54 protein-coding genes and 2 pseudogenes (2 of these 56 cut by a window edge) are annotated in these 55,883 nt (G+C 68.8%); 27 read left to right on the top strand and 29 right to left on the bottom strand.

Features of this window, described 5'->3' with window-relative positions; genetic code table 11:
- Positions 1–1,841 carry the 3' portion of a carboxylic acid reductase gene (car, locus tag AWB94_RS10625; RefSeq protein WP_062660426.1) on the top strand. It extends 1,657 nt beyond the left edge of the window, so the window shows 1,841 of its 3,498 coding nt (coding positions 1,658–3,498); the start codon falls outside the window, past its left edge; its stop codon occupies positions 1,839–1,841.
- A gap of 56 nt (positions 1,842–1,897) precedes the next feature.
- Here car and AWB94_RS10620 read toward each other — a convergent pair whose 3' ends face one another.
- Positions 1,898–2,308, bottom strand: a complete 411-nt coding sequence (locus tag AWB94_RS10620; protein WP_024455746.1) for a TIGR03668 family PPOX class F420-dependent oxidoreductase — start codon at positions 2,306–2,308, stop codon at positions 1,898–1,900.
- Positions 2,305–2,877 (bottom strand): hypothetical protein, encoded by a 573-nt coding sequence (locus AWB94_RS10615; protein ID WP_064961437.1) that lies wholly within the window; start codon positions 2,875–2,877, stop codon positions 2,305–2,307. Before AWB94_RS10615 ends, AWB94_RS10620 begins: the two co-directional genes overlap by 4 nt.
- 222 nt (positions 2,878–3,099) lie before the next feature.
- Here AWB94_RS10615 and AWB94_RS10610 point away from each other — a divergent pair, with 222 nt between their 5' ends.
- From AWB94_RS10610 to AWB94_RS10595, 4 genes are read left to right on the top strand one after another with little or no spacing between them, the layout of a single operon-like run.
- Complete coding sequence (locus AWB94_RS10610; protein WP_193585107.1) at positions 3,100–4,233, top strand: ABC transporter substrate-binding protein; 1,134 nt, start codon at positions 3,100–3,102, stop codon at positions 4,231–4,233.
- A 5-nt stretch (positions 4,234–4,238) separates the two neighbouring features.
- Positions 4,239–5,081: an ABC transporter permease gene (locus AWB94_RS10605; protein ID WP_062660424.1), complete on the top strand. Its 843-nt coding sequence runs from the start codon at positions 4,239–4,241 to the stop codon at positions 5,079–5,081.
- Positions 5,078–5,836, top strand: a complete 759-nt coding sequence (locus tag AWB94_RS10600; RefSeq protein WP_062660423.1) for an ABC transporter permease — start codon at positions 5,078–5,080, stop codon at positions 5,834–5,836. The genes AWB94_RS10605 and AWB94_RS10600 overlap by 4 nt, the downstream gene beginning before the upstream one ends.
- On the top strand, positions 5,833–6,888 hold the full coding sequence (locus AWB94_RS10595; protein ID WP_062660422.1) for an ABC transporter ATP-binding protein: 1,056 nt from the start codon (positions 5,833–5,835) through the stop codon (positions 6,886–6,888). The genes AWB94_RS10600 and AWB94_RS10595 overlap by 4 nt, the downstream gene beginning before the upstream one ends.
- Here the strand turns inward: AWB94_RS10595 and AWB94_RS10590 are convergent.
- The 8 genes from AWB94_RS10590 to AWB94_RS10555 all read right to left on the bottom strand — a co-directional run bounded on the left by AWB94_RS10590 (position 6,885) and on the right by AWB94_RS10555 (position 15,766).
- Entirely contained in the window at positions 6,885–7,199 is a 315-nt protein-coding gene (locus AWB94_RS10590; protein ID WP_036400310.1) for a YbaB/EbfC family nucleoid-associated protein, read from the bottom strand. The two genes, AWB94_RS10595 and AWB94_RS10590, sit on opposite strands and share 4 nt — an antisense overlap.
- A 20-nt stretch (positions 7,200–7,219) precedes the next feature.
- Positions 7,220–8,773: a PPE domain-containing protein gene (locus tag AWB94_RS36095; protein WP_062660421.1), complete on the bottom strand. Its 1,554-nt coding sequence runs from the start codon at positions 8,771–8,773 to the stop codon at positions 7,220–7,222.
- Complete coding sequence (eccE, locus tag AWB94_RS10580; RefSeq protein WP_062660420.1) at positions 8,770–10,170, bottom strand: type VII secretion protein EccE; 1,401 nt, start codon at positions 10,168–10,170, stop codon at positions 8,770–8,772. The genes AWB94_RS36095 and eccE overlap by 4 nt, the downstream gene beginning before the upstream one ends.
- Entirely contained in the window at positions 10,167–11,513 is a 1,347-nt protein-coding gene (mycP, locus tag AWB94_RS10575) for a type VII secretion-associated serine protease mycosin (RefSeq protein WP_062660489.1), read from the bottom strand. Before mycP ends, eccE begins: the two co-directional genes overlap by 4 nt.
- A 178-nt stretch (positions 11,514–11,691) precedes the next feature.
- Positions 11,692–11,949, bottom strand: a complete 258-nt coding sequence (locus tag AWB94_RS10570; protein ID WP_024453477.1) for an HPr family phosphocarrier protein — start codon at positions 11,947–11,949, stop codon at positions 11,692–11,694.
- Positions 11,950–11,977: 28 nt separating this feature from the next.
- The gene (locus AWB94_RS10565; RefSeq protein ID WP_062660419.1) at positions 11,978–13,987 is read right to left on the bottom strand and encodes a PTS fructose transporter subunit IIABC; all 2,010 of its coding nucleotides are present in this window, start codon (positions 13,985–13,987) and stop codon (positions 11,978–11,980) included.
- A 25-nt stretch (positions 13,988–14,012) separates the two neighbouring features.
- Positions 14,013–14,990, bottom strand: a complete 978-nt coding sequence (locus tag AWB94_RS10560) for a 1-phosphofructokinase family hexose kinase (protein WP_062660418.1) — start codon at positions 14,988–14,990, stop codon at positions 14,013–14,015.
- Positions 14,987–15,766: a DeoR/GlpR family DNA-binding transcription regulator gene (locus AWB94_RS10555; RefSeq protein WP_024453479.1), complete on the bottom strand. Its 780-nt coding sequence runs from the start codon at positions 15,764–15,766 to the stop codon at positions 14,987–14,989. The genes AWB94_RS10560 and AWB94_RS10555 overlap by 4 nt, the downstream gene beginning before the upstream one ends.
- 66 nt (positions 15,767–15,832) lie before the next feature.
- Here AWB94_RS10555 and ptsP point away from each other — a divergent pair, with 66 nt between their 5' ends.
- The gene (ptsP, locus tag AWB94_RS10550; protein ID WP_062660417.1) at positions 15,833–17,578 is read left to right on the top strand and encodes a phosphoenolpyruvate--protein phosphotransferase; all 1,746 of its coding nucleotides are present in this window, start codon (positions 15,833–15,835) and stop codon (positions 17,576–17,578) included.
- On the opposite strand, the gene AWB94_RS10545 is transcribed toward ptsP, so the two are convergent.
- The gene (locus AWB94_RS10545; RefSeq protein WP_036399461.1) at positions 17,575–17,814 is read right to left on the bottom strand and encodes a hypothetical protein; all 240 of its coding nucleotides are present in this window, start codon (positions 17,812–17,814) and stop codon (positions 17,575–17,577) included. The two genes, ptsP and AWB94_RS10545, sit on opposite strands and share 4 nt — an antisense overlap.
- A gap of 64 nt (positions 17,815–17,878) precedes the next feature.
- Here AWB94_RS10545 and AWB94_RS10540 point away from each other — a divergent pair, with 64 nt between their 5' ends.
- On the top strand, positions 17,879–18,856 hold the full coding sequence (locus AWB94_RS10540) for a pirin family protein (protein ID WP_062660416.1): 978 nt from the start codon (positions 17,879–17,881) through the stop codon (positions 18,854–18,856).
- Here AWB94_RS10540 and AWB94_RS10535 read toward each other — a convergent pair.
- Together AWB94_RS10535 and AWB94_RS10530 are read right to left on the bottom strand one after the other, a co-directional pair.
- On the bottom strand, positions 18,828–21,053 hold the full coding sequence (locus AWB94_RS10535; RefSeq protein WP_062660415.1) for an FUSC family protein: 2,226 nt from the start codon (positions 21,051–21,053) through the stop codon (positions 18,828–18,830). The two genes, AWB94_RS10540 and AWB94_RS10535, sit on opposite strands and share 29 nt — an antisense overlap.
- Before the next feature lie 19 nt (positions 21,054–21,072).
- Entirely contained in the window at positions 21,073–21,639 is a 567-nt protein-coding gene (locus AWB94_RS10530; protein WP_024453484.1) for a TetR/AcrR family transcriptional regulator, read from the bottom strand.
- 159 nt (positions 21,640–21,798) lie between these two features.
- Here AWB94_RS10530 and AWB94_RS10525 point away from each other — a divergent pair, with 159 nt between their 5' ends.
- The 3 genes from AWB94_RS10525 (at position 21,799) to AWB94_RS10515 (ending at position 24,976) form a co-directional block, all read left to right on the top strand.
- The gene (locus tag AWB94_RS10525) at positions 21,799–22,434 is read left to right on the top strand and encodes a TetR/AcrR family transcriptional regulator (protein WP_036399467.1); all 636 of its coding nucleotides are present in this window, start codon (positions 21,799–21,801) and stop codon (positions 22,432–22,434) included.
- 90 nt (positions 22,435–22,524) lie between these two features.
- Positions 22,525–23,493 carry a class I SAM-dependent methyltransferase gene (locus AWB94_RS10520; RefSeq protein WP_062660488.1) on the top strand — a complete coding sequence of 323 codons (969 nt, stop codon included), beginning with the start codon at positions 22,525–22,527 and terminating at the stop codon, positions 23,491–23,493.
- Between the two features lie 73 nt (positions 23,494–23,566).
- Complete coding sequence (locus tag AWB94_RS10515; protein WP_062660414.1) at positions 23,567–24,976, top strand: aldehyde dehydrogenase family protein; 1,410 nt, start codon at positions 23,567–23,569, stop codon at positions 24,974–24,976.
- A gap of 47 nt (positions 24,977–25,023) precedes the next feature.
- On the opposite strand, the gene AWB94_RS35090 is transcribed toward AWB94_RS10515, so the two are convergent.
- Complete coding sequence (locus AWB94_RS35090; protein WP_165605440.1) at positions 25,024–25,191, bottom strand: hypothetical protein; 168 nt, start codon at positions 25,189–25,191, stop codon at positions 25,024–25,026.
- A gap of 211 nt (positions 25,192–25,402) precedes the next feature.
- Between AWB94_RS35090 and AWB94_RS10510 the strand changes: the two genes are divergently transcribed.
- The 3 genes from AWB94_RS10510 to AWB94_RS10500 are packed head-to-tail and all read left to right on the top strand — an operon-like array spanning position 25,403 to position 27,707.
- Positions 25,403–26,266: an SDR family oxidoreductase gene (locus AWB94_RS10510; protein WP_024453488.1), complete on the top strand. Its 864-nt coding sequence runs from the start codon at positions 25,403–25,405 to the stop codon at positions 26,264–26,266.
- A complete protein-coding gene (locus tag AWB94_RS10505) occupies positions 26,263–27,228 on the top strand; it encodes an NADPH:quinone oxidoreductase family protein (RefSeq protein WP_062660413.1) in 966 nt (321 codons plus the stop codon). The genes AWB94_RS10510 and AWB94_RS10505 overlap by 4 nt, the downstream gene beginning before the upstream one ends.
- Positions 27,225–27,707 carry a DUF456 domain-containing protein gene (locus AWB94_RS10500; RefSeq protein WP_062660412.1) on the top strand — a complete coding sequence of 161 codons (483 nt, stop codon included), beginning with the start codon at positions 27,225–27,227 and terminating at the stop codon, positions 27,705–27,707. The genes AWB94_RS10505 and AWB94_RS10500 overlap by 4 nt, the downstream gene beginning before the upstream one ends.
- Before the next feature lie 25 nt (positions 27,708–27,732).
- On the opposite strand, the gene AWB94_RS10495 is transcribed toward AWB94_RS10500, so the two are convergent.
- From AWB94_RS10495 to AWB94_RS10480, 4 genes are all read right to left on the bottom strand, one after another.
- A complete protein-coding gene (locus AWB94_RS10495) occupies positions 27,733–28,518 on the bottom strand; it encodes a tyrosine-protein phosphatase (protein ID WP_062660411.1) in 786 nt (261 codons plus the stop codon).
- Between the two features lie 13 nt (positions 28,519–28,531).
- Positions 28,532–29,797: an acyl-CoA dehydrogenase family protein gene (locus AWB94_RS10490; RefSeq protein ID WP_062660410.1), complete on the bottom strand. Its 1,266-nt coding sequence runs from the start codon at positions 29,795–29,797 to the stop codon at positions 28,532–28,534.
- Between the two features lie 61 nt (positions 29,798–29,858).
- A complete protein-coding gene (locus AWB94_RS10485) occupies positions 29,859–31,073 on the bottom strand; it encodes an MFS transporter (RefSeq protein ID WP_234811685.1) in 1,215 nt (404 codons plus the stop codon).
- Positions 31,074–31,119: 46 nt separating this feature from the next.
- Positions 31,120–32,001 (bottom strand): LysR family transcriptional regulator, encoded by an 882-nt coding sequence (locus AWB94_RS10480; RefSeq protein ID WP_062660409.1) that lies wholly within the window; start codon positions 31,999–32,001, stop codon positions 31,120–31,122.
- Between the two features lie 86 nt (positions 32,002–32,087).
- On the opposite strand from AWB94_RS10480, the gene AWB94_RS10475 reads away from it, so the two are divergent.
- Complete coding sequence (locus AWB94_RS10475) at positions 32,088–32,735, top strand: response regulator (RefSeq protein WP_062660408.1); 648 nt, start codon at positions 32,088–32,090, stop codon at positions 32,733–32,735.
- A 1-nt stretch (position 32,736) separates the two neighbouring features.
- Positions 32,737–33,945, top strand: a complete 1,209-nt coding sequence (locus AWB94_RS10470) for a sensor histidine kinase (RefSeq protein WP_062660407.1) — start codon at positions 32,737–32,739, stop codon at positions 33,943–33,945.
- Here AWB94_RS10470 and AWB94_RS10465 read toward each other — a convergent pair.
- Positions 33,936–34,619 carry a class I SAM-dependent methyltransferase gene (locus tag AWB94_RS10465; protein WP_062660406.1) on the bottom strand — a complete coding sequence of 228 codons (684 nt, stop codon included), beginning with the start codon at positions 34,617–34,619 and terminating at the stop codon, positions 33,936–33,938. The genes AWB94_RS10470 and AWB94_RS10465 overlap by 10 nt on opposite strands.
- Before the next feature lie 44 nt (positions 34,620–34,663).
- On the opposite strand from AWB94_RS10465, the gene AWB94_RS10460 reads away from it, so the two are divergent.
- On the top strand, positions 34,664–35,110 hold the full coding sequence (locus tag AWB94_RS10460) for a MarR family winged helix-turn-helix transcriptional regulator (protein WP_062660405.1): 447 nt from the start codon (positions 34,664–34,666) through the stop codon (positions 35,108–35,110).
- Here the strand turns inward: AWB94_RS10460 and AWB94_RS10455 are convergent.
- From AWB94_RS10455 to AWB94_RS34115, 6 genes and pseudogenes are all read right to left on the bottom strand, one after another.
- On the bottom strand, positions 35,074–36,213 hold the full coding sequence (locus AWB94_RS10455) for an acyl-CoA dehydrogenase family protein (protein ID WP_062660404.1): 1,140 nt from the start codon (positions 36,211–36,213) through the stop codon (positions 35,074–35,076). The two genes, AWB94_RS10460 and AWB94_RS10455, sit on opposite strands and share 37 nt — an antisense overlap.
- Before the next feature lie 170 nt (positions 36,214–36,383).
- Positions 36,384–37,805 (bottom strand): Re/Si-specific NAD(P)(+) transhydrogenase subunit beta, encoded by a 1,422-nt coding sequence (pntB, locus tag AWB94_RS10450; RefSeq protein WP_062660403.1) that lies wholly within the window; start codon positions 37,803–37,805, stop codon positions 36,384–36,386.
- A 1-nt stretch (position 37,806) separates the two neighbouring features.
- Positions 37,807–39,333 (bottom strand): Re/Si-specific NAD(P)(+) transhydrogenase subunit alpha, encoded by a 1,527-nt coding sequence (locus AWB94_RS10445; RefSeq protein WP_062660402.1) that lies wholly within the window; start codon positions 39,331–39,333, stop codon positions 37,807–37,809.
- A gap of 64 nt (positions 39,334–39,397) precedes the next feature.
- Positions 39,398–40,405, bottom strand: a complete 1,008-nt coding sequence (locus tag AWB94_RS10440) for a magnesium transporter CorA family protein (RefSeq protein WP_062660486.1) — start codon at positions 40,403–40,405, stop codon at positions 39,398–39,400.
- Between the two features lie 666 nt (positions 40,406–41,071).
- A pseudogene (locus AWB94_RS36185) lies at positions 41,072–41,629 on the bottom strand (serine/threonine-protein kinase); the annotation flags it as partial.
- A gap of 468 nt (positions 41,630–42,097) precedes the next feature.
- Positions 42,098–42,208 (bottom strand): hypothetical protein, encoded by a 111-nt coding sequence (locus AWB94_RS34115; protein ID WP_019514171.1) that lies wholly within the window; start codon positions 42,206–42,208, stop codon positions 42,098–42,100.
- Positions 42,209–42,348: 140 nt separating this feature from the next.
- On the opposite strand from AWB94_RS34115, the gene AWB94_RS10430 reads away from it, so the two are divergent.
- Positions 42,349–42,990: a TetR/AcrR family transcriptional regulator gene (locus tag AWB94_RS10430; RefSeq protein ID WP_062660401.1), complete on the top strand. Its 642-nt coding sequence runs from the start codon at positions 42,349–42,351 to the stop codon at positions 42,988–42,990.
- The gene (locus AWB94_RS10425) at positions 42,983–43,759 is read left to right on the top strand and encodes an SDR family oxidoreductase (protein ID WP_062660400.1); all 777 of its coding nucleotides are present in this window, start codon (positions 42,983–42,985) and stop codon (positions 43,757–43,759) included. Before AWB94_RS10430 ends, AWB94_RS10425 begins: the two co-directional genes overlap by 8 nt.
- A gap of 7 nt (positions 43,760–43,766) precedes the next feature.
- Here the strand turns inward: AWB94_RS10425 and AWB94_RS10420 are convergent, their stop codons facing one another.
- Entirely contained in the window at positions 43,767–44,147 is a 381-nt protein-coding gene (locus AWB94_RS10420; protein ID WP_062660399.1) for a DoxX family protein, read from the bottom strand.
- 81 nt (positions 44,148–44,228) lie between these two features.
- On the opposite strand from AWB94_RS10420, the gene AWB94_RS10415 reads away from it, so the two are divergent.
- Together AWB94_RS10415 and AWB94_RS10410 are read left to right on the top strand one after the other, a co-directional pair.
- Complete coding sequence (locus AWB94_RS10415; protein ID WP_062660398.1) at positions 44,229–45,116, top strand: sigma-70 family RNA polymerase sigma factor; 888 nt, start codon at positions 44,229–44,231, stop codon at positions 45,114–45,116.
- Between the two features lie 10 nt (positions 45,117–45,126).
- Positions 45,127–46,839 (top strand): acyl-CoA dehydrogenase, encoded by a 1,713-nt coding sequence (locus AWB94_RS10410; protein ID WP_062660397.1) that lies wholly within the window; start codon positions 45,127–45,129, stop codon positions 46,837–46,839.
- Positions 46,840–46,843: 4 nt separating this feature from the next.
- Here AWB94_RS10410 and AWB94_RS10405 read toward each other — a convergent pair whose 3' ends face one another.
- Positions 46,844–47,929, bottom strand: coding sequence for an alcohol dehydrogenase catalytic domain-containing protein (locus AWB94_RS10405; RefSeq protein ID WP_062660396.1), 1,086 nt, complete (start codon positions 47,927–47,929; stop codon positions 46,844–46,846).
- Between the two features lie 26 nt (positions 47,930–47,955).
- Between AWB94_RS10405 and AWB94_RS10400 the strand changes: the two genes are divergently transcribed.
- Entirely contained in the window at positions 47,956–48,399 is a 444-nt protein-coding gene (locus tag AWB94_RS10400) for an acyl-CoA thioesterase (RefSeq protein WP_062660395.1), read from the top strand.
- On the opposite strand, the gene AWB94_RS10395 is transcribed toward AWB94_RS10400, so the two are convergent.
- Positions 48,376–49,272: a D-2-hydroxyacid dehydrogenase family protein gene (locus AWB94_RS10395; RefSeq protein ID WP_062660485.1), complete on the bottom strand. Its 897-nt coding sequence runs from the start codon at positions 49,270–49,272 to the stop codon at positions 48,376–48,378. The genes AWB94_RS10400 and AWB94_RS10395 overlap by 24 nt on opposite strands.
- A 77-nt stretch (positions 49,273–49,349) precedes the next feature.
- Here AWB94_RS10395 and AWB94_RS10390 point away from each other — a divergent pair, with 77 nt between their 5' ends.
- The gene (locus AWB94_RS10390; protein WP_062660394.1) at positions 49,350–49,790 is read left to right on the top strand and encodes an SRPBCC family protein; all 441 of its coding nucleotides are present in this window, start codon (positions 49,350–49,352) and stop codon (positions 49,788–49,790) included.
- A 67-nt stretch (positions 49,791–49,857) separates the two neighbouring features.
- On the opposite strand, the pseudogene AWB94_RS10385 reads toward AWB94_RS10390, so the two are convergent.
- Positions 49,858–50,540 (bottom strand): annotated as a pseudogene (locus tag AWB94_RS10385) (GntR family transcriptional regulator).
- Between the two features lie 133 nt (positions 50,541–50,673).
- Between AWB94_RS10385 and fadD5 the strand changes: the two are divergent.
- The 5 genes from fadD5 to AWB94_RS10360 form a co-directional block, all read left to right on the top strand.
- A complete protein-coding gene (gene fadD5, locus AWB94_RS10380; protein ID WP_062660393.1) occupies positions 50,674–52,320 on the top strand; it encodes a fatty-acid--CoA ligase FadD5 in 1,647 nt (548 codons plus the stop codon).
- Between the two features lie 211 nt (positions 52,321–52,531).
- Positions 52,532–53,329 carry an MlaE family ABC transporter permease gene (locus AWB94_RS10375; RefSeq protein ID WP_024454954.1) on the top strand — a complete coding sequence of 266 codons (798 nt, stop codon included), beginning with the start codon at positions 52,532–52,534 and terminating at the stop codon, positions 53,327–53,329.
- 10 nt (positions 53,330–53,339) lie between these two features.
- A complete protein-coding gene (locus tag AWB94_RS10370) occupies positions 53,340–54,209 on the top strand; it encodes an ABC transporter permease (protein ID WP_062660392.1) in 870 nt (289 codons plus the stop codon).
- 4 nt (positions 54,210–54,213) lie between these two features.
- A complete protein-coding gene (locus tag AWB94_RS10365) occupies positions 54,214–55,434 on the top strand; it encodes an MCE family protein (protein WP_062660391.1) in 1,221 nt (406 codons plus the stop codon).
- A 52-nt stretch (positions 55,435–55,486) separates the two neighbouring features.
- Positions 55,487–55,883 carry the 5' portion of a virulence factor Mce family protein gene (locus AWB94_RS10360; protein WP_062660390.1) on the top strand. 635 nt of this gene lie beyond the right edge of the window, so 397 of the gene's 1,032 nt are visible here — the first part of the coding sequence; it begins with the start codon at positions 55,487–55,489; its stop codon lies off the right edge, out of view.

Genomic DNA, 55,883 nt, shown 5'->3' with positions numbered 1-55,883 from the left:
ACGAGGCCGCCCTCAAGCGCGCCATCGTCGAGTCACTGCAGGATGTCGCCAAGGCGCAGGACCTGCAGTCCTACGAGGTGCCACGCGATTTCCTCATCGAGACAACGCCTTTCACCGTGGAGAACGGTCTGCTGACCGGTATCCGCAAGCTGGCCTGGCCCAAGCTCAAGGCGCACTACGGTCCCGCGCTGGAGGAGCTGTACGCGGAGCTGGCCGACGGGCAGGCCCGCGAACTGCGGGCGCTGCGGGCCGAAGGCGCGGACGCGCCCGTCCTCGAGACGGTGTCACGCGCCGCCGCGGCGCTGCTGGGCGCCGCGACCGCCGACGTGGCACCCGATGCGCACTTCACCGATCTGGGTGGGGATTCGTTGTCGGCGTTGACCTTCGGGAATCTGCTGCAGGAGATCTTCGGCGTCGAGGTGCCGGTGTCGGTGATCGTCAGCCCCGCCTCCGACCTGGCGACCATTGCCGCGCACATCGAGACGCAGCGCGCCGGCGGCACCGGCCGCCCGACCTTCGCCTCCGTGCACGGACGGCACGCCGCCGAGGTCTCGGCCAGCGAGCTGACCCTGGACAAGTTCATCGACGCCGCGACATTGGCTGCGGCCCCGTCACTTCCGAAGGTGAACGGCGAGGTGCGCACGGTGCTGCTGACCGGTGCCACCGGCTTCCTGGGCCGCTACCTGGCCTTGGAGTGGCTGGAGCGGATGGACCTGGTGGACGGCAAGCTGATCTGCCTGGTCCGGGCGCGCAGCAACGAAGAGGCCCGGGCGCGTCTCGACAAGACCTTCGACACCGGTGATCCGAAACTCCTTGCGCACTATCGGGAACTGGCCGCCGATCATTTGGAGGTCATCGCCGGGGACAAGGGCGAGGCCGACCTCGGGTTGGACAAGGCCACCTGGCAGCGGCTCGCCGACACGGTGGATCTGATCGTCGATCCCGCCGCGCTGGTCAACCACGTGCTGCCCTACAGCGAGCTGTTCGGGCCCAACGCCCTCGGCACCGCCGAACTGATCCGCATCGCGTTGACCACCACGATCAAGCCGTTCGTCTACGTGTCGACGATCGGCGTCGGTGACCAGATCGAGCCGGGCAAGTTCGTCGAGGACGCCGACGTCCGGGTGATGAGCGCGGTGCGCGCGATCAACGACAACTACGCCAACGGTTATGGCACCAGCAAGTGGGCCGGTGAGGTGCTGCTGCGCGAAGCCCACGATCTGGCCGGGCTGCCGGTCTCGGTGTTCCGCTGCGACATGATCCTGGCCGACACCAGCTACGCCGGCCAGCTCAACCTGCCGGACATGTTCACCCGGATGATGTTCAGCCTGGTGGCGACCGGCATTGCGCCCGAGTCGTTCTACGAGCTGGGCTCCGACGGTCAGCGGCAGCGCGCGCACTACGACGGGCTGCCGGTGGAGTTCATCGCGGAGGCGATCTCGACGCTCGGTGAGCACGTGGCACTCGAATCGGGAGGAGCCTTCGAGACCTACCACGTGATGAACCCGTACGACGATGGCATCGGCATGGACACCTTCGTCGACTGGCTGATCGACGCCGGCTACAAGATCGAACGCGTCGGTGAGTACGGGAAGTGGCTGGCGCGGTTCGAGACCGCACTGCGGTCGTTGCCGGACAAGCAGCGGCAGGCGTCGCTGCTACCGCTGCTGCACAACTACCAGCGTCCGGAGACACCGGTGCAGGGTTCGATCGCGCCGACCGATGTCTTCCGCGTTGCCGTGCAAGAAGCGAAAATCGGCCCGGACAAAGACATTCCGCATGTCAGTGCCCCGGTGATCGTCAAGTACATCACCGATCTGCAACTGCTCGGCCTGCTCTAGCTCAGCCCCGAACGACGGTGGGGCACCCGCACCGGGTGCCCCACTTTCGTCTCGGCTCACGCGTGCCAGGACGACCAGCGCTGCACGGCGATCGCCACCACCGGACCGTCGAGCGCGGTCCGCTCGTATTGGTGGTACTTGGCGCGCAGCAACGCGTAACCGATCGCCATCTGTTCACCGTGCGGGTGGATTTCGGCGGTCCCGTCGGCGCGCACCCACCACAACTGCGTCCAATCGTCGGTGTAGTGGTCGACCAGCAGGCTCACCCGCGGGTTGGCCTCGATATTGGCCAGTCGCCGTAACCGCTTGGTCGACTTCCGCTTCGCGTCCACCGCGGTGTAGATCGTGTCGCCGCTGACGGCGAACACCACCGGCACAAGATGGGGGACACCGTCGGCGGCGGTGGCGAGGGCGGCCACGGGCGCGGCGGCGAAGGACTGCGCCCACTGCGCGCCCGGCGCGGTCATCGTGCCGTCCTGGGTTGCGGCGCAACGCTGATCGGCGGCCGGGTCACGTTGATCCTGGGTTTGGGTGGCGGCTCACTGCGCTGACGCGGCGCCGGCCAGGACTGTTCGGGCGCCGGCTCCTCCGGCGGGGGCGGAGGCGGTGGTGGCGGGGGAGGAGGCGGTGCCGGCGGCTCGGTCGACAGCGGGGTGGTGGTGGGCGTCGAACTCGGCGTGGTGCTCACCTGGTCCACCGGTGCGTCGTCGCTCGAGCCGGAGAAGGCCAGCAGCACGACCGACACCACCAGCGCGACGGCCGCGGCGCCGAGCGCCAGCAGGGCCAGGGTTGCCTGCCGGGTGCGATACCAGGGCGGCGGCGGAGGTTTGAACGTCCACGTCCCGGTGTTGAACGCATCGAAGGGCCCGGTCTGCGGTTCCGGTGGCGCGGCCACCGGTTCGTAGAGCCGCGGGTCGTCCCACACGCTGGCGTTGTGCCCCGTCCAGCCCGGATGGCCGGCACCGTTCGCGCCGCCGGCATCGGCCGGATCGGCGGTCCCGTGCACCCCCGGATCTGGGGCCTCGCGTTCACCCACCCCCCGATGGTATGTGCCGACCTGCGCAAATGCCGATTCCGGCCGCGGCGGCACGCCGGATCACCTGGCGCGCCCACCGCCGTCCGGCATTTCGTGAAGACCCGTCACGGACCCGAATGCGCCGGTAGGGTCGGTCTGCGTTCATTGCAGGTTCATCGCCACAGGCGGTTCGCGACACCGGCGCGTCACCGGCCGGCCGTCTGCTCAACGGAGGGTTTGCGCATGAAGAAATCTGGGCTGAACACGTCGGGTCTGCTGGCGATGACCGCCGCCGCGCTGCTTGCCGCGGGGTTGGTCACCTCCTGTGCGCCGCCCGAGAAGAAGGACGGGCAGGGCGGCACCGCGGCGAGCACCGCGACCTCGGCCGCAGATTTCGGCGGGATGGACGGTCTGGTCGAGGCGGCCAAGAAGGAAGGCGAACTGAACGTCATCGCCCTGCCGCCGGATTGGGCCAACTACGGCGCCATCATCGAGGCCTTCACCGCCAAGTACGGCATCAAGGTCAACTCCGCCCAGCCCGGAGCCAGCAGCCAGGAGGAGATCAACGCCGCCCAGCAGCAGAAGGGCCGCAGCACCGCGCCCGACGTGTTCGACCTGGGCCAGTCGGTGGCGTTGGCCAACACCGGCATGTTCGCGCCGTACAAGGTGGAGCATTTCGCCGAGATCTCCGACTCCTTCAAGGACCCGGACGGCCGGTGGGTCAACGACTACGGCGGCTACATGTCGATCGGGTACGACTCGGCCAAGGTCGGGGTCATCGCCGGCGTGGACGACCTGCTCAAGCCCGAACTGAAGGGCAAGGTGGCGCTCAACGGCGACCCGACGCAGGCCGGCGCCGCGTTCTCCGGGGTGATGATGGTCGCGGTGGCCCAGGGCGGTTCGCCGGACGATATCGCCCCCGGCGTCGAGTTCTTCCACAAACTCAACCAGGCGGGCAACTTCCTTCCGGTGGATCCGACCCCGGCCACCATCGCCTCCGGGCAGACGCCGGTGGTGATCGACTGGGATTACCTCAACGTCGCGCAGGCCAAGAAGGTACCCACCTGGAAGGTGGTCATCCCGCACAACGCCGCGGTGGCCGGGTACTACTACCAGGCCATCAACGCCGAGGCTCCGCACCCGGCGGCGGCCCGGTTGTGGCAGGAATTCTTGTACAGCGACGAAGGACAGAACCTGTACCTGGCCGGCGGCGCCCGGCCGGTGCGGGCCGACTCGATGGTGACCAAGGGCAGCATCGACCGGGCGACGTACGGCACCTTGCCGCCGGTGGACGGCGCGGCGACCTTCGTCTCCGTGGAGCAGAACAAGAAGGCCACCGACTATCTGAAAGCCAACTGGGCCAAGGCGATCGGCTGACACCGGTGCGTCGCGTACGCGAGGTGCTACCCCTGCTGCCGTTCCTGGTGGTGGTGACCGTGTTCCTGATCATCCCGACGGTGACGGTGCTGGTGAACGCATTCGTCGTGGACGGCTGCTTCTCACCGGAGCGGCTCACCGCGCTGTTCAGCGAGGCACCGCTGGCGGCGCTGGGCCGCAGCCTGCTGCTGTCCGGCAGCACCGGACTGATCGGCGCGGTGTTCGGGGCCCTGTTGTGCTGGCTGATCGCCGGTAGTTCGCCGGGTTCGCTGGTGCGCCGGGTGGTGCTGTCGTTGTGCAGTGTGCTGGCCCAGTTCGGTGGTGTCGCACTGGCGTTCGCGTTCCTGGCCACCATCGGACTGAACGGCGTGCTGACGGTGTGGGCGCAGCAGGCCTTCGGCTGGGATCTCGCCGGCTCGGGCTGGCTCTACGGGTTGCCCGGACTGATCCTGGTGTACAGCTATTTCCAGATCCCGTTGATGGTCATCGTGTTCCTGCCTGCGCTGGAGGGCCTGCGCGTGCAGTGGCGTGAGGCCGCCGTCAGCCTGGGTGCCGGGCCATGGCGTTACTGGCGCGAGGTGGGTGTCCCGCTGTTGACCCCCGCCTTTCTCGGGTCGCTGCTGTTGTTGTTCGCCAACGCTTTTGCCGCGTACGCGACCGCGGCGGCGCTGGTCAGCCAGGGCAGCCCGATCGTGCCGTTGCTCATCAGGGCCGCGCTGACCAGTGAGGTGGTGCTCGGGCAATCCGGTTTCGCCTATGCGCTGGCGCTGGAGATGATCGTCGTCGTCGCCGTCGTGATGGTGGCCTACAACGCCCTGGTGCGGCGGACCGCGCGGTGGCTGACATGACGAAGGCGGTGCGCGGCGCGCTGTGGGTGTTGTTCGGCCTGTTCTTCCTGCTGCCGCTCTATGCGATGGCCGATTTCTCCACCAGGGATCCTCTCGGCGGCGGCCGCACGCTGGCAGCCTGGCACAGCCTGGTCACCGACGACGAATTGGTTGGCTCCATCGTCACCTCGGTGCTGCTGGCGGTGCTGACGGTCGCGGCGATGCTGGCGGTGCTGGTGCCGACGATGATCTGGGTTCGGTTGCGTACCCCGTGGGCGCGCAGGCTTGTCGAGTTCCTGTGCCTGCTGCCGCTGACCATTCCGGCGCTGGTGATCGTGGTCGGCCTGCGCAACGTCTATCTGTGGGTCACCTATCTGCTCGGCGAGTCGGCACTCACCCTGACCTTCGTCTACATCGTGCTGGTGCTGCCGTTCGCCTACCGCGCCGTGGACGCGGCGCTGTCGTCGATCGCCCTGACCACCCTCGCGGAGGCGGCGCGCTCACTGGGAGCCGGGTGGTTCACGACCATCGTGCGGGTGATCGTGCCCAACATCTGGTCGGGCATCCTGGCGGCGGCGTTCATCTCGATCGCCGTGGTGCTCGGCGAGTACACGGTGGCCTCGCTGTCGGGATTCATGACGTTGCCCGTGCAGATCGTGACGATCGGCAAGGCCGACGGCCCCACCTCGGTGGCCGCCTCGCTGGCCACCCTCATCTTCGGTTTCGTTCTGTTGTTGGTGCTTTCATTGGTGACGAGAAGGGGGCGCCGCGGATGACGGCCGGTGTCGCGGTGGAGTTGAGGGATCTGAGCCGCCACTACGGGCCGGTGCGGGCACTCGACGGGCTGACCTTGCGGATGGAGCCGGGCCAGCTGGTCGCGCTGCTCGGCCCGTCGGGCTGCGGTAAGACCACCGCGCTGCGGATCCTGGCCGGGCTCGACGAGGCGACTGCGGGCAGCGTCTGGGTCGACGGCCGGGACATCAGCCGGGTACCGGCGAACAAACGCGATATCGGGATGGTGTTCCAGGCGTACAGCCTGTTTCCGCATCTGACGGTGCGGGACAATGTCGCGTTCGGTCTGAAGATGCGCGGAATCGCCAAGCGGGACAGGCAGGCCCGCGCCCTGGAGATGCTCGAGCTGGTGGGGCTGGCGGCCCAGTCGGACCGCTACGCCGGTGAGCTTTCCGGTGGCCAGCAGCAGCGGGTTGCGCTGGCGCGTGCGTTGGCGATCCGGCCCAGGGTGCTGCTGCTCGACGAGCCACTCTCGGCCCTGGATGCCAAGGTGCGCACCCAGTTGCGGGACGAGATCCGAAGGGTCCAGCAGGAAGTCGGCATCACGACGCTGTTCGTCACGCACGACCAGGAGGAGGCGCTGGCCGTCGCCGACCGGGTCGGCGTGATGAACGCCGGCCGGTTGGAGCAGCTGGCCGCCCCCGCCGACCTGTACACGGCTCCGGCCACACCGTTCGTGGCCGAGTTCGTCGGGCTGAGCAATCGCGTTCCCGCCGAGGTTGTCGACGGCCGGGTGCTGTTGTGGGGTAGGTCCGTCCCGGCGCTGCCCGGCTCGGTGACAGGTGCGGGGACGGCGCTGGTTCGGCCCGAGGCAGTGCGGTTGGCGCCCGGGGCGAGCGAAGCGACGGGAAGTGGTGTCGTGCAGTCGGTGTCGTTCCTCGGGGCGGTGTCCCGGGTCCGGGTGGCTCTGGCAGGAAGTGAGTCCAGCGGGAGCGCGGGCGACACGGTGCTGGCACAGGTCAGCGGTGGTGAGTCGTTCACCGTGGGGCAGCGGGTCCGGGTCAGCGTCGAATCCGATGGTGTGCTGGTGGTCTAATCGCCGTCGGTGATCTCGGCGATCGCCTCGTTGAGCCGATCCTGGTCGGCGGCAATGGAATCACTGGCCACCTCGGTGGCATTGTGCAGCGCCTCGTTGAGCCGGTGGGACACCGTGTCGGACCCCAGCCGCAGCACACCGTCGGACAAGTAGACGTCGACCAGATGGTGGTGACCGTTGAGGGTTACCTCCACGGTCTCGGATTCGTCTGCCGCCGTGAAAGATTCGCTGGCCATCTTGTGCAGCTGACTGTCCATCAGATCCTGCAGGCGGCTGGCCTGGCGCAGCACGGCGGCTACCTGGGGGTGCATGTCGTCGGTCGGTTCGAGGCTCACTTCTGGTCCTTGTCCGGGGTGTCACGGCGCTTGCGTGCCCCGATGACGCCCTCGGTCCAAGGGCGGTCCTCGGTATAGAGGTCCTCGTCGGGAGCGAGGTTGGGATCGCGCCGTTTCTCCTTGCCCGGCTGGGCGCCGCCGTGGCCCATGCCACCCATGCCGCCGCCCATGCCGCCCATCCCGCCGCCCATGGCCGACGCCGGGATGGCGCCCGAGCCACCGCCGCGGGCGCCACCGGGTGCCGGGCCGACCGTCTCGGCGCCGACGCTGGGCTGCAGCGGCATGCCGGGTGCGCCGCCACCACCGCCGGCGCCGCCACCCGAGCCGCCACCGGCACCGGCGGGACTGACGCCCGGGTCGTCCAGCGCCGGGTCGGGCAACCCGCCGTCGGGCAGTCCACCTCCTGGCAGCCCGCCCCCGGACGGCAACCCGCCGCCGGCGGGGGAGCCGCCACCGCCCTTTCCGGCCGGGCTGCCGCCGGAACCCGATGGGCTGGCGCCTGATCCGGCGGAGCCCGACGGTGACTGCCCGGCCGACAGCGGATCGGCGCCCTGCGGGCTCGCCGGCGCCGACGGCGGCTGCGGTGCTCCGAGAGGCTGGCCGGCACCGCCGCCCGGGTTACCGCCACCGCCACCGCCGCCGCTGCCGGAGCCCGATGTGGTGCCGCCACCGGTCCCACCGGATGAGGCGAACCCGGGCTTTTCCACCTTCACCTGGTCGAAGGTGGCCTGCCCGGCGTAGTTCTGCCGCACCTCGTCGGAGGCCTGCTGCAGCTTCACCATCTCGGCCTGCACATGCTGGGCCTGCACTTGGGACCTGGCGTCGCCCTCGGCCAGCAACCGGGCCAGGGCCTGCTTGGCGGCGAGGTACTGGAGATAGAGCGGCGTGTGTTCGGTCACCGCGGTGACGTGCGCGTCGGCGATCTTGTTGGCGGCGCCGGCCAATCGTCGCCACGCTGCGCCCAGTTCGGTGCACCAGTTGCCGTACTCGTCGAGCCGCCGGTGGGCGGCGTCGGCGGCCTCACCCTCCCAGTCGGAGGTGTTCTTCGGTGGGCGGGCGCCCTCGGCGCTGTCGGCGGCCAGGTCCCACTGCACGGCGGCGGCCCGCAACGAGGCGTCGCTGCCGCTGAGCAGTTGCATGTGGGTCTGCTCGATATTGCTGTAGCCGCCGGCATCCAGGGCCTTCGGCGCCGGCGGCGCATGGGGTACCGGGGGCAGCGGTGTGGACGGCGGGGACAAGGTGATGCCCTCGACCGCCGCGTGCCGCTGCGGATCGTCGAGCGTGGTCTTGTACTTCTCGTCGACCTCGTCGTAGGCCTTCGCGGCCGAGTCCAGCATCTCGGCGAGCCGATGGCCCTGGGCCTCCGCGAGATTCTGGTACTGCGTCAGCTCAGCGGCGTTGTCGCGCAGATTCGCGGTCGCCGTGATCGCCAACGGCAACTGGTCCGGCGGCATGACCTGCGCGTCCGGCTGATACCAGAACACCGCACGCATCGCCCCCGCCAGGCCTCTCAGGTCGGCGGTGACGACCTTGACCTCGTTGGTGGTCATACCCCCTCCAGCGCCATCTGGTAGCGGCTCTCCTCACGCGGGTTGATCAACCGGATCGGCAACTGAGAATGCCGCGGCGTGCCGATGAAGTTGCTACGCAACACGACTCGCCCGACCCCGGGATGCGGTCCGAGGTAGGTGGTGGCGTTCGGCCACGTCACCTTGGCCTCGGTGCCGATCCGGCCGTTGACGAAGCCGGCGAACTCACGGAACTGCGGGCCGAGCGTCACCACACCGCCGGCTGCGGCCGACCGGATGACGAATTGGGTGAACAGCCGCGCGTCACCCAGGTTGATGCTGACATCCACGTCGTCGAACGGCATGTACACCGGGTAGCGGTCGGCCGTCTCGCCCACCAACACCCCGGCCGAGCCGATCGGCAGTTCGTAATGCCGGTCGGTGACCGGGCTCTGTCCGAGCAGCGCGGCCCGCTGCCCACCGAACAGGCACGAAAATCCGCGCGGGGTGGTCGGATTGGCCAGCGTGGTGAGCAGCACCGTGGTGGTGGGTGCGGCACCGGGGCGGATGCGCACCCGGGTGATGGTGTGGTCGGCGCGGGCCGACCACCAGACGTTCGGCCCACCCGGCGCCACGTACGCCGCGGTGAACGTGCTGCGGCCCTTGATCGACGACCACGACTCGCGTTCGAAACTGATCTCGGTGGCCCGGTCGAAATCGTCGAAGCTGCGCCCGCACCGCGCATCGATACCGTTGCTGGCCAACTGATCCGCGATGCGGGTGGTGGAGGCCACCAGATAGCGGGCCAGCCCGGCGACACCGGACTCGCGGCGCTGGGCCGGCCGCCGGGTGCGTTCCGGGTCGGCGCGCAGCACGATCCAGGTGCGCCGGTTCGCCGGTGCCGGGTACGGCCCGACCACCTGCTCGTACAGCGCGACGAGACTGGCCGGTGCGGTCTTGCCCACCCGGTACCCGGCGGAGACGACGTCGGCCTCCAGTTCGGGGCAGTGCGCGGCGAGCAGTTGTTCGACCAGCCTGGTGTCCACCACGTCGTCGGTGAACGCCTCACCGGACACCAGCACCGTCGGGGTGAACGGGCGGGGGATCAGTTCGATGGTGGCGATCAACTGGTCGCCCTCCCAGCGCACCGCGACGTGATCGCCGGGCAGCACCGTGGCGCCGACGGCGGGCACCGACGGCGCGGGTGGCGCGACGGTGTGCCGGCGTCGCCAGGAGAACAGTGCGGCGATCCAGCCGGTGAAGCGGCGGCCGCGGACGGTCAGGGTGGTCGCGACGGCGATCAGCACGGCCAGCGTGATGCCCAGCCACAGCAGGTTCAGCGGGATGGACACCAGCACCACGGCCGGGATCAACACCGCCGCCCACAGCAGGTGACCGGTGGTGAAGCGAAAACCGAACTGGCCGAAGAACTCTCTCATCGGCGCCTCAGGGCGCGGCGGGCCAGCGCGCCGATCCCGAGGATCAGCGCGACCGCGGTCCCCGTCACCACCACGATGGTGATGGGGCGCCGGTCCGGCGGCGGGATGTAGACCGGCGGCGGAAGCTGTTTGACCCGGTACGGCACCGCCTTCGGGCCGGCGGGCACGTCCCAGGTCAGCGCGGCCACGGGGTCGATGACCCCGGCGCCGACGTAGTTGTCCACCCCGCCGCCGGGATGCCGGGCGGTGGCGGTGATCCGGTTCATGATCTGCGCCGGGGTGAGGTCGGGGAAGCGCTGCCGCAGCAGCGCGGCCAGGCCGGACACATAGGCGGCCGCGAAGGAGGTGCCCGCGATGGGGATGGGCCCGTCGGTGCCGGCCAGCGCGTTGACCGGATTGCCGTCATACCCCAGCGCGGTGATGTTCTCCGCGGGCGCCGCCGCGTCGAGCCACGGACCCGACACCGAGAAGCTGCTCGGCTGTCCCGTCTGGCCGATACCGCCGACCGTCAGCACCATCGGCGAATACCAGGCCGGGGACACGATGGTCTGCACCTGCTTCCAGCCGCGCGGGTCGTTGGGCTGGTCGGCTTCCGGTGGCGGATTCTGTGCGCAGTCCTGGCCGGTGTTGCCCGCGGCGACCACCACCACCGCGCCCTTGATGTTGACGGCGTAGTTGATCGCGGCACCCAGACCGGACTCGTTGATCGGGCGGGTCACCTTGTAGCAGGCCGCCTCGCTGATGTTGATCACCTGCGCGCCGAGGTTGGCGGCATGCACGATCGCGCGGGCCAGGCTGCGCAGTGAGCCCGCGGTCTGGGTGCTGTTCGGATCGTTCGGGTCGCTGCGGGACCCGACGGGCTGGAAATTGTCCGAGGTCTGGCGCAGGGACAGCAGGCGCGCATCGGGTGCGACACCGACGAACCCGTCGGTGGGTGCGGGCCGCCCGGCGATGATCGAGGCCGTCAGCGTGCCGTGCGAGTCGCAGTCCGACATCCCGTTGCCGGCCTTGTCGACGAAATCACCGCCCGGTTCGGCGGGCACCCGGGGCGAGCCGTTGACGCCCGTGTCGATGACGGCGACGGTGATCCCGGCGCCGGTCGCGAACTTCTGCGCGTCGGCCAGCCGCAGATAGTCGTTGGCCCACGGCTTGTCGGTGAAGTTCGAGTTCGGGAACGTGATCGGCGCCGAACACACCCGTCGCTGTTCGGTGGGCTGATCCGGCCCGGTCTCGTCCGGGGGAACGGCCCCGGGGTCGATCGTCGGCGGCTCGACGGCACCGGCCGGCGGGGCCAGGCCCACCAACAGCGTCAACGCGGCCAGCAGCGCAGCGATGCGTCGCACGGTCGTCACTCCCCCTTGCAATCCCCGGTTGCGGCTGTGTGACACAACCGCAGCAAAGCGAAGGCCGCATCGGTGCGGCGTGTTCGCGCAACGTCAGCCTATGAGACGAATCCCGCGGGCGGCGTCAGAGCAATATTACGGGGGCGAAGAAGCAGACCGTATCGCTTTCTGGCGGGGCTCAGGCGTCCAGATCCTGGGTCACCAGGTCGGCGACGGTGGCCAGCACCGCCGCGTCGTCGGAGGCCACCGTCACCTGCGCGCCGTTGCCGGCACCGAGGGTCATGATCATCAGCGCCGAACCGGCGTCCACCGGCTCGCCGCCGTCGACGGCCAGGGTCACCGGCACGCCGGCGTTGACGACGGCCTCGGCGATGATGGCGGCCGGCCGGGCGTGCAGGCCGATGGCGGATCCGACGGTGACGGTCTTGCTGGGCATGGTTGTTCTCCTCGGTTGTAGGGGTGGATCAGGCGTTGACGGGGGTCTTGGTGAACTGCTTGGCGAGCACGACGGCCAGCGCGGCGACCGCGGTTCCGGCCGCCAGCGCCACCAGGAACCAGACCAGGTGGCCGATCGCGAAGAAGACGAAGATGCCGCCGTGCGGGGCCTTGAGCGTGACGTTGAAGGCCATGATCATCGCGCCGGTGACGGCACCGCCGGCCATCATCGAGGGGATCACCCGCAGCGGATCGGCCGCGGCGAACGGGATGGCGCCCTCGGAGATGAACGAGGCACCCAGCAGCCACGCCGCCCGGCCGTTCTCCCGCTCCGGCTCGCTGAACATGCCGGGCCGCACCGTGGTCGCCAGGGCCATGGCCAGCGGCGGCACCATGCCGGCGGCCATCACCGCGGCCATGATGCGCAGCGATGCCGGGTCGGCGACATTGAGTCCCGCGGTGGCGAACGCATAGGCCGCCTTGTTGACGGGGCCACCCAGGTCGAAGCACATCATCAGGCCGAGGATGACGCCGAGCAGGATCACCGACGCGCCGGTCAGCCCGTTGAGCCAGTTGGTCAGGCCCGAGGTGATCGCGGCGAGCGGCCGGCCGAGCAGCAGGAACATCAGCAGTCCGACGACCAGCGAGGCGAACAGCGGGATGACGACCACCGGCATCAGGCCACGCAACCATTGCGGCACACTCACTTTGGAGATCCACAGCGCGGTGAACCCGGCGATCAGGCCCCCGACGATACCGCCGATGAACCCGCCGCCGACGAAGACCGCGACCGCACCCGCGGTGAAACCGGGTGCGATGCCGGGCCGGTCGGCGATCGCGAAGCTGATGTAGCCGGCCAGCGCGGGCACCAGGAACATGAACGCCAAGCCGCCGACCGTGAAGAGCACCGCCCCCAGGTATTGGGCGAAGCCGCCCGCGGGCAGGTCGGTCAGCGAGTTGCCGGTGGCGATGTGGGCGCCCAGCGAGTTCATGCCGAAGCCGACGGGTTTCGCGCCGTCGGGACTGTTCGCGATGTCGTAACCGGCGAACAGGAAGCCCAGTGCGATCAGCAGACCGCCGGCCGCCACGAACGGGATCATGTAACTCACGCCGGTGAGCAGGATCTGGCGCAACCGGGTGCCCCAGCCCAGGTTGCCCGCGGCGGAGGAGGAGGCGGCGGCCTCACCCGCGGTCCCGGAGACCCGGGGGGCGTCGGGGTCGGCCGCGGCCGAGACGGCTTCGGCGATCATCTTGTCCGGCTCGTTGATGGCGCGCTTGACGCCGGAGGCGATGACGGGTTTCCCGGCGAAGCGCTGCTTGTCCTTGACACCGACGTCGGTGGCGAAGATGACGGCACCGGCATTGGCGATGGTGTCGGCCGACAGCGCGGTGCCGCCCGAGGAACCCTGGGTCTCGACGGTGAGGGCGACATCGGCCCGCTCCGCGGCCAGCTTGAGCGCGTCGGCGGCCATGTAGGTGTGGGCAATTCCGGTGGGGCACGCGGTGACCGCCACGATCGATGCCTTCTTGGCCGGGGCGGCGGTCTCGGCGGGTGCGGGTGCGGCCGGGCCCGGGTTGATCACGCCGTCGACGAGGGCCACCAGTTCACCCGCGGTCTTGGCCTCGCGCAGCGATGCCACGAATTCCTTGCGCACCAGCGCGCGGGCCAGGCTGGAGAGCAGCTTGAGGTGTTCGGCGCCACCGGATTCCGGCGCCGCGATGAGGAACACCAGGTCGGCCGGACCGTCCGGGGCGCCGAAGTCGACCGCCGGCGCCAGCCGGGCGAACCCGATGGTCGGCGTGTCGACGAACGCCGACCGGCAGTGCGGGATGGCGATGCCGCCGGGTAAACCGGTGGCCGACTGTGCTTCCCGGGCCATGGCCGCGGCGATCAGCCCGTCGGCGTCGCTGGTGCGGCCGGCGCCGGCGAGCAGCGCGGCGATGCGGCCGATCACGGACTGGTTGCTGGTGCCGGCGTCGGCGTCGAGCAGCACCAGATCGGTGGTGATCACCGGCTGAGCGGTATCGGTGGTGGACATGGTGTGACCTTCTTGTGGTGGGGGTTCAGGATCCGGTGGTGGACGGTGAGATCGACTTCACGACGACGGCATCGAGGTTGATCTGGGCGGGGGCGGGCAGTGCGGAGCCGGGCAGGCCGGCCGCGGCGCTGCCGTAGGCCACGGCCATCTGCAGGCGCTCGGCGGGGTCCGCGCCGGCCATGGCGGCGCGGACGTAACCGGCCAGCGACGCGTCCCCGGCACCCACCGTGCTGCGCGGCACGGTCGGCGGTGGCGTGGCCAGCCAGCTGCCGTCGGTGTCCACCAGCACGGCGCCGGCGGCGCCGAGGGTGACCAGGATGGTGGCCGCACCGCGGTCCACCAGCTGGCGGGCGGCGGCGACCACCGGCCCGGTATCGCCGTGGGCCACCGCATCTTCCAGTTCCTCGCCGGAGCAATCGGTGAGACCGGCCAGCTCGTCGGCATTCGGTTTGATGACATCCGGTGCGGCGGTGCCGAATTCGGCGGCCAGTGCCGACAGCGGCGCGTCGGAGGTGTCCACCGCGACGCGGCAGCCGTATCCGGCGAGCTCGGCCACCACGTCGGCGTACCAGCGGTCGGGGATGCCCGGCGGCAGTGAACCGGACAGCACCACCCAGCTGGCGGTCTGGGCGGCGTGCAGCACGGTGTGGGTGAGTTCCTGTAGAGCGGCGGCCTCGACGGGAGCGCCGGGCTCGTTGAGTTTGGTTGTGGTGCCGTCGTCTTCGGTGATCGTCAGGTTGGTGCGCACCTGACCGGGGATCGGCACGTTGCGGTACGGCACGCCGATGGCGCGCAGCGCGACGAGGATGGGATCGGTGTCGGCGGCGGGCAATACGGCGATGGTGTCCAGCCCGGCCAGTCCGAGGGCGCGGGCCACGTTGACGCCCTTGCCGCCGGGTTCGCTGGTGACCGACCGGACCCGGTGCACCGCGCCCCGCACGAGCGGTGTGCCGAGGGTGACGGTGCGGTCGATGCCCGGATTCGGTGTGACGGTGACGATCATGCCTGCTCTCCCGCGAGGACGATTTCGATGCCGAGCCCGGTCAGCTCGGCACGGTCGGCATCGGTGATCTCGGTATCGGTGATCAGCGCGTCGACGCTGGAGATCGGTGCGAAGCTGATGAGCTCCTCGCGGCCGATCTTCGATGAATCCGAGGCGACGACAACGTAATTGGCGCATTTGACCATGGCGCGCTTGACCGCCGCCTCGTCCGGGTCGGGGGTGGACAGGCCATGGCGGGGGGTGATGCCGTTGGTGCCGATGAACGCGATGTCGACCCGCAGGCTGTCGAGCACCGCCAGCGTCGCCTCGCCCACGGCGGCCTGGGTGACGCCGCGGACACGGCCGCCGAGCAGGTGCAGCGCGACCGACGGGACCGCGGACAGCCGGGCGGCGATCGGTACCGAATTCGTCACCACCACCAGGTCGCGGTCGGTGGGGATGGCGGCGGCGATCCGGCTGGTGGTGGTGCCGGCGTCCAGCAGCACGGTCGATCCGGACAGCGGGAAGAAGTCGGTGGCCGCCGCGGCGATGGCGTCCTTGCGGTCGGCGCGGGTGGTGTCGCGTTCGCTGACGTCCTGTTCGACCAGGTGCAGCGCGCGGGCCGGGACGGCGCCGCCGTGCACGCGGCGCACCAGCCCGGCCTTGTCCAGTGCCGCCAGGTCCCGCCGCACGGTCTCGGTGGTGACCTCGTAGGCTTGCGCCAGTTCGGCGACGGACGCGCGGCCCTGCCGGATCACCAGCGAGGCGATGGCTTGCTGACGTTCTTCGGCGTACATGGCTCCGGTCTCAGGGTCTGGGATCGAGTGGGTTCTCCGGCGTCGGACCGGGTTGCGAATGTTGGTATGTGTTGTTTTACGCTTGTTTGTGTTGACTTGTCAACGATTTCTTGTAACGTGGCTCACATGAGTGCTTCATCTGTGACGGATGCCGGTACGCGGGTGCTGACCGGGGTCCCTGTAGTGCCCGGGGTCGCCTACGCCCCGGTGATCCGCCCCGGGCGCAAGCCCGACATCGATCTGGGCGCCGCCGCGCTCGGCGACGAGGAGCGTCCGGCCGAGGCCGCGAGGTTCACCGCCGCGGCCGCCGCGGTGGCCGGCCGGCTGCGGGAACGGGCGGGCCGGGCCACCGGTGCCGCCGCCGAGGTGCTTGCCACCACCGCGGGCCTCGCCCAGGACCGGGCCTGGCTGAGCGCGGCCGAGAAACGCATCGCCGAGGGCACCCCCGCGGTGCGGGCCGTCGCCGCGGCCGTCGACCAATTCGTGGCGATGTTCACCCAGATCGGCGGCATGATGGCCGAACGCGTCACCGATCTGCGCGATATCGGGGACCGGGTGATCGCCGAACTCGTCGGCCTGCCCGAACCCGGAGTGCCCCAACCCGAGGTGCCGTCGATCCTGTGCGCCGAGGACCTCGCCCCGGCCGACACCGCGGGGCTGGATCCGGCGCTCGTGGTGGCGCTGGCCACCACCCTCGGCGGGCCGACCAGCCACACGGCGATCATCGCCCGCCAACTCGGCATCCCGTGCGTCGTGGCGATCGCCGGGCTCGACGACATCCCCGCGGGCACCATGGTGCTCGTCGACGGCACCCGTGGCACGGTCACCGTCGCCCCGGAGGAGTCCGCCGCACAGGACGAGGTGGCGTCGGCCCGACGCGCCGCCGCGGCCGCCGCCGGCTGGACCGGTCCCGGGGCCACCTCCGACGGCCATGCCGTCGCCGTGCTCGCCAACGTGCAGGACGGTGCCGCCGCCCGGGCCGCCCGGCAGACGCCCGCCGAAGGGGTCGGCCTGTTCCGGACCGAGCTGTGCTTCCTCAACACCGACACCGAGCCGACCGTCGACCAGCAGGCCGCCATCTACGCCGAGGTGCTCGAGGCGTTCGCCGGCCGCAAGGTTGTCGTCCGCACCCTCGACGCCGGATCGGACAAGCCGCTCAAGTTCGCCGGCCACCCGGACGAGGCCAATCCCGCACTCGGGGTCCGCGGGATCCGCATCGCGACCGGCAACCCCGCGCTACTGGACCACCAGCTCGCGGCGATCGCCGCCGCGGCGCAGCGCACCGGCAACCCACCCTGGGTGATGGCGCCGATGATCGCCACCGCCGACGAGGCGAAGGACTTCGCCGACAAGGCGCGGTCGCACGGCCTGACACCGGGCGTGATGATCGAGGTGCCCGCCGCGGCGCTGCTCGCCGACCGGATCCTGGAGCACGTGGACTTTTTGTCCATCGGCACCAACGACCTGGCGCAGTACACCATGGCCGCCGACCGGATGTCGGCCGACCTGGCGGCGCTCACCGACCCCTGGCAGCCGGCCGTGCTGTCCCTCGTCGCGATGACGGCGAAAGCCGGTGCCGCCGTGGGTAAACCGGTCGGCGTGTGTGGTGAGGCGGCCGCGGATCCGCTCCTGGCCTGTGTGCTGACCGGTTTCGGGGTGACCTCGCTGTCGGCCGCCGCCGCCGCCGTGCAGGGTGTCGGTGCCAAACTGGCGCAGGTCACCTTGGCGCAGTGCCGTGCCGCCGCGGATGCGGTGCTGGGCACCGCCAGCGCCACACAGGCGCGCACCGCGGCACGCGCGGTACTCGGCTAGACGGTCCACCCGGTTTCCTCGGGCCACCACTCGACGTCCCGGTCCACGCTGCGCAGCGTCACGGCGTCATAGCCGAGTTCGTTCGCCTGGGCCTTGGTGTCGGCGAAGACGCGGCGGGCTTCCTCTTCGGAGCCCTGTGCGACGACGGTTTCCTGCGCGCCGTTGGTGGCGTCGCCGCGGTCGTGCAGGGTGGCCGCCACGACCGTCCACAGCTCGGCTGGGTTGATGTCACTCATGGAGCCCGGAGTACCCGCTCGGGGCCGCCGGAATTAATCGGACTGTGGTCCGGTTTAATGGGGCATGCCTGCCATCACAGCCGATACCCTCACCCTGCCCCGCATCGCCGGGCCGGGCTCCACCGACACCGAGCGCCCGGTGCGCTCCATCACCACCGGTCCGCGCGGGTACGAAGGCGAGGGCTTCCCCGTCGTGCGCGCGTTCGCCGGGGTCGGTGCCGCCGACCTCGACCCGTTCATCCACATGGACCAGATGGGCGAGATCGAATACCAGCCCGGCGAGCCGCGCGGCACCGACTGGCACCCGCACCGCGGTTTCGAGACGGTGACCTACATGATCGACGGCCGCTTCGCGCATCAGGACTCGCACGGCGGCGGTGGGTTGATCACCGACGGCGCCACCCAGTGGATGACCGCCGGCTCGGGCATCCTGCACATCGAGACACCGCCGGCCGAGCTGGTGGACAGCGGTGGCGTCTTCCACGGCATCCAGTTGTGGGTCAACCTGCCGCGTGCGGACAAGTTCGCCAGCCCCAAATACCAGGCGATCGAGGGCAACCAGGTCAAGCTGCTGTCCTCGGCCGACGGTGGTGCGTTGGTGCGCGTCATCGCCGGCGAGATCGGCGGCGAGGCCGGCCCGGGTGGCACCCACACGCCGATCACCTTGGCGCACAGCACCATTGCGCCCGGTGCCCGACTCGACCTGCCATGGGACCGCCGGTTCAACGCCTTGGTGTACGTGCTGTCCGGACGTGGTTCGGTGGGCCCGGTGGGCCACCCGATCCAGCAGGGCCAGCTCGCCGTGCTGGGGCCGGGTGACCGCATCACGGTGGCCGCGGACGGATCCCAGGATTCCAACCGGCCCGCCATGGAGGTGCTGCTCTTGGGCGGCAAGCCGATTCGTGAACCGGTCTTCCACTACGGCCCGTTCGTGATGAACTCCAAGTCCGAGGTGATCGAGGCGCTGGAGGACTTCAACGCCGGCCGGTTCGGGACGGTGCCGCCGAACGCGCTCATGCCGTACCGGGGCGCGGGAGCGTAGCGACCCGGGGAACGGTGCCGGCGGGCGGGAGCGAGGCGCCCCGGGACGGATTATCGGCCTGCAGTGCGGGCGCCGGCTCCGGGTAGAGCAGCTCCAGCTCGCCGAGGTTGGCGGCGACGGCGACCAGGGGCAGCGCCGCCGCGACGGCCAGCTCACCGCCGGTGCCGGCCCCCGCGCGCAGCGCCCGCACGAAATCGTCGCTGATCGGTGCGCCGAACGTCACCGATTCCACGCCGCGGAACCGCTCGCACACGGCGTCGCAATGGGATTCGAGCACAGCGCGCACCTGCGGATAGGTATCCAGCGGCGGGGGCACCACATCGGCGATCAGCTCGGCGGCGCCGCGCAGCCGGGTGGCCCGGTTGGCCGACCTGACCACCGGCGCACGCAGGTCGGTCAGGCCGCCGCTCTCCGAGAGATAGTGGCGCACCGTGTCATCCAGCGTGCGACCGGCCGTCATGGCGTCGTGCCCGAGCGCGCTGATCCGGTTGTCGGCGTCTTCGGAGGCGCCACGCGTCACCCGCAACACCGCCGCCTTCATGTACGCCGTGCCGGCCACCCGGGCCGCATCCAGGGAACGGTTCACCGCCGCGGCAGCACCCCGCGGCCACAACAGCACCGACACCACCACGCCGACCAGGGCGCCGATCACCACGTCCTCGACCCGGATCAGTCCCACCCGCCAGCCGATCGGATGGATCAGGTTGAAGATGATCACCACCATCATGGTGAACGCGGCCTGCCCCGCGATGAACGACGCCACCTCGGGGACGAACGCCGACCCGAAGGCCACCACCGGCAGCGTCAGCCACATGACGATCGGGTCCACACCCATCAATGCGATGAACACCGCGCCCACGCCGAAGCCGATCACCGTTCCGGTGATCGCCCGCACCACCCGGGCGCCGGTGGTCAGTGCGCTGCTGCGCAGCACCGACATCGCACCCAGCACCACCCACAACCCGTTCTGCACGGGGAACAGGTAGGTCACGCCGACGGCCAGCGCCAGGCCCAGGCCGGTACGAAGGCTGTTGCGCACCACCACGGCCCGGGTTGCGACGAACCCGGACGGGATGCTGGCGACGGCCTCCGATTCCGAGAGCACCCGCGCCGCCGCGCCGGAAGGCGGCAGGCGCCGGCCCAGCACCCGGGCCCACACCGGTCGCGCGTCCGCGTCGGCGGCCAGCCCGATCACCCGGCCGGTCGCCGCGACGCACGCGGATATCGTCCTGCGGGTCAACAACTTCCGGCCGATCTCCAGGGCGGCCTCGTCATCGGGCTCGCCCAGGATCTCCAGGATGTCCTCGCGGTAGCGGCTCTGCGCGATCAGCCGTTGCACCGCCAGTGCGTGGGCGAGTGCACCGCGGTGCGCCGCGCGCTGCGGCTCGGCGGTGCTCAGCACCGCGGCGGATTCCCGCAACACCGCGACGATCGGATCACGCATCTCGGCGAGCAGGACACCGGAGGACCCCTTGACGCGGTCGGACAGCCACTGCAGATCGTCGATCACCCGCACCAGGGCGCGGCTGCCCGCGGTCAGGCCGACGGGCCGGAAGTCGGCGCCCAGGAACGTCGTACGCAGGGCGTCCATCGCCGCGGTGACGTCGTCGGCCGAGGCGTCTTGCTGTAGCCGGTCGGCCAGGGTCGCACACACCTGCGCGGCGTGCAGGCGAAGTTCATTGTGGTGGCGTGGCGGCAGCAGGAACAACGCGGCCGGCACGCACAATGCCAGCGCGATCGCCCAGCCGAGCAGCCGGTCCGGGATGGGGCCCGGCGGGAGGCACAGCGCGGGGACGAACGTGAGCAGGGTGGCGCGTTGGCCGGCCGCGACGATCTCGCTGAGTACCCCGGCGAACGTGACCGCCGCGGCGATCACCAACATCACGGTCACCGCGAGCCACGGCACCGGCGCCACCAGGGTGCCGAGCGTGATCAGCACGGCACCGTTGAACCCGAGGCCCGCATAGGCCAGGGCCCGGGCCGGCCGGTTGCCCGGGAAGTCGGCCAGGATCAGCAGCGCGACCGCCCCGAGGATGGCGAACATCGGGGTCTGCACCCCGCCCACGCCGAACGCCGCCGCGGCGACCAGCGGGAGCACCAGGCCGGCGCGGGTGGCCCGCCGCATCGCGTCGTACTCGGGGTCGCGCGCGTGCACCCGTCTTGCCAGCCCGAGCAACAGACCGGCGGGGGTGGTCATGCCCGAGGATGTTAGACGGTCAGGGACGCTCGGGGACGCTGCCGAACATGCCGGAGTCCAGGCCGTCGAGCAGCTGGTCGGCCAACCAGCGCAGGTCGCCGAAATCCCGAGGCAGCGACGCCTGTTCGTAACCGGTCAGCAGATACACCGCGGCGATGGCGAACACATGCGCCTGCCGCTCGTGCTGCAGGATCTCGAACGCCGATTCCTTCATGATGTCGAACCGCTGCTGGTCGACCGCCTTCTGCACCGCGCCGACGGTCGGATCGATGGAGCTCCACACCCGGATCGCCGCCTCGGCACCGTGCGGCAGGGCCAGCGCCACCTCGACCAGGTTGCCGATCCGGCGCCGAGGATCGCGCTCCCCGCGGGCCGCCTCGATGATCTGGGTGGTCTTGACCCGCATCCAGTGCTCGACGAGCGCTTGGGTGTAGGCCGACCAGCTGGTGAAGTAGTGGTAGAACGACCCGGTGGTGACGCCGAGGCGCTGACATACCTCGGCCAGCTTCAGACCGCCGTAGCCTAGATCGGACAGGATCTCGATACCCGTCTCGAAATAGGAATCCCTCGACACGACGCCTGCCATGGTTGGACACCTTAGTTCGATCGATCCACCCCGTTGGCCCGGTCGAGCCGGCCCGGCGCCCGGAGCTACGCGTCTGGACGTTTGCTGAATCTGGGGTCTAGATAACTTCGGCGCCATGATAGTCGTAGTGAGGCGGGTAATCTGTGGCACAATTTGACTGTGCCGCATATAGCCAGCAGAGGACCGGGTCGCCCGCCCGCAGCCAAGGCTGCGGATACTCGTGAGCGCATCCTGCAGGCTGCGCGCGAGGTCTTCAGCGAACTCGGTTACGACGCGGCGACTTTCCAGGCCATCGCCATCCGATCCGATCTGACCAGGCCCGCGATCAACCACTACTTCGAGAGTAAGCGGGTGCTCTACCGCGAGGTCATCGAGCAGACCAACGCGATGGTGGTGGGTGCCGGATTCGAGAAAGCCAAGGCCCAGCGCACACTTCTGGCCAGGTTGTCGACATTTTTCTCGGTCGTCATGCAAACCGACAACAGGGACCGGTCGGTGGCGGCGTTCCTGGTGACCTCGGTTCTGGAATCGCAGCGCCACCCCGAGCTCATCCAGGAGCCGCACGACTCCCTGACCAGCTCACGAGCGTTCGTCTCGTGGGCGGTGCAGGAGGCCGTCGACAGCGGCGAGCTAATCACCGATACCGACGTGGAGACGCTGGTCGAGTTGCTGGTCGCGGTGATGTGGGGGATGGGCTTCTACGCCGGGTACGTCGGCTCGTACGAAGATCTGGAACGCGTTATCGAAAAGTTCGAGCTGCTGTTGGCTAACAAGTTGTGGACGCTGAACCGATAGCTGTCAGCATCGCCAGCGCATAGCTAACCTAACTTGTTCGGTAGCATGGCGGACGACTGCCGTCAGCCGCTCGACCGAACGGATCGCCACATGAGCTCACTGCGCACGCACGACGACACCTGGGACATCGCGACCAGTGTGGGAACCACCGCCGTCATGGTCGCGGCGGCGCGCGCTGCCGAAACCGAGGCCGAGAACCCGCTCATCAGCGATCCGTACGCCAGGATGCTGGTCGACGGCACCGGCGCCGGTGTCTGGAACTTCATGCTGGACCGGGACTTCGTCGCCAAAGCCGCCGAAATCGATGCCGAAGCGGCCGCCATCTTCACCCATATGGGCAGCTACCAGGCCGTGCGCACCAAGTTCTTCGACGAGTTCTTTCTGGCCGCTGTCGGAGACGGCAATTCAGCCCCTGCCGCCGACGCCGGGGTACGCCAGATCGTCATCCTGGCCTCCGGACTGGATTCGCGCGCGTACCGACTGGACTGGCCGGCCGGCACCACGGTGTTCGAGATCGACCAGCCGAAGGTTCTCGAATACAAGGCGACGGTGCTGGCCGAACACGGTGTCGCTCCGTCGGCGCAGCGCCGCGAGGTGCCCGTCGATCTTCGGCACGACTGGCCGAAAGCCTTGGTGCAGGCCGGATTCCAGGTGAACGAACCGACGGCCTGGCTCGCGGAGGGCCTGCTGATGTACCTGCCGGCCGATGCCCAGGACCGACTGTTCGCCCAGGTCACCGAACTCAGTGCGGCGGGCAGCCGGATCGCCGTGGAGACCGCGCCCATCCAGGCGCAGGAACGCCGCGCCGAGATGAAGGCCCGCTTCGACGCCATCCGGGAGAAGTTCGGGATGGACGACGGTCTCGATGTGGCGGAGCTGATGTACAACGACCCGGACCGGGCCGATGTCGCGGTGTGGCTGGCCGACCACGGCTGGGACAGCGCCGCCGTGAAGTCGGCCGACGAGATGCGCAGGCTGGGGCGGTGGGCGCTGCCGAGCGGACCCGATACGCCCGGCGACGACGCGTTCTCCTACTTCGTCACCGCGGTGCGGCAATAGTCGATTTGGGCCTTCTGGACGCCCAACCAAATGGTTAGTATGCGGGCAACCCTCATGTGGAAGGACGCCCGCCGTGACCACAACCGATGCGACGCCGGAGGCCGGCCCGGTCGCTTCCCCCGATATCCGCGCGATCGTCGCCGATGTCCGTGCGGCGTTTGCCACCGGCCGCACCCGCGACGTGCAATGGCGGCGGCAGCAGCTGCTGGGGTTGGAACGGCTAGTGGTCGACAACGAAGCCGCGATCGCCGCGGCGCTGCACCAGGACCTGGGCCGCAAGCCGTTCGAGGCTTGGCTCGCCGACGTCGCCAGCGTGGCCGCCGAGGCCGCCGACGCGGCCGAGAACATCGGCAAGTGGACCCGGCGCAAATACCGCAGGCTGGAGTTCTCCCAGCTGCCCGGGCGCGGCTGGATCGAATACGAGCCGTTCGGCACGGTCCTGATCATCGGTGCGTGGAACTTCCCGTTCGCCCTGACGCTGGGACCGGCGGTCGGTGCGCTGGCCGCCGGCAACGCCGTCGTCGTCAAACCCTCGGAGCTGGCCCCGGCGTCGTCGGCGTTGATGGCGCAGCTGGTACCGCGGTATCTGGACCCGCGCGCCGTCGCCGTCGTCGAGGGCGACGCGGCGGTCAGTAAGGAACTCATCGAGCAGGGCTTCGACAAGCTGTGCTTCACCGGCGGCACCGAGACCGGGCGCAAGGTGTACCAACTGGCGGCCGCGCATCTCACCCCGGTGACCCTGGAATTGGGTGGCAAGAGCCCGGTGATCGTCGCCGCCGACGCCGATATCGAGGTGGCCGCCAAGCGCATCGCCTGGACCAAACTGATCAACTCCGGCCAGATCTGCATCGCCCCCGACTACGTGCTGGCCGACGCCAGCATCCGTGACGAACTGGTCGAGCGGATCACGCAGGCGGTCACGGCGTTCGAGGCCGATGCCACCGGCGGCAAGCGCATCGTCAACGGCCGCCACTTCGACCGGCTCACCACGGCGGTCGCCGCCACCACCGGTGACGTGGTGCTCGGCGGCGGGTCGGATGCGGCGGCGCTGGAGATCGACCCGACCGTCGTCGTCGACCCTGCGCTGGACGAGCCGCTGATGACCGACGAGATCTTCGGACCGATCCTGCCCATCGTGACGGTCCAAAACCTGGACGAGGCAATCGCATTCGTCAACGCGCGAGACAAGCCGCTGGCCGCCTACCTGTTCACCAAGTCCAAGGACACCCGCGAACGGGTGATCCGGGAGGTGTCGGCCGGCGGCATGGTGGTCAACCACCTGATCTTCCATTTCGCCACCACCCGGCTGCCGTTCGGTGGCGTCGGGCCGTCCGGCATCGGGGCGTACCACGGGCGCTTCGGATTCGAGGAGTTCAGCCACCGCAAGTCGGTACTGACCAAGCCCACCAGGCCCGATCTGGGCAAGCTGATCTACCCGCCCTACACCGAGAAGGCCTGGAAACTGGCGCGAAAGATCTTCTGATGCACGAAAAAGGGGGCTTCCCTTGGGAAGCCCCCGATTTCGCCGGTTCAGTGGCTCTGATGAACCGTGTTGTCGACCTGCGGGGCCGTCGCGTGCGGCTGGATGTCGTAGATCCAGTCGTGGTGGCTGATATCGGCCGACGCCGGGGCCGCCAGACCCAGGACCGCTGCCGTCAGGCCGCCGGCGATGATTCCTGCGATGGAGAACTTCTTCATGATGCTGCCTCTTCCTTGATCCGTATCGGAGCGTCTCGCTCCGGTCTGATTGGTAAAACGCACAGGTCAGCGAGGTAATCCCGATGGCAGCGATTGATCGACGGTTGGCAGGAACCACCCGTCGGCGGACCCGGTTCACCGGCACCGAACCGACCGCCGTATACAGAAGACTGAAGCTCGGCTGAAACGAAACTCGATGGAGAGGAATCCCATGCCCGGAGTGCAGGATCGCGTTGTCGTCGTCACCGGAGCCGGTGGCGGATTGGGCCGTGAGTACGCGTTGACGCTGGCCCGTGAGGGCGCCAGTGTCGTGGTCAACGATCTCGGTGGTTCCCGGGACGGCACCGGCGCCGGACACAACATGGCCGACCAGGTGGTCGCCGAGATCAAGGAGGCCGGCGGCCGCGCCGTCGCCAACTACGACAGCGTCGCCGAACCCGAGGGCGCCGAGAACATCATCAAGACCGCGATCGACGAGTTCGGCAAGGTCGACGGCGTGGTGAGCAACGCAGGCATCCTGCGCGACGGCACCTTCCACAAGATGACGTACGAGAACTGGGATGCGGTGCTCAAGGTGCACCTGTACGGCGGCTACAACGTCATCCGCGCGGCCTGGCCGCACTTCCGTGAGCAGAGCTTCGGCCGGGTGGTGGTCGCCACCTCCACCAGCGGGCTGTTCGGCAATTTCGGTCAGGCCAACTACGGCGCCGCCAAGCTGGGCCTGGTCGGCCTGATCAACACGCTGGCCCAGGAAGGCGCCAAGTACAACATCAAGACCAACGCGGTCGCGCCGATCGCGGCCACCCGGATGACCCAGGACATCCTGCCCCCGGAGGTGTTCGAGAAGCTCACCCCGGAGTACGTCGCACCGGTGGTGGCCTACCTGATGACCGAGGAACTGCCCGACACCGACTCGGTGTTCATCGTCGGCGGCGGCAAGGTGCAGCGCACCGCGCTGTTCCAGAACGACGGCGTCACCTTCACCGAGGTGCCCTCGGTGGACGATATCGCCGCCAAGTGGGGCGAGATCACCGACCTGTCCGCGGCGCAGGCGGCGAGCTTCAAGCTCGGATGAAAGCCCTTGTCGCACAGGCGCTGACCGGTACCGACGGCCTGGCCTACACCGACGTCGACGATCCGGTGCCCGGTGACGCCGTGATCGTCGACGTCGGCGCGGCCGGGGTGTGCTTCCCGGATCTGCTGCTGTTGCGCGGCGAATACCAACTGCGCCTGGAGCCGCCGTTCATCCCGGGGATGGAGGTGGCCGGCACCGTGCGGTCGGCCCCCTCGTCATCGGGGTTCGTTGCCGGTCAGCGTGTTTCGGCGTTCACGATGCTCGGCGGCTATGCCGAACGGGTGACGGTGGCACCCGCTGGTGTGGTGCCGACCCCCGACGGAGTGGACGACATCTCGGCCGCCGCCCTGCTGGGCAACTACTACACCATGTACTTCGCTTTGCAGCGCCGTGCCGCGCTGCGGGCGGGGGAGACGGTGCTGGTGCTCGGGTCGGCCGGTGGGATCGGCGTGGCCGGCATCCAGATCGCCAAGGCGCTCGGCGCCCGGGTGGTGGCGCTGGTGCACCGTCCCGAAGCCCTGGACTTCGTGTCCGGCATCGGCGCCGACGTGGTGCTGCCCCTGACCGAGGGCTGGAAGCAGGCCGTGCTGGACGCCACGGAAGGCCGTGGCGTGGACGTGGTGGTGGACCCCGTCGGCGGTGACGCGTTCGACGACGCGATCCGGGTGCTGGCCCCGGAGGGTCGGCTGCTGGTCATCGGATTCGCTGCCGGACAAGGTATTCCGACGGTCAAGGTGAACCGGTTGCTGCTGCGCAACGTCAGCGTGGTGGGTGTCGGCTGGGGGGAGTTCCTGCGCCGCTCCCCGGGCGCGCAGGCCGAGGTCGGGGCCGGCCTGGCCGAGCTGGTGGCCGCCGGGCTGCGTCCACCGGCGCCGGTGACCTACCCGCTGGCCGATGGTGCGGTGGCGCTGCAGGAGCTTGCCGACGGGAAGGTCAAGGGCAAGCTCGTCCTGGTGCCGTGAGCACACTCGGGCTCGTCCTCGTCGCACTGGTCATCGCCGTCGGCTTGGCCGGCATCGTGATACCGATCCTGCCCGGCGGGCTGTTGGTGTTCGCCGCCATCACGGTGTGGGCCCTGGTCGAACGCACGACCGTCGGATGGGTGACCCTCGGTATCGCCGCGGCAATGTTCGTCACCGCCGAGGTGGTCAAGTACACGTGGCCGGTGCGACGGATGCGGCAGGCCCAGGTGAGCACCTGGAGCCTGGTGGCCGGTGCGGTGCTCGGCGTGATCGGCTTCTTCGTGATCCCTGTGCTCGGCCTGGTTCTCGGCTTCGTCGGCGGGGTGTACCTGGCCGAATTGGCCAAGCGGCGGGATCAGCGCCGCGCGTGGGCGTCGACGGTGCACGCGCTCAAAGGCGTCGCGCTGTCGGTCGGCGTGGAGTTCACCGGGGCACTGCTCGCGACGATCACCTGGGCCGCCGCCGTGCTGTTGTGGTGATGTCGGCGCGGAAAAGCGCTTCGAATCACGCCCGCAGGGCCGCGCGGAGCCGGTCGCGCTGTTCGTGCGTCACCTCGGCGACGTCCAGGAAACCACCGAGCGACCCGTACTTCTCGTCGCGGACCCGCCACGCCGCCTCCAGGTACTCCGCACGCACGCCGAGTACCTCGTCGGTCAGTCTGGCCTCGGCGAAGGTGATCACCTCGGCGGCTTCGCCGGCACGGGCCCGCACCTGCTCCAGGATCCGCTCCCGCAACGCGGGGATGGCGTCATTGCTGCGCAGGAAGTCGCCCACGATGGCGTCGCGGTCGACACCCACCGCCTCCAGCACCGTCGCCACGGTGAACCCGGTGCGGTCCTTACCCGCGAAGCAGTGCGCCAGCACCGGCTTACCATCCGCCAGCAGCGAGATGACCTGACGCACCGCGGTTTGGGCGCCCGGAAGCGCCGGGAACTCCTCGTACACCTCGGCCATGTAGCGCTTGGCCGACTCGGTGACGTCCTCGTCGGCGGGCGACTCCGACATCACCCGCTGGAACGTCGACTCGTGCGGGGCGTCCTGCTCGCTGTCGTCGTCGAAATGGAACGGCAGCAGGTGGATCTCGACGCCGCTGGGCACATGCCCGGGGCCGCGCCGCTGGACCTCCCGGTGCGACCGCAGATCGGCGACGTTCGCGATGCCCAGTTCCACGAGCCGCCGGCCGCCCTCGTCGGTCAGCTTGCTCAGCTCGCTCGCACGGTAGAGCAGGCCGGGACGGACCCCGGTCTGCTCGGCGACATCGCGAAAGTTCCAGGCGCCCGAGAGTTCCACGGTTCCTACTGTGTCACGCCCGCTCCGATGGGCGGCACGCCGCCGGTTCCGATGGGCGGCACGCCGCCGTCGCCAGCGCCGATTTCTCCCGGCCCAGCTCGGCCCGGGCGATGGTCCGCATGTGCACCTCGTCGGGCCCGTCGAACAGCCGCATGGCGCGATGCCAGGCGTACAGCCGGGCCAACGGGAAGTCGTCGGAGACCCCCGCCCCGCCGTGCACCTGGATGGCCCGGTCCAACACATCGCAGGCCACCTGGGGGGCCACCGACTTGATCTGGGAGACCAGGACGTGGGCGGCCTTGTTGCCGTGCTGGTCGATGGTCCAGGCGGCCTTCTCGCACAGCAGCCGGGCCTGGTCGATCTCGTTGCGGGATGTGGCGATCGCCTCACGCACCACGCCCTGCTCGGCCAACGGCTTACCGAAGGCGACGCGTTTCTGCACCCGGTCGACCATCAGCGCCAGCGCCCGCTCGGCCGCGCCGAGCGCCCGCATGCAGTGGTGGATGCGGCCCGGTCCCAGCCGGGCCTGGGCGATCGCGAACCCGCTGCCCTCCTCGTGCAGCAGATTCTCCGCCGGCACCCGGACGTTGTCGAAGACGATCTCGCAGTGCCCGTGCTGGTCCTGCCAGCCGAACACCGGCAGCGAGCGGCGGATGTCCACGCCGGGGGTGTCGGCGGGGACCAGGATCATCGACTGCTGGGCATGCGATGCGGCCTCGGGGTTGGTGCGGCCCATCACGATGAGGATCTTGCAGCGCGGATCGGCGGCACCGGTGATCCACCACTTGCGCCCGTTGATGACGTAGTCGGATCCGTCGCGCAGCATGGTGGTCTCGATATTGCGGGCGTCGCTGGAGGCCACGGCGGGTTCGGTCATGGCGAAGGCCGACCGGATCTCGCCGTCGAGCAGCGGTTGCAGCCACTGCTTGCGCTGCGTCTCGTTGCCGAACAGGTGCAGGGTTTCCATGTTGCCGGTGTCCGGCGCGGCACAGTTGAGCACTTCGGGGGCGATCTCCATGCTCCAGCCCGAGAGCTCGGCCAGCGGCGCGTACTCCAGGTTGGTCAGCCCGGACTCCGACGGCAGGAACAGGTTCCACAGCCCGGCCGCGCGGGCCTTGACCTTGAGCTCTTCGACCACGGGCGGCACCGTGTGATCCTTAGGACCCTTCTCGTCGCGATACTCGTGATAGGAGGCCTCGGCCGGGAATACGTGCTCGACCATGAAATCGGAAAGCCGCTGGTGGTAATCGGCCGCCTTGGCAGACATCGCGAAGTCCATGACCGTCACGATATGCCACCTGGTTAGACAAGTGGAAAGGTGTCGGGGAATCCGTCGAGCGCTAGCGCGGTTGCGGCACCGAGCTGGTGCGCAGTGTCATCGCGAGGGCCCCCGAAACGACGGCCAGACCGATGACGGTGCCCGCCACGGCGGGCCAGCCGGCGGTGTCGAAGGCCACGCCGCCGAACCATCCGACGACGCTGGACCCGGCGTAGTAGCAGAGGTTGTAGAGCGACGATGCCTGCGCCTTGCCGTCGGCCGTCGCGACGCCCACCCAGCCCGAGGCGATCGAATGCGCACCGAAGAATCCGGCGGTGGCCAGTACCAGGCCGGCCAGCACGGCGAAGACGTTGTCGCTGAGGGTGATTGCGGTGCCGACGATCATCGTCGCGGTCGAGGCCAGCAGCACGCGGCGGCGGCCGAACCGTCCGGCCTCGGCGCCGGCGCGCGCCGAGGCCCAGGTGCCGGCGAGGTAGGCCAGGAACACCAGGCTGACCACCGTCTGCGGGAGGTGAAACGGTGCCGCCACCAGCCGGAAGCCGAGGAAGTTGTACATCGCGACGAAGCCGCCCATCAGCAGGAAGCCCTGGGCGAACAGCACCAGCTGCCGCGGTGAGCGCAGGTTCGTCAGCAGTTTGCGGCCCAGATCGCTGCTGCGGGACGGGGTGAAGCCGCGGGCACGCGGGGCCAGTTTGACGAAAGCCGTTGCGGCCACGGCGCACAGCACCGCGACCGTGAGGACACCGGCGCGCCACCCGACGTATTGGGCGATCGGTCCGGTGACCAGTCGTCCGCTCAGCCCGCCGATCGTGGTGCCGGCCACATAGGTGCCCGCGGCGCGGGCGGCATGGCCCGACGCGATCTCTTCGGTCAGGTACGCGATGGCGACGGCCGGCACACCACCGAGCATCAGCCCCTCGATCAGCCTGCCGCCGAGCAACAACGCGGCCGTCGGGGCGAACGGTACGAGGAGCCCGAGAACCGTTGCCGCCGTGACGGATATGGTCATCGCCTGCACCCGGCCGATCCGGTCGGCGAGCACCGACCACGGGATCACGCCGAGGGCGAGGCCCACCGTGGCGGCCGACACGGTGAGTGCGGCGTGCGCGGCGCCGGTGCCGAGGTCGGTGGCGATCAGCGGCAACACCGCCTGTGGTGAGTACAGCTGGGCGAAGGTCGCGACACCCGCGCAGAACAGGGCGGCGAGCAGTCGGCGGTAGTCCGCCGAACCACGCGGATGTCCCTGCCAGCCCGTCGAGGTCAGGGATGCGGTCACTCAGTCGACGGTAGGACTCGTGAATCGATGTGTCCAATGCATGAATTTAGGAGAGTTCATGACGGTTATGAATGATGAAGTCGATCAGTCGGGCCGCCGCGGGCGGTATCTCACGGGCGTCGTTCCAGGTGAGACCGATCTGCCGCTTGGCGGCGGCCTCGGTGAGCGGAATGTAGGCCGCGCCGGGTTCGGCGCGTTGCGGTCGAGGCACGGGGACGACGGCCACCCCGAACCCGGCGGCGACCAGCCCCTCCATCGTCGGGATCTCCATGGCCTCGAAGACGATGGGCGGATCGATCCCCGCCTCCGCACACAGTTCGTCGGTGAGCTGACGCAACCCGAACCCCGGCGCCAGGCCGACGAACGGTTCGTCGCCCGCATCAGCCAACCGGATGCGGGTGCGTCGCGCGAACGGATGCGCCCGTGGCACCGCCAGGCACAGCCGCTCGACGTACAGCCCGCGCCACGGCAGCCCCGGCGGGCGGGGCGAGGTGATGGCGAGGTCGGACTCACCGTCGGCCAGCCGTTCGGCGATATCGTGCGCGGCCCCCTGGAACAGGTCGAACTGTACCTGGGGTGCATCGTCGCGGAAGCGGCGTAACAGCTCCGGGACGAACCCGCCGGCCTGGGAATGCAGGAACGCCAGCCGCACCAGGCCGGTCTCTGGGTCACGCAGCGCGGCGATGTGCTCTGTGGCCGAGCGTATTTCGGTAAGGGCACGGCGAGCGTGCTCCAGCATGATCCGGCCGTAGGCGTTGAGCTGGAGCCGTCGGTTGACCCGGTCGAACAGCGGCGCACCGACCTGGGCCTCCAGCCGGGCCAGCGCGCGGGACAACGTCGGCTGGCTGATACCGAGTTCGGCCGCCGCGTCGGTGACGTGTTCGGTCTCGGCCAGCACGACGAACCAGTGCAGGTCGTCAACGTCCATACCGGTGACTCTTCCGGCCGGAGCACCACAAACAGGCCTTTTGGTTCGGCGTGTCGGCACCGGCCCACTGTGACAAGCTGACTCGCATGCAGGACTCGGCGCAGAAGGTGCGGGTGGTGGTCGGCGACGACCATCCGATGTTTCGCGACGGGGTGGTGCGTGCGCTGGTGGCCAGCGGCTCGATCGACGTGGTCGCCGAGGCCGAGGACGGGGCGGCCGCACTGGAGGCGATCCGCACCCACAGACCGGCGGTGGCGCTGCTGGATTACCGGATGCCCACCATGGACGGTTCGGCGGTGGCCGCCGCGGTGACCCGCGACGGGCTGCCCACCCGGGTGTTGCTGATCTCGGCGCACGACGAATCGGCCATCGTGTACAAGGCCCTGCAGGACGGCGCGGCCGGGTTCTTGTCCAAGGAGTCCACCCGCGGTGAGTTGGTCAGTGCGGTGCTCGACTGTGCCCGGGGCCGCGATGTCATCGCGCCCGCGCTGGCCGCGTCGTTGGCCGGCGAGATCCGGCGCCGCAACGAGCCCGATGTGCCGGCCCTGTCCGCCCGCGAGCGGGAGGTGCTCGCGATGATCGCCCGCGGGCTGAGCATCCCGGCGATGGCCAAGGAGCTGTACTTGGCCCCGTCGACGGTCAAGACACACGTGCAGCGGCTCTACGAGAAACTCGGCGTGGGCGACCGGGCCGCCGCGGTGGCCGAAGCGATGCGCCGCAAGCTGCTCGACTGACATGACGGGCGTCGTCGCCTTCTTCTCGGCCGAACCGGTGCGGGTCTCGGCGGTGCTGCGGCTGCCGCTGATCGCGCTGATCGCCGTGCTGGTGTGGATCTGGGAGGTCGACCACTGGTTGCCGGGCCTCTACGCGGGGGTGTTGGGCGCCTACGCGGTCGCCGCCGTGGTGTGGCTGGTGGTGGCGCTGCGCGGACCGCTGCCGCGGTGGGCGGACTGGGCATCCACCGGTGTCGACGTGCTCGTCATCGTGGTGCTGTGTCTGGTGTCCGGCGGTGCGACGGCGGCGCTGTTGCCGGTGTTCTTCCTGCTGCCCATCTCGGTGGCCTTCCAGGACCGTCCGTGGATGACCGGGATCATCGGAACCCTCACTGCCGCTGCGTATCTGTCGGTGTGGATCGTCTACTCCAAGCGTGACGACCGCATCGGATTGCCGAACATGGTGTACACCCACTTCGGGTTCCTGCTGTGGCTGGCCGTGGCCACCACCGCGTTATGTCTTGTGCTGTCCCGGCGTTCGGCCCGGGTCAAGGCGCTGCTGGAGGTGCGACGTCAGCTGGTGTCGGAGGCGATGCAGGCCGACGAACGGCACAACCGCGAAGTGGCCGAGAACCTGCACGACGGCCCGCTGCAGACCCTGCTGGCCGCCCGGATGGAACTCGACGAGGTGCGGGAGCGATTGCCCGATCCCGCGCTGGATGCGGTGCACGCCGCCCTGCAGGACACCGCCAAGCAGTTGCGCTCCACCGTCACCGAATTGCATCCGCAGGTGCTGGCGCAGCTCGGTCTGACGGCCGGTGTGCGAGAGCTGTTGCGCCAGTTCGAATCTCGCAACCAGTGCGAGGTCCGCACCGATCTGCAGGAGGTGGGAAAGCCGGAGTCCGAGGCGCTGATGTACCGGGCCGCGCGTGAGCTGTTGGTCAACATCGGCAAGCATGCGCGCGCGACGACGGTGTCGGTGCGACTGGCGCGGGTGCGGGAGCGGGTGGTGCTCACGGTGTCCGACGACGGTGTCGGCTTCGAACCGTCCCTGGTGGCCGACCGGCTGGCGGCCGGCCATATCGGGTTGGCGTCGTTGCTGGCCCGGGTGGACGCGATGGGTGGGGTGATGGATGTCGACTCGGCGCCCGGGCGCGGGACCACGGTGACGGTGTCCTCGCCGCCCGAACCTGCCGAGGCCCCGAGTCCGCTGGTGCCGGGTCAGTCGTGATGTGCCGACAGCAACCATGCCCCGACCGAGCTGAGCCCGTCGTACTCGTCGCGGAACTCGATGCCGGCGAACGAGTCCGGGACGGGATCGGGCATCCGGCAGAAATGACGGGCCGGGCGGACATCATCGATCGTCCAGTACGGCGACACCGCATCGATCAGCTCTTCGGCGGTGACCGGGGCGACCGGATCATCGGGGCCGGTCGGCGTGGCGGAGCGGTCGAAGACCAGGATGAAGAAGCGCGCGCCGGGAGCGGCGGCGCGTGCGGTGGACGCCAGGTATCCCGGCCGTAGCGCGACGGGCATCGAGTGCAAGAGCGCGCTGTCGACGATGGTCGCGAAGTGGTCGTCATAGCCGTGCAGGTCGGTGATATCGGCCACCCGGAACTCCGCGGTGCTCAAGCCGCGTCGCCGTGCTTCTGCCTCGGCCAATGCGATCGCCTTGGCAGACAGGTCGATACCCACGGTCTGATAGCCACGGGCCGCCAGCTCCAGGGACAGCGCGGCCTCGCCGCAACCGGCATCCAGGACCGGCCCGCGCACCTGGCCGGCGTCGATCAGGGCGGCCAGCTCCGGCTGTGGCCGGCCGATGCTCCAGGCGGGCCGAGCGCCGCCGAACACGGGGCTCTCACCGCGGTAGACGGTATCGAAGTCGTAGTTCTGCGCATTGGACATACTCCTTTATATCAGTATTTCTGATATATGAGATGCTGATATGCATGCCGCAGAACAACCAGCTGCTCGGGCCGCTGATCTATCGGGTGAGTGCGCGGCTGCGGGCCGAGATGAGCATGGTGCTACAGCAATTCGAGCTGACGCTTGCCGAATTCGTCTGCTTGCGGGTGTTGCGCGAGACGCCCGGCCTGACCAACGCCGAGCTGGCCAGGATCTTCGAGGTGACACCGCAGACCATGAACACCACGCTGGCCGCTCTGGAATCGGCCGGGTTGGTGCACAGGCCGGCCAAGGCGGCCCGCGGCAGATCTCTCCCATGCCAGGTGACCGCCGCGGCGCAGCGCCTGCTCGATGACTCCATGCCCGCGGTACGTGCCGCGGAGGCGAAGGTTCTCGCGGCGCTCGATACCTCCCAGCGCCGGGAATTCCGCAGGATGCTGGCCGCGATCGCCGGTCAGGACGTCAGCCCGCGGGCGATCACCAGCCGCTGAATCTGGTTGGTGCCCTCGAAGATCTGGGTGATCTTGGCTTCGCGCATATAGCGCTCCACCCGGAAGTCACGCGTGTAGCCGACGCCGCCGAACACCTGCACGGCGTCGGTGGTCACCTTCATCGCGGCATCGGTCGCGAGCAGCTTGGCCACGCTGGCCTGCGCGGAGTAGGGCAGCCCCAGGTCGCGCCGGCGCGCCGCGTCCAGATAGGTGGCCCGCGCGCCGGCCACCGCGGCGGCCATATCGGCCAGCAGAAAGCCCAATCCCTGATGATCGATGATCTTGCGGCCGAACGTCGTTCGCTCGTTGGCGTAGCGCACGGCCTCGTCGAGCGCGGCCTGCGCGATACCGACGGCCACCGCCGCGATGCCGAGCCGCCCGGAGTCGAGTGCGGAGAACGCGATCGGCAGCCCCTGGCCCTCGGCGCCGATCAACCGGTCGGCGTCCACGCGCACGTTGTCGTAGAACGCCGACGTGGTCGGCACCGCGTGCAGGCCCATCTTCTCCTCGGGCTTGCCGAAGGACAGGCCCTCGGCGTCGCCCGGAATCAGAAAGCAGGACACGCCTTTCGAGCCCTCGCCGGTGCGGGCGAACAGCGTGTAGAAATCCGCCTTGCCGCCGTGGGTGATCCACGCCTTGGAGCCGTTGAGGACATAGCCGTCGCCGTCGCGCACCGCCGCGCAGCGCAGCGCGGCCGCGTCGGAGCCCGCCTGTGGTTCGGACAGGCTATAGGCGCCGATCTGCGTGCCGGAGAGCATGCCGGGTAGCCAGCGCTGCTTCTGCTCGTCGGTACCGAAGGCCAGCAGCGCGTGCGAGGACAGGCTGTGCACGCTGACCGCGACGCCGATGGCCGCCCACCGCGCGGCGATCTCCTCGAGCACCTGCAGATACACCTCGTAGGGCTGGCCGCCACCACCCCATTCCTCGGGCTGGGGCAGGCTGAGCAGTCCGGCCGCACCCAGTTGGGCGAAAACGCCGTCGGGGTAGGTCTCGGCCTTCTCGTGAGCGTCGACGATCGGGTCGAGCACCTTGTCGGCGATATCGCGGGTCAGCGCGAGGAGTTCCTGCGCTTCGACGGAGGGCAGGAGACGGTCGACCGGCATAGTTGCATATCCTAGTTTCGCCGCGAGGGGACACAACCTAGCCCCCGGTGTCCGCCCGGCGGGAAACCGTAGCGCTGAGGCTGTCTACGCGCTTACAGCGCTCAGGCCGGATGCGCGCTTACAGCGCTCAGGCTGGATGCGCGCTTACAGCGCTCAGGCTGGATGCGCGCTTACAGCGCGGCGAGAATGTCGTTGACCCGGTCCCGCGCATCGCCGAACAGCATCTGGGTGTTCTCCCGGAAGAACAGCGGGTTCTGCACCCCGGCATAGCCGGACGCCATGGACCGCTTGAACACGATGACGTTCTCGGCGTTCCACACCGTCAGCACCGGCATGCCGGCGATCGGTGAGCCCGGGTCCTCCGACGCCGCCGGGTTGACGGTGTCGTTGGCGCCGATGACGAGCACCACCGAGGTCTCGGGGAAGTCGTCGTTGATCTCGTCCATCTCCAGCACGATGTCGTAGGGCACCTTGGCCTCGGCCAGCAGCACGTTCATGTGGCCGGGCAGCCGGCCTGCGACGGGGTGGATGCCGAACCGCACGTTGACCCCGCGCTCGCGTAGCTTGCGGGTCAGGTCGGCCACGCCGTACTGGGCCTGCGCCACGGCCATGCCGTACCCGGGGGTGATGATCACCGACTCCGCCGAGCCCAGCAGTTCGGCCGCGCCCTCGGCGGTGATCTCCCGGTGCTCGCCGTAGTCCTTGTCTTCGGCCGGCCCCGCCTCGATCCCGAAACCACCGGCGATCACGGAGATGAACGAGCGGTTCATCGCCTTGCACATGATGTAGGACAGATACGCGCCGGAGGACCCCACCAGTGCGCCGGTGATGATCAGCAGGTCGTTGGACAGCAGGAAGCCCGACGCGGCCGCGGCCCAACCGGAGTAGCTGTTGAGCATCGACACCACTACGGGCATGTCACCGCCGCCGATGGACGCCACCAGATGCCAGCCCAGCAACAGCGCGAGCGCGGTGACCACGATGAGCAACCACAGCTGCGGGGAGATGACGAACCACACCGTCAGCGCGAAGAACAGCACCAGCGCACCGACGTTGAGGAAGTTCTTGCCGGGCAGCATCAGCGGGGCCGACTTGATCCGCGCCGACAGCTTGAGGTTGGCGACGATCGAGCCGGTGAACGTCACCGCACCGATGAACACGCCGACGAACACCTCGGCCGAGTGGATGCCGAGCATGCCCTCGCCGGCCAGGTGCGCGGCTTCGGCACCCGCGGCGTCGGCCTCGACATGCAGGTAGCCATTCCAGCCGACCAGCACCGCGGCCAGACCGACGAAGCTGTGCAGCAACGCGATCAGCTCGGGCATCCCGGTCATCTCGACCACCCGGGCCCGCCATAGACCGATCGCCGCGCCGATGGCCATGGCGCCCACCAGCAGCCCGAGCCCGAGTGGTTCGATGCGCCGGTCCAGCGCCAGGGCGATGGTCGCGATCAGCGCGACGGCCATCCCGGCCATGCCGAAAGTGTTTCCGGCCTTTGATGTTTCATGCTTGGACAGTCCGGCCAGCGCCAGGATGAACAGCAGCGCGGCAACGACGTACGCCGCCGTGGCGGCGGTTTCAACGGTGAACACGTTAGCTCCTCGAGAACATCGCCAGCATGCGGCGTGTCACCGCGAAGCCACCGAAGACGTTGATGCTGGCGAGCAGGATGGCCGCCGCCGACAGGGCGGTGACAACCACGTCACCGTGCCCGATCTGCAGCAGCGCGCCGACGACGATGATGCCGGAGATGGCGTTGGTGACCGACATCAGCGGGGTGTGCAGCGCGTGGTGCACGTGGCCGATCACGTAGTAGCCGATCACGATCGCCAACGCGAAGACCGTCAGGTGCACCTGCAGGGCCACCGGCGAGATCGCGATCAACACGAACAGCGCCGCGGCCACCCCGAAACTCAACCCCAACCGGCGGCCGGTCGACATCGGCTCCTTGGCCTTCGGTGCCTCGACCGGGGCGGCTGCTGCGGCGGCCGCGGGGGCGGCCGAGACCTGCACCGGTGGCGGCGGCCAGGTGGTCTGTCCGTCGCGCACGACGGTCACCGAGCGCTGGACGACGTCGTCCCAGTCGAGTGCCAGCTGCCCGTCCTTCTCCGGGGTGAGCAGCTTGAGCAGGTTGACCAGGTTGGTGCCGTACAGCTGGGAGGCCTGGGCGGGCAGCCGGCCGGCCAGGTCGGTGTAGCCGATGATCGTCACGCCGTTGTCGGTGACGACGGCCTGGTCCTTCACCGTGCCCTCGACATTGCCGCCGTTGGCCGCCGCCATGTCGACGACCACACTGCCGGGCTTCATCGAAGCCACCATCTCGGCGGTGATGATCCGCGGCGCGGGACGGCCCGGGATCAACGCGGTGGTGATGATGATGTCGACGTCCTTGCACTGCTCGGCGTACAGCGCCGCCTCGCGGGCCTTGTAGTCGTCGTCCATCTCCTTGGCATAGCCGGTGGCCGACACTTCGGCCTTCTCGTTCGCCACGGACAGGTACTCCCCGCCCAGCGAGGCGACCTGATCGGCGACCTCCGGCCGTGGATCGGTGGCCCGCACGATGGCACCCAGGCTGCCCGCGGCGCCGATCGCGGCCAGGCCGGCAACCCCGGCGCCCACCACCAGCACCTTGGCCGGCGGCACCTTGCCCGCGGCGGTCACCTGGCCGGTGAAGAACCGGCCGAAGGCGTGCGCGGCCTCGACGACGGCGCGGTACCCGGCGATGTTGGCCATCGAGGACAGCACGTCCAGCGACTGGGCCCGCGAGATGCGCGGCACCGCGTCCATGGCCAGCACCGTGATGGGCCGGGCGGACAGCTTCTCGACCAATTCGGGATTCAGTGCCGGCGAGATGAGGCTGACGAGCGTCGCCCCGTCGCGCAGCGCGGTGATCTCGGCGTCGGTCGGTGCGTTCACCTTCAACACCACATCGGCCTGCCAGGGATCGCCGATTTCGGCGCCGGCCTCGACATATGCCGCATCGGAGAAGCTGGAGGCGGCGCCTGCGCCGGGCTCGACCACTACGGAGTAGCCCAGCTTGATGATCTGCCCGACGGTTTGCGGTGTGGCGGCGACGCGCGTCTCACCCGGTAGAGACTCGCGCGGTATCGCGATGATCATCGGAAGAGTCTCGCATCCACGGGCCGGGTCGGCGTTGCCCACCCCTGAAGCGGTGAACGAATGTTCACAGCCAGTCGCGGCGTTTGAACATGACGTAGAGCAGGACGACCAGCACGACGATCAACGTCGAGCTGGCGATGAACCCGACGACGGTGTTGATCCCGGGATAGCTGACGTTCTGACCGTAGAAGCCGGTGATGGCGGTCGGCACCGCGATGATGGCCGCCCAGCCGGTGAGCTTCTTCATCACCGTGTTCAGCCGGGCATCCTGCAGGGACAGGTTGGTTTCGAAGACGGTGGTGACCATGTCGCGCAGGGATTCGGTCCACTCCGAGGCGCGCAGGACGTGGTCGTACAGGTCCGCGTACAGCGGGTCCAGTTCGGGTGCCGTCCTGGAGTCCAACCGGCGGTGCTGGATGGTGCTGACGACCTCGCGCATCGGTAGCACCACGCGCCGCAACTGGACCAGGTCCTTGCGCATACGGAAGGTCCGCCGTTGCAGCCCGTGCCGGGGGCCGCGTTCGTCGAACAGTTCGTCCTCGAGTGATTCGATCGCGTCGTCGAGGGCCTGCACCGCCTCGAAATGCCCGTCCACCACCACGTCCAGCAGGCCGTGCACCAGGGCACCGACGCCGTGCTCCTGCCCGCCCAATTCGTCGAAGCGCTGTGACACCTCTTCCATGTCGAGGTCGGCGGCGCCGTCGGCGCCGATCGGCGGGAGCCGTACCGTGATCAGTCCGCGCGGCAGCACGAACGCCGAGATCCGGTGTTTGACCAGGGTGGCGGTGGTGTCGTCGTCGGGCTCGACGGTGTCCACCGCATACACCGTGAAGAAGGTGTGGGTGTGGTAGACCGACGCCTTGGTGCGCTCCATCGGTGCCATGGCGTCCTCGACCGCCCAGATGTTGAGCCCGAGCTCCTCGGCCAACCGGCGCAGGGACTCGTGGTCGGGGTCGTAGATGTCGGCCCACACCAGGGTGTCCTCGGCGGCCAGACAGTCGGAGATCGCCGAGAACGTGAAACCGTCGACGGGATTGCCGTCGCGCCAGATCCGGCCTCGCACCTGCGTCATGGCGGTCCCACCAGATTCCCGCGCCGGACGTTCTCCCGGCAGGTCGCGGTCCTGATGGGTTTCGGCGACACACACCTGTACCTGCTGTTCGATCCCGGGTGGGTAGACCCGGTCGATGGCCGCCGGCGGAGCCACCGGGGCCGGCACGGTGCCGGAATACAGCGACCACATGGTGTCGCCGGTGCTGGGGAGCCGGGCGCAGTAGGCCTTCTCGCCGGTGCCGCTCTGACCTGCCGCGCCGAGGGTGGCACAGTCCGCACCGATGAGGACGACCGGTACAGCGGGTGCAGCGGTGCGGTGGTTGTCGGGCTGCCGCTGGCTCATCAGATAGGCGGCCAGTGCCACCCCGGCCGCGACCAGCACGGCCACGGCGGCCACCGCCAGCCGGGCGCGGTTGGTCCGGGTCGCGGTCTCGGGTTTGCGGTAGACGTGCGCCGGCATCGTGAGATCGGCGGGGGTGCCGATGCTGGCCCGCAGCGCGGCAGCGAACTCCGCGCAGGTGTCGAAGCGGTCACCGGGTGCTTTGGCCAGTGCGCGCGAGAGCACCGGGTCCAGCTCGGCGAGGTCTGGTCGCCGGCCGGCGATCGCCGGCGGAGGGGCGGTGATGTGCTGGCTGATCACCGCGGCCGGGTTGTCGTGCAGATACGGCGGTGTGCCGGTCAACAGCTCGAAAGCCGTTGCCGCAAGCGAGTATTGGTCAGCTCGACCGTCGACGTCGGCGCCCATCAGCTGTTCGGGGGCGGCGTAGGCCACGGTGCCGACGGTCATGCTGGTCGCGGTCAGCCGCGTGGTGTCGCCCATCCGGCGCGCGATACCGAAATCGGCCAGCAGCACGCGGGGCCACTCGGCGCCGATATCGGTGAGCAGGATGTTGGCGGGCTTGATATCGCGATGCAGCAGCTTGCGCTGATGCGCGTAGTCCAGGGCATCGGCCACCGCGCCGACGATGTGCAGCGCTTCCCCGCCGGGCAGGGCACCGCGCTCGCGCAGCAGTTGGCCGGCGTCGGTGCCCTCGACGTACTCCATCGAAATCCACAACTGCCCGTCGTGCTCTCCGCGGTCGTACACCCGCACAATGCTCGGGTGCATGAGGTCGGCGGCGAAGTCGGCTTCCCGGTCGAAGCGGGCCCGGTATTCGGTGTCAGCGCTGACGTCCTTGCGCAGCACCTTGATGGCATCCTGGCGCGGTAGCCGTGGATGCTGGGCCAGATAGACCTCGCCCATGCCGCCGGAGCCGAGAAGACGCACGATGGTGTAACCGGCGAACCGCTCACCGGGCGCTATCGACAAAGGTCGCCTCCTACCGTCCCTCAGCTCATTGTTGCCGAATTGTCGCAGGGTAAAACGCAGACCTCCGCATCTGGCGGGTCGACGCGGAAGTCTGTGAATGCCGCGGGCGGCCGGGCGCACCGGCACGCGCGCTTACAACTCGCTGTGAGCGCAGCCATTCACCACGCGTTCCCGTCGCCGTATAGAAGGGCAGCGTGGACCTGACACCGCACTGCTGTCGTACGAGCGCGTCGTCAATTCGCTTCGGTGCATGGAGAGTTCAGGGAGAACGTGTCGGTTTTCGTCGATATCACCCCGGACGAGGCGGTCGGTGCCGCGCCGTCCTGACCCGCGTCGACGCGGCTCCACAAATCGCAGCAAAAAAGGCACCCGCCGCGGCGGGTGCCTTTTTGGTGGATCGACCTAGACCGGGGGGTACGCCGGGGGCGGGTACACGCCGCGCAGACCCCAGGCCAGCCAGCTGAAGAAGAACTCACCCTCGTCGCTGATGTCGTAATCCGGATTCGGATCCATAGTGCCTCCCCAGCCTGGCCTCGTTTGGTCGAGTGTAACGCGATTGTGCCCGGGTCTGACATCCGAACCGCGCGATTGCCTAGACTGGCCAACCAGTTGATTGGTCCCCGGTTCGCCCGGTCTGCAGATAGTGAGTTGTCATGTCCACGGAATCCACCAACGGGTCCTCCCGGCGGGAAGAGTTGCTGGCCGTCGCCGCCAAGCTCTTCGCCGCCCGCGGATACCACGGCACCCGGATGGATGACGTCGCCGACGCCGTCGGGTTGAACAAGGCCACGGTCTACCACTACTACGCCAGCAAGTCCCTGATCCTCTGGGACATCTACAAGCGCACCGCCGATTTCACCGTCGACGCGCTGCACGACGACTCGAGCGCGCCCGCCCGCGAGACCATCTATCACTTCACCCGGCGACTGCTGACCGGCATCGCCAACGATCTGGAGGCGGCGGCCGTCTACTTCCAGGAGGGCCCGTACATCACCGAGTGGTTCACCGAGGAACAGGTCGAATACATTCGCAAGGCCGAGGCCACCGTCTACGAGCACGTGCGCGACGTGATCGACCGGGGCATCGCCAGCGGCGAGTTCTACGACTGCGATTCGCATGTGCTGGCCCTCGGCTACATCGGGATGACGCTCGGCGCCTACCGCTGGCTGCGCCCGCACGGCCGCCGTACCGCCCAGGAGATCGCGGTGGAATTCAGCACCGCCCTCCTGCGCGGATTGATCCGCGACGAAGCGGTCCGCACCGAGGGGCCGCTGGGCGGTGCCAGCCATGAGTGACCTGTTCCGGATCGACGGCAAGGTCGCCGTGGTCACCGGCGGCGGGCGCGGTATCGGCGTGATGATCGCGCGCGGGCTGCTGCAGTCCGGTGCGGCGAAGGTGTATCTGGCGGCCCGCAAGGCGGCCGAATTGGACGCCGTGGTGGCCGAATTGGCGCCGCTGGGCACCGTCGAGGGCATCCCCGCCGACCTGGGCACCGCCGAGGGGGTGCAGGCCCTGACCGCCGCGGTGACCGCGAAAGAGGACGCCGTGCACCTGCTGTTCAACAACGCGGGCGCGGCCTGGGGTGCACCGTTCGACGAGTTCCCGGAGTCCGGGTTCGACAAGGTCTTCGATGTCAACGTCAAGGGCGTCTTCCTGCTGACCCGCGCGCTGGTGCCGCTTCTGACCGCCGCCGCCACCGAGGATGACCCGGCCCGGGTGATCAACACCGGCAGCATCGACGGGTTCCTGGTACCGGAGAAGGGCAGGGGCAACTTCTCCTACAGCGCCAGCAAGGCGGCCGTGCACATGCTGACCAAGCATCTGGCCGGTGAGTTGGCCCCCAAGATCCTGGTGAATGCCATTGCCCCCGGGCTGTTTCCGTCCCGGATGACGAAGGTGATGCTGGCGGCCGGGGAAGAGGCGGTGGGCTCGCTGCTGCCGCTGGGCCGGGTCGGGCAGCCCGACGACATGGCCGGTATCGCGGTGTTCTTGGCCAGCCGGGCCAGCAGTTACATCACCGGCGCGGTGATCCCGGTCGACGGCGGCGTGAGCACCATCCGCTGACATCCGCTCAACCGACGGGCAGCTGGAACCGGCCCCACGCCAGCAGCACGAAGACCCCGAGAAAGACGATATCGCCGGCCAGGTACAGCCATTCGCCGCGACGAAAGCGGGTGGTCGCCGCTCCGGCCATGAACAGTGCCAGACCACAGGCGGCGACCGGTGTCAGCACCGGCGCGACGCCCAGCAAGCCGGGCAGCACCAGACCGATCGCACCGGCCAGCTTGATCGCCCCGATCACCTTGAGCTGACCGTCGCCGAAGTCGTCGACCCAGTGCTGGCTGGCGGCCAGCGCCCGGTACCGCTGCCGCGATGCCAGCAGCAGGGTGGCGCCGCCCGCCAGATAGGCGGTGGCGGCGAGGCCGGTGATGATCCACAGCGTGGTGTTCATGGATGCTCGTCCTTTCGTGGTTACGTCGGCCCGTGCCGACTCGTCACCCTTGTGACGGATCCGCACGACGAGAGGTAACGCATGACGGCCAACACCGAACTGGCGGAGATTTTCGAGCAGCAGCGACCCCGACTGCTCGCGGTCGCACGGCGGGTGCTGGGTTCACCGTCGGATGCCGAGGACGCCGTCCAGGAAGCCTGGCTGCGGCTGTCGCGGCAGGACGCGGTGGAAATTGAGAACCTCGCCGGGTGGCTGACCACCGTCGTCGGCCGCATCTGCATCGACATCCTGCGGTCGCGCACGAGCCGGCCCGAGGTCGCGTTCGAAGCCGGCATCCCCGAACTCGTGGTCACCGCGGATGTCGAGACGCCGGAGGAGTCCGCGGTGCAGGCCGATTCCGTCGGCCTGGCGCTCCTCATCGTGCTGGGATCGCTGCGCCCGGAGGAACGGCTGGCCTTCGTGCTGCACGACATGTTCGCCGTGCCGTTCGCCGAGATCGGCCAGATCCTGGACAAATCGACCGACGCCGTCAAGATGCTGGCCAGCCGGGCGCGGCGGAAGGTGCAGGACCTGCCGCCGCCCAGCACCGACCGGCGCCGGTATGAGCAGCGCCGCGTGGTCGATGCTTTCCTGGCTGCCGCCCGGGACGGCGACTTCGACGCCCTGCTGCGCGTGCTGGACCCGGACATCAGGTGGCAGCGCTACACGGCCCGCGGTCTGACCGCCGGAACCGGGCCGGCCGAGATCGTCGACGCGGCCCGCCGCGGCCACCGATCACGCGTCGTCGCTCGGCGCGTCCTGGTCAACGGCGAGCCGGGCATCCTGGCCTGGGGACCGTCGGGCCGGCCGGTGGGCGTCATGGCGTGCACCGTCTCGAACGGCCGGATGGTCGGCATCGTGTCCATCGTCGACCCCGTCCGGTTGGCGCAGCTGTCACTGCCGCCCGGGTTGTCTGCGGGTGACGACTAACCTTGGCGACATGAAGTCGACCATCCTGTCTCGGCGTGACCTCGATTTCCTGCTCTACGAATGGCTTCGGGTCGACGAGCTGACCTCCCGGCCCCGGTTCGCCGAGCATTCCCGCGAGACCTTCGACGGCGTGCTCGACCTGTGCGAGCAGCTGGCCGAACGCTACTTCGCCCCGCACAACAAGCGTAGCGACGTCCACGAACCCACCTTCGACGGCACCACGGTGACGGTCATCCCGGAGGTGAAGGAAGCGCTGCAGGCGTTCGCCAAGGCGGACCTGGTCGGGATGGGCTTCGACACCGAACTCGGCGGCGCACAGTTGCCCGCGACGGTCGCCCAGGCCGGGTTCGCCTGGATCTCGGCGGCCAATGTCAGCACCTCCGGGTACCTGATGCTGACCATCGCCAACGCCAATCTGATCGCCAAATTCGGTACACCAGAACAGATTTCGACGTGGGTCCAGCCGATGCTCGCCGGTCGGTTCACCGGCACCATGGCGCTGTCGGAGACCCAGGCCGGGTCCTCGCTGGCCGATATCACCACCCGCGCCGAACCTCAGGCTGACGGCACGTACCGGCTGCACGGCACCAAGATGTGGATCTCCGGTGCCGAGCACGAACTCACCGACAACATCGTCAATCTGGTGCTGGCCAAGATTCCCGGTGGGCCGGCGGGTACCAAGGGCATCTCGCTGTTCATCGTGCCCAAATTCCTGGTCGATGCGGACGGGTCGATCGGGGCCCGAAACAACGTCGCGATCTCGGGGCTCAACCACAAGATGGGCCAGCGCGGCATCACCAACACGGTGCTGAACTTCGACGGCGCCGAAGGCTATCTGGTCGGGGAGCCGCACCGCGGCATCGTCTACATGTTCCACATGATGAACGAGGCGCGCCTGGCCGTCGGCATGGGTGCGGTGTCGCTCGGCTACACCGGCTACCTGAAATCACTGGAGTATGCCAGGGAACGCCCGCAGGGCCGACTGGTCAAGGATCCGTCCACTCCGCAGGTGCCGATCATCGCCCATGCCGATGTGAAGCGGATGCTGTTGGCGCAGAAGGCCTATGTGGAGGGCGCGTTGGGGTTGGCGCTGTATTGTGCGCGGCTGGTCGACACCGAGGAAACCGACCTGTTGGACATCTTGACCCCGGTGGCCAAGAGTTGGCCGTCGCAGTGGTGCCTGGAGGCCAACAACCTGGCGATCCAGGTGCTCGGCGGCTACGGCTACACCCGCGAGTACGACGTCGAACAGCACTACCGGGACAATCGACTGAACCCCATCCACGAGGGAACGCACGGCATCCAGAGTTTGGACCTGTTGGGACGCAAGGTGACTCAGCGCGAAGGGGCCAGTATGGCGGCCCTGTCCGAGCGTATCGCGGCGACGGTGGCGGCCGCCGGTGATCACGAATTCGGTGCCCAGCTCGACGCGGCGTGGCAGCGGCTGGTCGAGGTGACCGGCGGCATGTTCGCCTCCGGTGACATCGAGGCCGCGATGGCCAACAGTGCCATCTATCTTGAGGCGTTCGGGCATATCGTCATCGCCTGGATCTGGCTGGAACAGTTCCTGGCGGCCGACGGCAAGCACGGCGACTTCTACGACGGGAAACGCCAAGCCGCCCAGTACTTCTACCGCTACGAACTACCCAAGACGGCACCGCAACTGGATCTGCTGGCCAGCCTGGACCGCACCACGCTGGACATGCGGGACGAGTGGTTCTGACCGGCTAGAACTCGATGATCTGCCGCACGGCCGTCCCGTCGGCCAGCGCGTCCATCGCGGCATTGATCTGATCGAGGGTGATCATCGAGGACACCAGCGTCTCCACCGGCAGCCGGCCGGCCCGCCACAGCTCGACGAACCGCGGGATGTCGCGGGCCGGCACCGCCGACCCCAGATAGCTGCCGATCAGCGACCGGCCTTCGGCCACCAGGGCCAACGGCGACAAGCTGATGCGCGCGTCCGGGCGCGGCAGCCCGACGGTGATGGTCTTGCCGCCCGGCGCGGTCAGCCCGACGGCGGTTTCCAGTGCCGCGGGATGCCCGACGGCCTCGATCACCACCTCGGCCTTCACCCCGGATGCGTCCTCGGGCGCGTAGGTCTCGTGGGCGCCGAGCTCGCGTGCGCGAGACAGCTTCTCGGGCAACCGATCCACCGCGGTCACCCGCACGTCGTCGTGCGCGAGCGCGGTGAGCATCGCCGCCATCCCGACGCCGCCCATCCCGACGACGGCCACCGTCTGGCCCGGCGCGGGCCGCCCGGCGTTGAGCACCGCACCACCGCCGGTGAGTACCGCGCACCCCAACAGCGATGCCACCACCGGCGGGACATCGTCGTCAACCGGCACCACCGACCGCCGGTCCACCACGGCATGGGTGGCGAACCCGGACACGCCGAGATGGTGCAGCACACCGTCACCGAGCCGGATCGCCCCGGACAGCAGCGTGCCCGCCCCGTTGGCGGCGCTGCCGGGGATGCACGGCGCCAGCCCGTCCGTCGCGCAGGCGCTGCACTGCCCGCAGCGCGGCAGGAATGTCATCACCACTCGTTGCCCCGCGCGCAGATCCGATGTGCCGCCGACCTTCTCGATCACACCCGCGGCCTCATGCCCCAGCAGCATCGGCACCGGCCGGACCCGATTACCGTCCACCACCGATAGGTCGGAATGGCACAGCCCGGCCGCCTCGATCCGCACCAGCAGCTCACCGTCGCCGGGATCGGCCAGGTCCAGTTCGGTGACCCGCAGCGGTCGCGACTCGGCGTAGGGGGCGGGCGCCCCGATGGTCTCCAGCACGGCACCACGAATCCTCATCCCTCCAGCCTGACAGACTGGCCGCCATGGACCTGACGAGTGCCGACTTTCCGGTGCACTGGCCGGTGCAGACCCGCTGGACCGACAACGACATGTTCGGGCACCTCAACAACGCGGTGTACTACGAACTGTTCGACACGGCCATCAACGCCTGGATCGGCACGGGCACCGGCATCGACGCGATGACGGCACCGTGGCTGGGTGTGGTCGCCGAATCGGGGTGCCGGTACTTCGCCGAGCTGAAGTTCCCGGCGGCCCTGGTGGTCGGGCTGGCCGTCACCCGGTTGGGCACCAGCAGCGTCACCTATCGCACCGCGCTGTTCGAAGACGGCCAACCCTTGGCCGCGGGGTCTGATTCGCGGCTCGCCGCGGTCGGCTCCTGGGTGCACGTCTACGTCGACCGCGACACCCGCAGGCCGGTGCCCATCCCGGAGGCCATCCGGGAGCTACTCAGCGGCGCCGTGGTCTGACAACCACCGCGCGATCGCCGCGACACCGTCGGAGAAGAAGATCCGGTACGGCCGGTCGGCGACATAGCCGAGATGCGGGGTGGTGACCACACCGGGCATGTCCCGCAATGGGTGCCCGAGCGGCAGCGGTTCGGTGTCGAACACGTCCAGCCCCGCCCCGGCGATCGAGCCGGAGCGCAGCGCATCGATCAACGCCGCCTCGTCGACGATCGGGCCCCGGGACGTGTTGACCAACAAGGCGGTCGGTTTCATCGCCGCGAGTTCGGCGGCGCCGATCAGGCCACGGGACCGGTCACCGAGTTTCAGGTGCACCGTCAGCACGTCGACGGTGCCGAAGAACTCGTCACGCGACAGGTACCGGGCGCCGGCCTCGGCGGCCGCCTCGGGCGTCATGTTGGTGCTCCACGCCACCACCTCCATGCCGAAGGCCGCGCCGATCCGCGCCACCCGCGGCCCGATCCGCCCCAGGCCCAGCACACCGAGTACGCGGCCCTCGAGTTCGCGACCCACCCCGAGCTGCCAACCGCCCTCGGCGACTGCCCGGCTCTCGGCAACCAGGTTGCGGGCCGTCGCCAGGATCAGCGCCCAGGTGAGCTCCACCGTCGATGCCACGGAGCCGCCGGTGTGGCTGACCTCGATGCCGAGCTCGGCGGCCGCGGCCATGTCGATCGACGCGTTCGCGTTGCCGGTCGAGGCGATCATCCGTAACCGCGGCAGCCGGGTGAGGACGCTGCGCGGCAACGGGGTTCGCTCACGCATCACGAACAACACGTCGAACGGCGCCAACCGGGTGATCAGCGCCGCCTCATCGGCCAGATGATCGTCGAAGACCGTCACCTCGGCGCGCGAGGTGACGGACGACCAGTCGGCCATCTGCAGGGCGACGTTCTGGTAGTCGTCGAGGACGGCGACCCGGATCGGTGTGCTCACGGCCCTTATAGAATCGCCCGATGCCCATCGTGAGCAAGACCGAAGAGGTCACCGCCTCCGCCGCGGCGATCATGGCGATCGTCGCCGACTTCGAGGCGTATCCGCAGTGGAACGAGGAGATCACAGGTCTCTGGATTCTCGCGCGATACGAGGACGGGCGGCCCAGCCAGCTCCGGCTGGACACCAAGGTCCAGGGCATGGACAGCACCTTCATCCAGGCCGTCTACTACCCGGGCGAAAACCAGATCCAGACCGTGCTGCAGCAGGGGGACATCTTTTCCAAGCAGGAGCAGCTGTTCTCGGTCGTCGAGATGGGGGCGACATCCCTGCTGACCGTCGACATGGACGTCGAGGTGTCGATGCCCGGCGTCCCGTCGATGATGGTCAAGAAAATCGCCAACGACGCGCTGGAGCACTTGGCCGGCAACCTCAAGAAGCGCGCCGAGGAACTGGGCGCCTGACACGCCGAGTTCGACGTTTCGCCGATTTCTTCTCGCACTTTCGCGCCCGTTTGATCAATTGGGCGGGCTAGGTCCAGAGGCCGAGTTCGTCCAGCCGCCGGGTCAGCCGGCGGGCGCCGTCGGAGAACTGGTTGCGGGTCAGCCGTACCACCTCGTCCGCGTCGCGGCGGCGCAGCGCGGCCACCAGCTGGCGATGGTTGTCCACCGCGTCGGCACCCCAGGACGGGTCGGCGGCGTACAGATTGGGCGGCAGGTAGCGCGCGGCGTGCAGGAGAAACCAGGCCAGCTTGATGCGGCCGGCGGACCGGTTGAAGGCGCGGTGAAAGGCGAACTCCGCCAGAGCGATCGATTCGGCGTCCCCGGAGTCGACGGCCTCGGACAGCGCGTCGGTCAGCCGGGACAGCTCGTCGATCTGGTCCTCGGTGATCCGGGCGGCGGCCGACGCCGAGATCTCGGTCGCGATGGTTGCCTGCAACCAGAAGATGTCGGCGATGTCGTCACGGGTGAACGGTGACACCACGTGCCCGCGGTGCGGTTCCAGCTGCACCATGCCCTCGCCGCGCAGGGTGCGCAACGCCTCGCGCACCGGCGTGATGCTCACGCCCAGCCGGGCCGCCGTCTCGTCCAGGCGCACGAAGGTGCCGGGCCGCAAGGTGCCCGACATGATGGCCGCCCGCAGATATGGGCGGCCACTTCGTCGGACAGCTGTTCGCGCCGGCTGATGGGCGCGGGTGTGGCGGGTGCGTTCACGGTCGGGGCGCGCTGCCTTTCACAAAGTCGGAAGTTTGTCCGCACGCCATTCTCGTCATAGTGTGACCGCGGCGACACAAGATTTGATCAAATATCACGGACGCGCAACTCCACGACTGAAAAGGCTCTCCCGTTGACCACTCAGCCGCTGCCCACCGATCAGCCGTATCTCGCCCGTCGACAGAACTGGACCAACCAGCTGGCCCGGCACGCGCTGATGCAGCCTGATCAGACGGCGTTGCGCTACCTGGGCCACACCACCACCTGGGGTGAGCTGGATCGACGGGTGACGGCGCTGGCCGGGGCCCTGCAGCGCCGAGGCGTGCAGTTCGGCGATCGGGTGCTGGTGCTGATGCTCAACCGCACCGAGTTCATCGAGTCCGTCCTGGCCGCCAACCGGCTGGGCGCCATCGCGGTGCCGGTGAACTTCCGGATGACCCCGCCGGAGATCGCCTTCCTGGTCGGCGATTGCGAAGCCCGGGTGGTCATCACGGAATCGGTGCTGGCGCCGGTCGCGGTGGCGGTACGTGCGCTCGACCCGACGCTGGCCACGGTCATCGTCGCCGGCGCGACCGACGATCTTCCCAACCTCGAAGGCTACGAGGACCTGGTCGCCGAGCCGGGTGCGGCTCCCGCGCCGGTGGACATCCCCAACGACTCCCCGGCGCTGATCATGTACACCTCGGGCACCACCGGGCGACCCAAGGGCGCGGTGCTCACCCACACCAACATCGCCGGGCAGGCGCTGACCCATCTGTTCACCAGCGGCGCCGACCTCAACAACGACATCGGCTTCATCGGTGTCCCGCTGTTCCACATCGCCGGGATCGGCAACATGATCACCGGCCTGCTGCTGGGCTTGCCGACGGTGCTCTATCCGCTCGGCGCGTTCGATCCCGGTGCCCTGCTGGACGTGCTCGAAGCCGAGAAGGTCACCGGGATCTTCTTGGTTCCGGCGCAGTGGCAGGCGGTCTGCGCCGCGCAGCGGGCCAAGCCGCGCGACCTCCGGCTGCGGGTGCTGTCCTGGGGTGCGGCCCCGGCATCCGATACGTTGCTGCGCGAGATGGCCGAGACGTTCCCCGGCGCGAACATCCTGGCCGCGTTCGGGCAGACCGAGATGTCGCCCGTCACCTGTATGTTGTTGGGGCAGGATGCAATTCGCAAACTCGGCTCGGTCGGCCGGGTGATCCCGACGGTCTCGGCCCGGGTGGTCGACGAGGATATGAACGACGTGCCGCGCGGGCAGGTCGGCGAGATCGTGTACCGCGCACCCACGCTGATGGCGGGCTATTGGAACAACCCGAAGGCCACCGCGGAGGCGTTCGCCGGTGGCTGGTTCCACTCCGGTGACCTGGTGCGGCAGGACGACGAGGGTTACGTCTGGGTGGTCGATCGTAAGAAGGACATGATCATCTCCGGCGGCGAGAACATCTACTGTGCCGAGGTGGAGAACGTTTTGGCCGGTCACCCGGCCATCGCCGAGGTCGCGGTGATCGGCAGGCCGCACCCCAAGTGGGGCGAGGTGCCCGTCGCCGTGGTAGCCCTCGGTGCGGTCGCCGAGGCCCGGTTGACGCTGGCCGAACTCGATGATTTTCTCAGCGATCGGTTAGCTCGCTACAAGCATCCCAAGGCGCTGGAGATCGTCGACGCATTGCCCCGCAATCCGTCGGGCAAAGTGCTGAAAACAGAGCTGCGTGCACTGTTCGGTATCGAAAACGTCGTTGACGCCGACGAAAGTTCTACTGCGGCAACGGTTTCTAACGCGACTTCGGTAAGGTAACCGGTCGGCATGGCTTTGCTAACGGTTGCGATGTTAATAAAGCAGTTGCCCAACACCGCCGGTACCGGATCGGGTACAGTCCTGTGGTCCGTCTTACTACCCGTCAGTAGGGAGATGGAGATCACAGCCATGGGGTTGGGGCCGGAAATGGGCAGGGAGGGGACGTGCACCACGTGATTCCAGTCCGCGACCGCGACAGGAGCGGGCGAGGGTGACGGCGAGCAACGGGCTGGTCGACTACGTCCGTGATCAATTGGAGAAGCCCCTGACCATGGTCGGTGGCTTCTTCAAGATGTGCGTGCTTACCGGCAAGGCGCTGCTGACGCGGCCGTTCCAGTGGAAGGAGTTCGTCCTTCAGAGCTGGTTCCTGATCCGGGTCGCCTTCCTTCCGACTCTCGCGGTCTCCATCCCGCTGACCGTCCTCATCATCTTCACGCTCAACATCCTGCTGGCCGAGTTCGGCGCCGCCGACGTGTCCGGCGCGGGTGCGGCCCTCGGCGCGGTCACCCAGCTGGGTCCGCTGGTGACGGTGCTCGTGGTGGCCGGAGCCGGCTCGACGGCCATCTGCGCCGACCTGGGTGCCCGCACCGTCCGGGAGGAGATCGACGCCATGGAGGTGCTCGGCATCGACCCGATCGAGCGCCTGGTGGCGCCGCGGGTGGTGGCCTCGACCTTCGTGGCGTTCCTGCTCAACGGCGCGGTGATCACCATCGGTCTGGTCGGTGGCTACTTCTTCGGTGTCTACATCCAGAACGTCAACGCCGGCGCCTATGTCTCGACGCTGACGCTGCTCACCGGATTCCCCGAGGTGATGATCTCGGTCATCAAGGCCACCCTGTTCGGTTTGATCGCCGGGCTGGTCGGCTGCTACCGGGGCCTCACGGTGGCCGGTGGTTCCAAGGGTGTGGGCACCGCGGTGAACGAGACGCTGGTGCTGTGCGTGGTGGCGCTGTTCGCGGTCAACGTCGTGCTGACCACCATCGGCGTGCGATTCGGGACCACGACATGAGGGCCCTCAAGTGAGTACAGCAGCGGTTCTTCGCACCCGGTTCCCGCGCGCCTTCGGCCGAGCGACCGGCTATGCCGGCGCGCCAGGCCGATTCCTGGACAGCATCGGGCATGTCGCCTGGTTCGTGGTCACCGCCGTCGGGCACCTTCCGCACGCGTTCAAGAACTACCGTCGCGAAGCGCTGCGCCTGGTTGCCGAGATCGGCATGGGCACCGGCGCCATGGCCGTCATCGGCGGCACCGTCGCGATCATCGGCTTCGTCACCCTGTCGGCCGGCTCGCTGATCGCCATCCAGGGTTTCGCGTCGCTGGGCAATATCGGCGTCGAGGCCTTCACCGGGTTCTTCGCCGCACTGGCCAACATCCGCGTCGTCGCACCGGTGGTCACCGGCCAGGCCATGGCCGCCACCGTCGGTGCCGGCGCCACCGCCGAGCTCGGCGCCATGCGCATCAGCGAGGAGATCGACGCCCTGGAAGTGATGGGTATCAAGTCGATCTCGTACCTGGTGTCCACCCGACTGATGGCCGGCTCGATCGTCATCATCCCGCTCTACGCGATGGCGATCCTGCTCTCGTTTTTGTCCGCGCAGTTGGTGACGACGCTGTTCTACGGGCAGTCGGTGGGCACCTACGAGCACTACTTCCACACGTTCCTGCGGGTCGACGACGTCATGTGGTCGTTCCTCGAGGTCATCATCATGTCGATCATCGTCATGCTCAACCACTGCTACTTCGGCTATTACGCCAGCGGCGGTGCGGTGGGCGTGGGTGAAGCCGTGGGGAGGTCGATGCGTACATCTCTGATCGCCATCGTGCTGGTGGTGCTGCTGGCCTCGTTGGCCCTGTACGGCACCGACCCGAACTTCAACCTGACGGTGTAGCGAGATGACCGCGCCTGCAACTTCAGTGAACAAGTCCAAGACGCCGCCCTACAAGCTGGCGGGTCTCGTGCTGCTGCTCGTGGTGGCCATCGTGCTCACCCTGACCTGGTTCCAGTTCCGCGGCTATTTCGACAAGAAGGCCACGTTGGTGGTGATGGCAGAGCGGGCCGGGTTGTCGATGGATCCGGGGTCGAAGGTGACGTTCAACGGGGTGCCGATCGGGCGGCTGAAATCGGCGGGTGTGGTGACCGATGGCGAGGAGTCCCGCGCGAAGCTGACGCTGGATGTGGAGCCGCAGTATCTGAAGATGATCCCGGCGAACGTAGATGCCGAGTTGCGGGCGACGACGGTGTTCGGCAACAAGTACATCTCGTTCCTGTCGCCGGCCGATCCGTCGCCGGACAAGCTCAAGCCGGATGCGGTGATCAACGCGAACAGCACCACCACCGAGTTCAACACGTTGTTCGAGACGATCATGGGGATCGCGCAGCAGGTGGATCCGGTGAAGCTGAATCAGACGTTGACCGCGGCGGCGCAGGCCCTGGACGGGTTGGGCGAGCGGTTCGGTCAGTCGTTGGTCAACGGTAATGACATCCTGGGTGAGCTCAATGCGCGGATGCCGTCGATCCGCCGGGATACCCAGGGGTTGGCGGATCTGTCGACGGTGTATGCGGATGCGGCGCCGGATCTGTTCGACGGGCTCAAGAGTGCGGTGGTGACGGCGCGCACGCTCAATGCCGAGCGGGGCACCATCGATACGGCGTTGATGTCGGCGGTGGGGTTCGGTAACAACGCCGGTGATGTGTTGGAGCGGGGTGGGCCGTATCTGGTGCGGGGTGCCCAGGATCTGTTGCCGACCACGAAGTTGTTGGATTACTACAGCCCCGAATTGCTGTGCACGCTGCGCAATTTCCACGACGCCGCGCCGAAACTCGCTGCGGCGCTTGGTGGTGACGGCTACTCACTGCAGACCAATACCGAGCTGCTCGGCGCGGGCAACCCGTACGTGTATCCGGACAACCTGCCGAGGGTCAACGCCCGCGGTGGGCCGGAAGGGCGGCCGGGCTGCTGGCAGCCGATCACTCGGGACCTGTGGCCCGCACCGTATCTGGTGATGGACACCGGGGCCAGCATCGCGCCGTACAACCACTTCGAGCTCGGCCAGCCGCTGGCCACCGAGTACGTGTGGGGCCGCCAAGTGGGGGAGAACACGATCAACCCATGAGCGCAGCGAATCGACAAATGGCATGCGGGACCCGAGCCTGCGAGGGAGCCGCATGAGTATTAGAGGCACGCTCTTCAAACTCGGTGCGATCTCGGCGGTGTTGCTCACGTTCACCGCCATCATCTTCGTGGTGTTCGCCCAGGTCCGATTCGACAAGACCACCGGATACTCGGCGATCTTCGACAACGTCAGCGGCTTGCGCAGCGGCCAGTTCGTCCGCGCCTACGGTGTCGAGGTAGGCAAGGTCGAGGACGTGACGCTGATCGACGGCGGTCGGCACGTCCGCGTCGACTTCGAGGTGCAGAACGATCTTCAGCTGTTCCAGCAGACCACGGCGGCGATCCGCTACCTGGACCTGATCGGTAACCGCTACCTCGAACTGCGTCGCGGGGACAGCGACAAGATCCTGCCGCCGGGCGGCACCATCCCGCGCGAGCTCACCCAGCCCG

The organism is Mycolicibacterium canariasense, assembly GCF_002101555.1.
Classification (GTDB): domain Bacteria; phylum Actinomycetota; class Actinomycetes; order Mycobacteriales; family Mycobacteriaceae; genus Mycobacterium; species Mycobacterium canariasense.
This window is presented reverse-complemented; position numbering and strand designations above follow the sequence as displayed.

Excerpts from the sequence above, each read along its gene's own strand:
- AWB94_RS10365 (WP_062660391.1), top strand. The coding sequence starts at position 54,214 with ATGACCGCGCCTGCAACTTCAGTGAACAAGTCCAAGACGCCGCCCTAC.
- AWB94_RS10420 (WP_062660399.1), bottom strand. The coding sequence starts at position 44,147 with ATGAACACCACGCTGTGGATCATCACCGGCCTCGCCGCCACCGCCTAT.
- AWB94_RS10490 (WP_062660410.1), bottom strand. The coding sequence starts at position 29,797 with ATGGACTTCGCGATGTCTGCCAAGGCGGCCGATTACCACCAGCGGCTT.
- AWB94_RS10535 (WP_062660415.1), bottom strand. The coding sequence starts at position 21,053 with ATGACCACCCCCGCCGGTCTGTTGCTCGGGCTGGCAAGACGGGTGCAC.
- AWB94_RS10440 (WP_062660486.1), bottom strand. The coding sequence starts at position 40,405 with ATGACGCAGGTGCGAGGCCGGATCTGGCGCGACGGCAATCCCGTCGAC.
- AWB94_RS10520 (WP_062660488.1), top strand. The coding sequence starts at position 22,525 with ATGAGCTCACTGCGCACGCACGACGACACCTGGGACATCGCGACCAGT.
- AWB94_RS10610 (WP_193585107.1), top strand. The coding sequence starts at position 3,100 with ATGAAGAAATCTGGGCTGAACACGTCGGGTCTGCTGGCGATGACCGCC.
- AWB94_RS10465 (WP_062660406.1), bottom strand. The coding sequence starts at position 34,619 with ATGTCCAATGCGCAGAACTACGACTTCGATACCGTCTACCGCGGTGAG.
- AWB94_RS10480 (WP_062660409.1), bottom strand. The coding sequence starts at position 32,001 with ATGGACGTTGACGACCTGCACTGGTTCGTCGTGCTGGCCGAGACCGAA.
- AWB94_RS10595 (WP_062660422.1), top strand. The coding sequence starts at position 5,833 with ATGACGGCCGGTGTCGCGGTGGAGTTGAGGGATCTGAGCCGCCACTAC.
- AWB94_RS10510 (WP_024453488.1), top strand. The coding sequence starts at position 25,403 with ATGCCCGGAGTGCAGGATCGCGTTGTCGTCGTCACCGGAGCCGGTGGC.
- AWB94_RS35090 (WP_165605440.1), bottom strand. The coding sequence starts at position 25,191 with ATGAAGAAGTTCTCCATCGCAGGAATCATCGCCGGCGGCCTGACGGCA.
- AWB94_RS10555 (WP_024453479.1), bottom strand. The coding sequence starts at position 15,766 with ATGTACGCCGAAGAACGTCAGCAAGCCATCGCCTCGCTGGTGATCCGG.
- AWB94_RS10545 (WP_036399461.1), bottom strand. The coding sequence starts at position 17,814 with ATGAGTGACATCAACCCAGCCGAGCTGTGGACGGTCGTGGCGGCCACC.
- AWB94_RS10620 (WP_024455746.1), bottom strand. The coding sequence starts at position 2,308 with ATGACCGCGCCGGGCGCGCAGTGGGCGCAGTCCTTCGCCGCCGCGCCC.
- AWB94_RS10405 (WP_062660396.1), bottom strand. The coding sequence starts at position 47,929 with ATGAGGATTCGTGGTGCCGTGCTGGAGACCATCGGGGCGCCCGCCCCC.
- AWB94_RS10560 (WP_062660418.1), bottom strand. The coding sequence starts at position 14,990 with ATGATCGTCACCGTCACACCGAATCCGGGCATCGACCGCACCGTCACC.
- AWB94_RS10400 (WP_062660395.1), top strand. The coding sequence starts at position 47,956 with ATGGACCTGACGAGTGCCGACTTTCCGGTGCACTGGCCGGTGCAGACC.
- AWB94_RS10415 (WP_062660398.1), top strand. The coding sequence starts at position 44,229 with ATGACGGCCAACACCGAACTGGCGGAGATTTTCGAGCAGCAGCGACCC.
- AWB94_RS10570 (WP_024453477.1), bottom strand. The coding sequence starts at position 11,949 with ATGCCCAGCAAGACCGTCACCGTCGGATCCGCCATCGGCCTGCACGCC.
- AWB94_RS10445 (WP_062660402.1), bottom strand. The coding sequence starts at position 39,333 with ATGATCATCGCGATACCGCGCGAGTCTCTACCGGGTGAGACGCGCGTC.
- AWB94_RS36095 (WP_062660421.1), bottom strand. The coding sequence starts at position 8,773 with ATGACCACCAACGAGGTCAAGGTCGTCACCGCCGACCTGAGAGGCCTG.
- AWB94_RS10425 (WP_062660400.1), top strand. The coding sequence starts at position 42,983 with ATGAGTGACCTGTTCCGGATCGACGGCAAGGTCGCCGTGGTCACCGGC.
- AWB94_RS10390 (WP_062660394.1), top strand. The coding sequence starts at position 49,350 with ATGCCCATCGTGAGCAAGACCGAAGAGGTCACCGCCTCCGCCGCGGCG.
- AWB94_RS10540 (WP_062660416.1), top strand. The coding sequence starts at position 17,879 with ATGCCTGCCATCACAGCCGATACCCTCACCCTGCCCCGCATCGCCGGG.
- AWB94_RS10590 (WP_036400310.1), bottom strand. The coding sequence starts at position 7,199 with ATGCACCCCCAGGTAGCCGCCGTGCTGCGCCAGGCCAGCCGCCTGCAG.
- AWB94_RS10475 (WP_062660408.1), top strand. The coding sequence starts at position 32,088 with ATGCAGGACTCGGCGCAGAAGGTGCGGGTGGTGGTCGGCGACGACCAT.
- eccE (WP_062660420.1), bottom strand. The coding sequence starts at position 10,170 with ATGAGAGAGTTCTTCGGCCAGTTCGGTTTTCGCTTCACCACCGGTCAC.
- ptsP (WP_062660417.1), top strand. The coding sequence starts at position 15,833 with ATGTGTTGTTTTACGCTTGTTTGTGTTGACTTGTCAACGATTTCTTGT.
- AWB94_RS34115 (WP_019514171.1), bottom strand. The coding sequence starts at position 42,208 with ATGGATCCGAATCCGGATTACGACATCAGCGACGAGGGTGAGTTCTTC.
- AWB94_RS10410 (WP_062660397.1), top strand. The coding sequence starts at position 45,127 with ATGAAGTCGACCATCCTGTCTCGGCGTGACCTCGATTTCCTGCTCTAC.
- AWB94_RS10530 (WP_024453484.1), bottom strand. The coding sequence starts at position 21,639 with ATGGCAGGCGTCGTGTCGAGGGATTCCTATTTCGAGACGGGTATCGAG.
- AWB94_RS10565 (WP_062660419.1), bottom strand. The coding sequence starts at position 13,987 with ATGTCCACCACCGATACCGCTCAGCCGGTGATCACCACCGATCTGGTG.
- AWB94_RS10470 (WP_062660407.1), top strand. The coding sequence starts at position 32,737 with ATGACGGGCGTCGTCGCCTTCTTCTCGGCCGAACCGGTGCGGGTCTCG.
- AWB94_RS10430 (WP_062660401.1), top strand. The coding sequence starts at position 42,349 with ATGTCCACGGAATCCACCAACGGGTCCTCCCGGCGGGAAGAGTTGCTG.
- AWB94_RS10455 (WP_062660404.1), bottom strand. The coding sequence starts at position 36,213 with ATGCCGGTCGACCGTCTCCTGCCCTCCGTCGAAGCGCAGGAACTCCTC.
- AWB94_RS10460 (WP_062660405.1), top strand. The coding sequence starts at position 34,664 with ATGCCGCAGAACAACCAGCTGCTCGGGCCGCTGATCTATCGGGTGAGT.
- AWB94_RS10600 (WP_062660423.1), top strand. The coding sequence starts at position 5,078 with ATGACGAAGGCGGTGCGCGGCGCGCTGTGGGTGTTGTTCGGCCTGTTC.
- AWB94_RS10505 (WP_062660413.1), top strand. The coding sequence starts at position 26,263 with ATGAAAGCCCTTGTCGCACAGGCGCTGACCGGTACCGACGGCCTGGCC.
- AWB94_RS10395 (WP_062660485.1), bottom strand. The coding sequence starts at position 49,272 with ATGGCCGACTGGTCGTCCGTCACCTCGCGCGCCGAGGTGACGGTCTTC.